Source organism: Streptomyces sp. NPDC052043, from assembly GCF_044548235.1.
Classification (GTDB): domain Bacteria; phylum Actinomycetota; class Actinomycetes; order Streptomycetales; family Streptomycetaceae; genus Streptomyces.
In genome coordinates, this window is the sequence record NZ_JBIUBT010000005.1 from 55,562 (window position 1) to 111,063 (window position 55,502).

Genomic DNA, 55,502 nt, shown 5'->3' on the forward strand with positions numbered 1-55,502 from the left:
GCCGCGCGCTCCTGGGCGGACAGGGACCCGCCCGAGCGCAGCCACAGCGACCGGATCTGCTCGTTCAGCTCGGCGGCGGACCGCACGGAACCAGGGGCCACTGCATCGGGGAACATGGCGACAGCCTAGGGGCAAGGACTGACACTGCGCTACCGGACGGCTACAGCAGCCGTATGGGCTCGGTCACCCTCGGCCGTCCCGGCCGGCCCACCGGTACGCGTACGCGTGCGGTGCCGTCAGCGGCGCCGCAGGTGGTGGCGCTTGCGCCAGGCGACCGCCGTGCCCAGCAGGGCCGGTACCGCGATGCAGGCCATCGCCAGGAGGAAGGCCGGAGAGGTCGGTGCGGAGGCCCGGGCACCGGCGACGGCGTAGGCGGCGGTGTTGGGGATCGAACCGAGGGCCGTGGCGAGGAGGAACGTCGTCCAGCCCATGCGGGAGACGGCGGCGCAGTAGTTGGCGGCCCAGAACGGCACCCCGGGGAAGAGCCGGGCCGCCATCATCGAACGGAAGCCGTGCCGGCTGAGCTGCCCGTCCGCCGCCTTGAGCAGCCGGCCGCGCAGCAGCGGGCGCAGCGCGTCCTGGCCCAGCACACGGCCGAGCGCGAAGGCCGCCCCGGCGCCCAGCACCGTACCGGCCAGCGCCGTCGCCAGTCCCAGCTGCGAGCCGAACAGCGCGCCCGCGGCCAGGTTCAGCAGGGGCCGTGGCACGAACGCCACCGTGCACAGGCCGTACGCCGCGGCGAACACCACCGCCGCGGCGGCCCCGTCCAGATGCGGCGGCCAGCCGCGCGCGAGCAGCCTCTGCGGCTCGAAGAGCAGCACGGACGCTCCGGCCGCCGTGAGCAGGACGAGCAGCAGGGAGAGCCGTGCCCAGGGCGACAGCAGCACTCCCGCCCGGCGGGTGGGACGGACGGACGCGGCGACCGGGACCGGCGGAGCCGCGGGGACGGCGACGGCCGGCTCGGTGGCGGCGGCCCGGGGAGAGGCCGCGGCGGTGCCCCCAGAGCGGGTGGTGGCATCGAGCATTCGGTGACATTAGCGGACGGATACGAGTGATCGCCGCAGGGCCCGGCTCACGAGAGTGCCGCCCCTGAACGTGCCGGCCCCGAAAACCGTTCGACGGGCGGCCGGGTGTCGTGAATGATCGGTCCCATGTTCCGGCACGCCTTCGTCCTCGCAGCATCCGCGGTCGCGGATGCCCCGAAGGCTGCCGTCCTGATCCTCGTCGCCGCAGTCGACGGCGCCCGAAGCTGACCCTCCCCGGACCGTCCGGCGGACCCCTCAGGGGGAGGGTCGGCCATCCCGTGGGGTCCCGCAGCGCAGCACCTACCAGGCTTCGAGGTACAGCCATGCCCAAGACGGCGTACGTACGCACCAAACCGCACCTGAACATCGGCACGATGGGCCATGTCGACCACGGCAAGACCACGTTGACCGCCGCCATCACCAAGGTGCTGGCCGCACGCGGCTCCGGCACCTTCGTCCCGTTCGACCGCATCGACCGGGCCCCGGAGGAGGCCGCGCGCGGCATCACCATCAACATCGCCCACGTCGAGTACGAGACCGACACCCGGCACTACGCGCACGTGGACATGCCGGGTCACGCCGACTACGTCAAGAACATGGTCACCGGGGCGGCGCAGCTCGACGGCGCGATCCTCGTCGTCTCCGCGCTCGACGGAATCATGCCGCAGACCGCCGAACACGTGCTGCTCGCCCGGCAGGTGGGCGTGAACCACATCGTCGTCGCCCTCAACAAGGCCGACGCAGGCGACGAGGAACTCGTCGACCTCGTCGAACTGGAGGTCCGCGACCTGCTCACCGAGCACGGCTTCGGCGGCGACGCGGTTCCCGTCGTACGCGTCTCCGGGCTTCGTGCCCTGGAGGGCGACCCGCGCTGGACGGCGTCGATCGAGGCGCTGCTCGACGCGGTGGACACCTATGTGCCGATGCCCGAGCGGTACCTGGACGCACCGTTCCTGCTGCCGGTGGAGAACGTGCTCACCATCACCGGCCGCGGCACCGTGGTGACGGGCGCGGTCGAGCGCGGCACGGTCCGCGTCGGCGACCGGGTCGAGGTCCTGGGCGCCGGCCTGGACACGGTGGTCACCGGCCTGGAGACCTTCGGCAAGCCCATGGAGGAGGCACAGGCGGGGGACAACGTGGCGCTGCTGCTGCGCGGGGTGCCGCGTGACGCGGTCGGCCGCGGTCACGTCGTCGCGGCGCCGGGCAGCGTGGTCCCGAGCCGGCGCTTCACCGCGCGGGTGTACGTGCTGTCGGGCCGCGAGGGCGGCCGTACGACACCGGTGTCCACCGGCTACCGGCCGCAGTTCTACCTCCGCACGGCGGACGTGGTGGGCGACGTGGACCTCGGCGAGGCGGCCGTCGCGCGGCCCGGCGACACGGTCACGATGACGGTGGAGCTGGGGCGCGAGGTGCCCCTGGAGCCCGGGCTGGGGTTCGCCATCCGTGAGGGCGGACGCACCGTCGGCGCGGGGACCGTGACCGCCGTCGTGTGAAGCGGATCGGGGGAGCCGGGGACCGCCGGCCGGCCGTCGCCTGCCGGCCGGCGGTCCCCGCGCCGCCTCCCCGCGCCGCCCGGTGCGTGACGCAGGCGTCCCGTGCCGTGACCGGGCCGTTCAGGGGGTGACGGACCGGCACAATGGACGCGTGACAGAGCAGATACCCGTGACCCGGACCGTCGATCACGGGACCGCCAAGCTGATGCCCGACGTCGACCGCGAGCGGGCCTGGCTGCTGACCGTGGACGGCGCCCCGCAGTCGTACGTCGACCTGGACGAGCCCACCCACCTGGAGTTCGAGTACGCGCGGCGGCTCGGACACGTCCTGGACACGGTCGCGGAGCCGGGCTCCCCGCTGGACGTGCTGCACCTGGGCGGCGGCGCCCTCACCCTGCCGCGGTACGTGGCCGCGACCCGGCCCGGCTCCCGGCAGGACGTCGTCGAAGCCGACCGCGGACTGCTGGAGATGGTCGTCGCCCACCTGCCGCTGCCGGCCGGCGCCGACGTCTCGCTGCACCCCGCCGACGCCCGCGCCTGGCTGGAGGCCGCCCCCGGCGACTCGGCGGACGTCCTGATCGCGGACGTCTTCGGCGGCTCCCGGGTCCCGGCCCACCTCACGTCCCTCGGCTACGTCCGCGAGGCGGAGCGCGTGCTGCGCCCCGGCGGGGTCTACCTCGCCAACCTCGCCGACGCCGCCCCTTTCGCCTTCCTGCGCTCCCAACTGGCCACCTTCGCGGCGGCGTTCGAGGAACTCGCGCTGATCGCCGAACCCGCGGTACTGCGCGGCCGCCGCTTCGGCAACGCGGTGCTGATCGCCGCGCACCGCCCCCTCGACGTGGCCGCGCTGACCCGGCGCACCGCCTCCGACGCGTTCCCCGCCCGCGTCGAACACGGCCCCGCACTACGGGAGTTCACCGGGGACGCCGGGCCGGTGCGGGACGACGACGCCGTAGCGTCGCCCGAGCCTCCGGACGGCGCGTTCGGCATCGGCTGATCAGCACCGCACGCGCCGCCGCGGGTGCCGGTCAGCCTCCGGTCGGGGTTCCGTGCAGCCGGACCGTGCTGAGGATCTTCATGATGGTCGCGGTGGGGACCTCCTCGTTCACGCCCTTGGCACCGTAGAAGTTCCAGGACACGAAGTCCCCGGCGGAGTTCTTGAAGCCGAAGGAGACGGCCTTGCCGTCGCTCGCGCACTTGCCCTTCCGGGGCGTGTTGTTCGACTGGGCCCAGGCGATGCTGCCCTTGATGCCCGACGTGGTCGTGTAGGGCTTGGCCTTCTCGTCGAACGTCAGGCTCTTCTTGTCGGGCTGGGTGTAGCCGCCGTAGACCCACCAGGCCACGGTGTTCACGGCCACCTCGTCGGTGTCCTTGGCGCCGTTGGCACCCTTGGTGCCCGCCGCGGCGAGCGAGGTGTCCTCCTCGCGGCCGTCCTTGTCGTCGTCGGACGTGCACCACTTGGTCTTGTACTCGGCCACACCGGACATGATGGCGATCGGCTTGCCGTCCTTTTCCTCGAAGCCGATGCTCGTCCCGGCCGACTGGACCTCCCAGTCGGCCGGGACGTCGAAGGCGACGCCCCGCTTGGGGTTCACGACGACCTTCCAGCCGGGGATCGTCGGCTTCTCCGTGTCCGTGCCGCGCGGATTGTCGTCCGAGCCCGAGCCCGAGCCCGAGCCGCTCGGGTCGGCGGAGGCCGAAGCGGTGGGCGACGGGCTCGACTTGGCGTCGGTCGACCCGCCGTCGGCCTTGTCGTCCTTGTCCCCGCCGAGCACCAGGAAGCCGGTCACACCCGCGGTCAGAGCCACGGCCGTGACGCAGAGGATCGCCACGAGCTTCGTCCGGTTGCCACCCCCGCCCGGCTGCTTCGGCGGCTGGGGGCCGCCCGGCTGTGTGGGCGCACCCCACTGCGGTTGCTGGGCATAGGGGTTGGGCTGCTGGTAGCCGGGCTGCTGATAGGGATTCGGCTGTTGGTATCCCGGCTGCTGGTACGGGTTGTTCTGCGGGTTCTGCTCGCCCCCGGGCGGCTGCTGTCCTGGCCACATGGGCAGTAACCCTAGTGGCGTCAGGGACACGATTCGGTCACCGCCTTTTGTCAGGGACGTACCAGTGACGGATGCGGATATCGGCCCGCCGCTCTGGCCCAAAAGAGCTACCAGTGAGTAACATTCCGGCATGAGCGCAGAGCAGATGTCGATCGGCGAGATGCTCGCCGCCACCGTGCCGATGGCCAGGACCCTGAACCTCGAGTTCCTTCGGACCACGCCGGAGGAGGCGGTGGTGGCCCTGCCGGACCAGGCCGACTACCACAACCACGTGGGCGGGCCGCACGCCGGCGCGATGTTCACGCTGGGCGAGTCCGCGAGCGGGGCCGTCGTGCTGGCCGCGTTCGGCGACCAGCTCTCGCGTGCCGTGCCGCTCGCCGTGCGGGCCGAGATCGCCTACCGGAAGCTGGCCATGGGTGCCGTCACCGCCACCGCGACCCTGGGCCGTCCGGCCGCCGACGTCGTCGCGGAACTGGACGCGGGACAGCGGCCGGAGTTCCCGGTGTCGATCGAGATCCGGCGCGCGGACGGGGCCGTCACGGGAGAGATGACGGTGGTCTGGACCCTGCGGCCCAACGGCTGAGCTGCCGCCGCCCTCCACACGGCCGCGGAGCACCGGGTCGGACACCTCGGTGAGCCCCCGGAGCGGCGGCGCCGGTCCGTCCGGTCGCGGACGGGGACGCGGGCGCGGTCCGCGGGAGCCGCCCCGCCGGGCCGAACCGGTAGGCTTCCCGGGGGGTGCGTCTTTCGTGGCGCCCCGGCAGCACAGGGACGCGAAACGGGGAGGAACCGGCGGTGCACGTCCAGGAGTGGCTCGACACGGTACCGGCGGCCGCCGTCTACGCCGTGGTCGGCCTGGTCATCGGCCTGGAGAGCCTGGGCATCCCGCTGCCCGGCGAGATCGTCCTGGTCTCCGCGGCCCTGCTGTCCTCCCAGCACGCGGGCATCAACCCGGTCGTCCTCGGCGTGTGCGCGACGGCCGGCGCGGTCATCGGCGACTCCATCGGCTACGCCATCGGCCGCAAGGGCGGCAGGCCGCTGCTCGCCTGGCTGGGGAAGAAGTTCCCGAGCCACTTCAGCGAGGGGCACATCGCGACCGCCGAGCGCTCCTTCGAGAAGTGGGGCATGTGGGCGGTGTTCTTCGGCCGCTTCGTCGCCCTGCTGCGCATCTTCGCCGGCCCCCTGGCGGGCGTGCTGCACATGCCGTACTGGAAGTTCCTCATCGCCAACCTCCTCGGCGGCATCTGCTGGGCGGGCGGCACCACGGCGGTCATCTACTACGTGGGTGTCGTGGCCGAGTCCTGGCTGAGCAAGTTCTCGTGGCTCGGCCTGGTGGCCGCCGTGCTCATCGGGCTCGTCTCGATGCTGGTGCTCAAGCGCAAGGCGAAGAAGGCCCAGGAGAGCGCGCGGCGCGAGACCGAGGAGCCGGAACCGGTTCGCGCCGGGGAGTAGCCGGGCGCGCCCCGGGCAGAGGGGCGCGGACGGCCGGTCTCAGGCGTGCACCTCGCGGTGCGCCTGGGCGAGCTGCGTGTACATGGTGCCGTTCAGGGTGATCGCCTGGCGTTCCTCCTGCGTCAGCTCCCGCCTGACCTTCGCGGGGACGCCCGCGACCAGCGAGCCCGGTGGTACCCGCATGCCCTGCGGCACCAGTGCCTGCGCCGCCACCAGGGACCCCGCGCCGATCACCGCGCCGTTCAGCACGGTCGCCCCCATGCCGATCAGGCAGTCGTCCTCGACGGTCGCGCCGTGCACCACGGCGTTGTGCCCGATGGAGACGCGCTCGCCGACGCCGACGGGGAAGCCGGGGTCGGCGTGCAGCGTGCAGTTGTCCTGGACGTTGCTGCCCGCGCCGACGGCGATCCGCTCCACGTCGCCGCGCAGTACCGCGCCGTACCAGACGCTCGCGCCCGCGCCCAGCGACACGTCACCGATCACCGTGGCCGTGGGCGCCAGGAACGCCCCCTCGTCCACCTGCGGCTCGCGGCCGCCGATGCCCGCGACCAGCGCCTTGTCCGTCATCCTCGTTCTCCCTCTCACCGCGCGGGCCCGGTTCACCGCGTGGGCCCGACCGCACCGTACGTCATCCGGTGGGGTGAAGATCACAGACGTACGGCGCCATGGGCGCGGCCCGGCCTGAGTACGGTGAGCGGGTGCCCACGCGCAGGAACCCGCTCTCATCATGGTGGCGCCGCCTCGCGCAGCGCGCCGTCCACGCGGGCTGGGCCTGGGTGCAGCGCACGGGATCCGTCACGGCCGAACGCCCCGGACGCCTCCGCTTCGGTGCGATGGGAACAGGTACCAGGCTGGCCTTCCCGCTCGGCACGGTCTTCGGCGAGCCGTGGATCCACCTCGGCGCGCACTGCATCGTCGGCGAGCAGGTCACGCTGACCGCCGGTCTGATGCCCGACCTCGACCTCGGTCCGGAGCCGATCCTGCGCATCGGGGACGGAGTGGTGCTCGGCCGCGGCAGCCACGTCATCGCCGACACCACGGTCACCATCGGCAGCGACTGCTACGTCGGCCCCTATGTCTACGTCACCTCCACCAACCACTCCTACGACGACCCGCACCAGCCCATCGGCAAGCAGTGGCCCCGGATGGAGCCGGTGGAGATCGGCCCCGGCTGCTGGATCGGCACCGGCGCGGTGATCCTGCCCGGGGCGCGGATCGGGCGGAACGTCGTGGTGGCGGCCGGTGCGGTGGTGCGCGGCGAGGTCCCCGACCACGCGGTGGTCGCGGGGGCGCCCGCCAAGGTCGTACGCCGCTGGACCGCCGCCGAGGGCTGGCAGCCGCCGCTGCGGACCCCGGCCCCGGTGCCGATACCGCAGGGGATCACTCCGGAGCAGCTGCTGGCCCTGGCGGAGCTGGACGAGGAGGGCGTCGCGCGGCTGGCCGAGTGGGACGAGGAGTCCCCTTCCCGGCTGGCCGGACTGGAGACCGAGGGCGGCTGACATCCGGTCCCGGTCGTTTGCCGGCCTTTGGGCGGACGACGGGACTTTCGCAACAGGCCCCAGGTCGGGTCGCCGCGCGGCTCAGCCCGTCGCCAGGAGCAGGGTGCCCACCAGGGCCAGTCCCGCTCCGGCCGCCTGGACGGTCCGCAGTCGTTCGCTGAGGAAGCCGAGGGCGGCGAGCGCGGTCACCACCGGGTAGAGCGAGGCGAGGACGGCCGCCACCGTGACCGGGCCGTGCTGGGCGGCGACGCAGTACGTGCCGTTGGCCGCGACGTCCGCGAGGCCCACGAAGCCGAGCGCGGGCAGTGAGCGCCAGGGGAAGCCGGCCTCCGGCAGTACGGGCCCGCCGCGGCGTGCGGAGGCGTACAGCGCGGCCCCGCCCGCCGCCACGTTGGTCAGGCGCTGCACGAAGAGCGCGAGGAACAGGCCGGTGACGGTGGTGGAGGCCTCGGCGATCAGCGCGAACACCGTGCCGAAGCCGAGGGCCGCGACCAGGGTCAGCCCGATCGCCCGCCGCTGCACGGTGGCGCCCCCCAGCCGCGGGCCGCCCGCGAGCACGACCCCGGTGACGGCGACCGCGATGCCCGCGACCTGGAGCAGCCCCGGCCGTTCGCCCAGGACCAGGCCGACGGAGATCGGCACGGCCACGCCGAGCGAGGCCAGCGGCGAGACCACGCCCATCGGGCCGAGGGCGAGCGCCTTGTAGAAGGAGAGCATCGCGACCGGGCCGACCAGGCCCGCGGCGAACGCGAACCACAGCCGCGGTCCGGCCTCGCTCCAGCCGCCGGTGGCGACGACGATCACGCCGAGCACCACCGCCGCGACGGACTGGGAGACCACGACGACCGTCAGCGCGGGCATGCGCCGGGTGAGCAGACCGCCGCCGAAGTCGGCCAGCCCCCACAGAAGACTGGTGGCCAGGGCGAAGAATGCTGTCACGGCGTGCCTCGCAGTACAGTTCGGTGAACGATTCGGTGCAACCCACCGTAGTTCAGTAAAGTAAACTCTGTCATCCAGCATATTGGACGGAATGTGTCGGACCTCGAACTGCTGACCCAGTCCCTGGCGCGCAACGTCAAACGCTGGCGCACCGAGCGGGCCTTCACCCTGGACACGCTCGCCGCGCGCGCGGGAGTCAGCCGCGGCATGCTCATCCAGATCGAGCAGGCCCGCACCAACCCCAGCCTCGGCACCGTCGTCAAGATCGGTGACGCGCTCGGCGTCAGCATCACCACCCTGCTCGACTACGAGCAGGGCCCCACCGTCCGCGTCGTCCCGGCCGACCAGGCCGTCCGCCTGTGGCACACCGACGCCGGCAGCTACAACCGGCTCCTGGCGGGCGTCGAGGCGCCCGGTCCGCTGGAGATGTGGGAGTGGCGCCTGATGCCCGGCGAGGGCAGCCCTTCCGATCCGCACCCCGCCGGCACCGTCGAACTGGTGCACGTCACCGCGGGGGAGCTGACCCTCACCGTCGACGCCGTGGAGTACCGCGTCCCGGCGGGGGCGAGCGCCTCCTTCGAGGCCAACACCCCGCACACGTACGCCAACGACGGCGCCGAACCGATGGACATGGTGATGGCCGTGTCCGTGCCGCCCGTGCACTGAGACGCCCCTCCGCACGGCCCGGCGCGGCTGTTAGCGTGCGGTCATGCGCGCACCCATCGGGAACTTCGACCAGGCCACCTCCGCCCCCGACTGCCTCGACGAGCTGAGCCGCCCGGTCGCCGACGCCGTACGCAACTGGCGTGGCGGTGTCCCGGCCGACCAGATCGTCTACGTCGAGACGGACCCGGAGTGGGCCGACACCGCCGTCTTCGTCGAGCACTACGGCCAGGACCTGCTCGAGACCTCCGCGAACTGCGTGGTCGTGGCGGGCCGGCGCGGCGGCGAGACCCGGCTGGCCGCCTGCCTGGTCCTGTCCACCACCCGCGTCGACGTCAACGGCGTCGTGCGCCGCCAACTCGACGCCCGCAAGGCCTCCTTCGCGTCCATGGAGGTGGCGACCGGGGAGACCGGCATGGAGTACGGCGGCATCACCCCCGTCGGACTGCCCGACGACTGGCCCCTCCTGGTCGACTCCCGCGTCGTCGACCTGCCCTACGTCCTGGTCGGCAGCGGCCGCCGCCGCGGCAAACTCCTCGTGCCGGGCAAGGCGTTCGCGCACCTGCCCGGCGCGGTGGTGCTCGACGGGCTCGGCGTCTGACCCCGCGCGCGCCGCTCAGGCCCGCGCGTGGTGGGCGAGGCGTAGATGGGGGTCGGCCTTACCCGGGGCCGCGGCCGGATCGGCGTGGACCAGGGCCGCGGTGAGGCCGGGTACGGCATGGAGCAGCGCGTGCTCGGCCTCGACGGCGATGGCGTGGGCCTGGCGCACCGTCGCCTCGCCGTCCACGACCACCGCGACCTCCGCGCGCAGCCGGTGCCCGATCCAGCGCAGCCGGAGCTCGCCGACCGCCCGCACGCCCGGCACCTCGCGCAGCGCCCCTTCGGCGCGGTCCACCAGGGCCGGGTCGACGGCGTCCATCATGCGCCGCAGGACTTCCCGGGCCGCGTCGCGCAGCACCAGTGCGATGGCCGCCGTGATCGCCAGCCCCACAAGCGGGTCGGCGGCCCGCAGCCCGAGGGCCGAGCCGGCGGCGCCCAGCAGGACGGCCAGTGAGGTGAAACCGTCCGTGCGCGCGTGCAGCCCGTCGGCGACCAGCGCGGCCGAGCCGATGGCGCGGCCCACGCGGATCCGGTGGCGGGCCACCCACTCGTTGCCCGCGAACCCGACCAGCGCCGCCAGGGCGACCGCGGGCAGGTGCTCGACGGGGCGCGGATCGACAAGCCGCTGGACGGCGGTCCAGGCGGAGAAGGCGGCGGACGCCGTGATCGTCACCACGATCACCAGGCCCGCCAGGTCCTCGGCGCGTCCGTAGCCGTAGGTGAAGCGCCGGGTCGCCGCGCGGCGGCCCAGGACGAAGGCGATCCCGAGCGGTACGGCGGTCAGGGCGTCCGCCGTGTTGTGCACCGTGTCGCCGAGCAGCGCGACCGAACCGGACGCGACCACCACCACCGCCTGCGCGAGCGCCGTGGCGCCGAGCACGGCCAGCGAGGCCCACAGCGCCCGCAGGCCGCGGGCGGAGGACTCCAGCGCGGGGTCCAGCCGGGTGGCGGGCTCGTGGGAGTGGGGGGTGAGGAGGTGGGCGAGGCGGCGGCCCGGCAGGCGCCCGTGCCTGTGCCCGGGCCCGGGTCCGTGACGGTGCGGGTCACTCACGTGGTTCCCCTTCCGGTGCGCGCGGAGGTGGACGCGTGGCGCCCACGACGCCATTATGTGCGTATGAGCGCACGCATGCACCTGTCAGCTGCACACGACACGCACCCGCGCACCCCGGGCGAGGAGCAACTGGCGCTGGCCGCCGAACTCCTCGCCCTGCTCGGCGACCGCACCCGGCTCGCCCTGCTGCACGCGCTCCTGTCCGGCGAGGCCGACGTCACCACACTCACCGAGACGTGCGGGGCGGCCCGTCCGGCGGTCAGCCAGCACCTGGCCCGGCTGCGGCTGGCCGGGCTGGTGGACACGCGCAAGGAGGGCCGCCGGGTGGTCTACTCCCTGCGCGACGGCCATCTGCGCCGGCTGCTCGGCGAGGCACTGAACGTCGCCGACCACCGACTCGGCGACCGGCCCCTCCACGACTGAGGCGGTTCCTCCGGTCCGAAGCGGCGGGCGGCCGAACGAAAGATCAACCCAGGCGGGGGATCTCGATGGCAGGGCAGCGGTCCATGACCATGTCGAGGCCCGCCGCTCGGGTGCGCTCGAAGGCGGCCTCGTCGACCACTCCGAGCTGGAACCAGACGGCCTTCGCGCCCTTGGCGACCGCCTCGTCGGCGACCTGGCCGGCGAGATCGCTGTTGACGAACACGTCGACCACGTCCACCTCGAACGGGATGTCCGCGAGGGAGGCGTACCCCTGCTCGCCGTGCACCGTCTCCGCCTTCGGGTGGACCGGCACGACCCGCTTGCCGAAGCGCCGCAGCACCTCGGCTACGCCGTACGCGGCCCGGCCGCGGTTCGACGACAGGCCCACGATCGCCCAGGTGTCACCGTGCGCGGTCAGGATCTTCCGGATGGTCGCAGCGTCGCCGTACACCAGGGGTCTCCTCGTCTCGGGAAGGGATGCCGTCCGGGCAACGACGGACGCCGCCCGGCGATTCCCGGACCCCGCGAAACCCGCCGACCTGTCCGGAACGCGCGCCGTGAGTCTGCGCGCGGCCGTCCGGCGGCCTACGCTCGGGCCGTGCTGCGCATCATCGACGCCCGAACCGGCGAGCCCGTGGACGCCGCCCCCGCTCGCCGCGGGCTGACCCGTGTCGAGGCCCACGCGTCGGGCTCCGGCGCCTCGGGTCCGCGCGTGCTGCTGGTCGCCGACATCCTCGTCCGCGCCCTCGAACTGAGCGGCACGCCCGTGTGGCCGCTGCTGTCCGGCGACCGGCAACAGGCGCAGGAACTGCGGGCGGCGGCCGCCGCGCTCGGCGTCCGGCCCTTCGAGGACGGCCGCGGCGCCGGCGCCACCCTGGGCGAGGCCCAGGTCGTCCATGTGGCCGTCGAGGGCGCCGACACCGCGACCGGCGGCGTCCGGATCGCCGTCGCGCCCGTCGACGCGGCCGTACCCGCCGTCCCCGCGCCGGGCGACGACCCCGCCGCCTGGCGCCTGGTCCTGCTCAGCCACCGCCGCACCCGGCCCGTACGGCTGGACGAGGCCGCGCTGGACGACGCCCGTGAGACCCTGGCGCGCTGGCGCGCGGCGGTCGCCGAGTGGGCGCGGCAGCCCTCCCGGCCGGTCCCCGACGCGGTGCGCGGACGGCTGCGCGCCGCCTGGGAGGACGATCTGGACATGCCGGCGGTCCTGCGGGTACTGGAGGGCGCCGGGACCGATCCGGACCTGGCGGACGGCGCGCGCTTCGAGACGTACGCCTACGCCGACCGGCTGCTCGGCCTCGATCTCACACGCGACCTCGGGCGGGCCACGTGATCGCCCGCACCGGGACCGGCACCACCCTGCGCCGCCTGGTGGTCCTGCGGCACGCCAAGTCCGCATGGCCCGAGGGCGTCGCCGACCACGACCGCCCGCTCGCGCCCCGCGGCCGACGGGACGCACCCGCGGCGGGCCGCGCGCTCGCCGAGTCCGACTGCCTCCCGGACCTCGCGCTGTGCTCCACCGCGCGGCGCGCCCGGCAGACCTGGGAACTGGCCTCCGCCCAGTGGGGCACCCCGCCGCCGGTCCGCTACGACCGCCGGTTGTACGCCGCCGACGCCCCCGACCTGCTCGCCGCCGTGCGCGAGGCGCCGCCCGAGATCGCGACGCTGCTGCTGCTCGGCCACAACCCGGGCCTGGAGGAACTGGTCCTGGACCTGGCGGGGGACGGCCTGAACGACACCCTGGACCGGCTCCGGACGAAGTTCCCGACCTCCGCCGTCGCCGTCCTGTCCTGGTACGGCCCCGACTGGTCCTCCCTCGCCCCGGACGCGGCCCTTCTGACGGACCTGCTGGTGCCGAGGGGCAGCAAGAAGCGGCGGTGAACCACGCGCGTGCCCTGCGGCCGGTCCTCCCACCGGCCGGTCGGAGCGAACCCTCGTGCGGCACCCACCCGGGCGCCGCATAGGCTGGACCGATGCAGGACGAGTACCGCACAGTGGCACGCGCGGGCGTGCACGAGACCGAGATCAACCGCTCGCGCTTCCTGTGCGCCCTCGCCCCGGCGGCCACCGAGCGCGAGGCCCAGGACTTCGTCGCGGCCGTCCGCAAGGAGCACGCCGACGCCACGCACAACTGTTGGGCGTACGTCATCGGCGCCGACGCCGGGATCCAGAAGGCGAGCGACGACGGCGAGCCGGGCGGCACCGCCGGCGTCCCCATGCTCCAGATGCTGCTGCGCCGCGACATGCGGTACGTCGTCGCCGTCGTCACCCGTTACTACGGCGGTGTCAAGCTCGGCGCGGGCGGGCTCATCCGGGCCTACGGCGGATCCGTCGGCGAAGCGCTGGACGCGCTCGGCACCCGCACCCGGCGCAGGTTCCGCATCGCCACGGTGACCGTGGACCACTTGCGGGCCGGCAAGGTGCAGAACGATCTCAGGGCCACCGGGCGCGAGGTGCGGGACGTGCGCTACGGCGAGGCGGTCACGATCGAGATCGGCCTGCCGGACGCCGAGGTGGACGCCTTCCGGGGATGGCTCGCGGACGCCACGGCCGGGACCGCCGGGTTCGAACTGGGCGGCGAGGCCTACGGAGATGCGTGACATATCGGGCGTACCGCGCCAATCGTTCTGTCCGGTGCCGTGCGGGACGGCCGGTACGGGAGTAACCGCCCGTGATGTCAGACCCGGCCGTTAGTCTTCCGGGATCATGAGGCTCCTGCACACTTCCGACTGGCACCTGGGCCGGGCGTTCCACCGTGTGAACATGCTCGACGCCCAGGCCGATTTCATCGGCCACCTGGTCACGACGGTGCGCGAGCGTGCCGTCGACGCGGTGGTCGTGTCGGGGGACGTGTACGACCGCGCGGTGCCCCCGCTGGCCGCCGTCGAACTCTTCGACGACGCCCTGCACCGGTTCGCCGGCCTCGGCGTGCCCACGGTGATGATCTCCGGGAACCACGACTCGGCCCGCCGTCTCGGCGTCGGCGCGGGGCTGATCGACCGCGCGGGCATCCACCTGCGCACCGAGCCGTCGGCGTGCGGGACCCCGGTGGTCCTCGCGGACACGCACGGCGACGTGGCCTTCTATGGGCTGCCCTACCTCGAACCGGCCCTGGTCAAGGACGAGTTCGGCGTCGACAGTGCCGGCCACGAGGCAGTGCTCGCGGCCGCCATGGACCGGGTCCGCGCCGACCTCGCCACCCGCGCGCGCGGCACCCGCTCCGTCGTCCTCGCGCACGCCTTCGTCACCGGCGGCGAGCCCAGCGACAGCGAACGGGACATCACCGTCGGCGGGGTCGCCGCCGTCCCCGCGGGCGTCTTCGCCGACGTCGACTACACCGCCCTGGGCCATCTGCACGGCTGCCAGGCCATCTCCGAGCGCGTGCGCTACTCCGGCTCCCCGCTGCCGTACTCCTTCTCCGAGGCCGCCCACCGCAAGAGCATGTGGCTCGTCGACCTGGACGCCGACGGCTTCGCCGGCGCCGAGCGGGTCGACTGCCCGGTCCCGCGCGCGCTGGCCCGGATCCGGGGCACGCTGGAGGACCTGCTCGCCGACCCGGACCTCACCCGCCACCGCGAGGCATGGGTCGAGGCGACGCTCACCGACCCGGTCCGCCCCGCCGAACCCATGGCCCGCCTCACCGAGCGCTTCCCGCACACCCTCAGCCTCGTCTTCGAACCCGAACGCGCCCCCGGCGAACCGGACGTGTCCTACGCCCGCCGGCTGGCCGGCCGCGGCGACCAGCAGATCGCGGAGGACTTCGTGGCCCACGTGCGCGGCGCCGCACCTGACGAGCACGAACAGGCCGTGCTGCGCGAGACGTTCGACGCGGTGCGCGCCGACGAGGCGGTACGGGAGGTGGCGCGGTGAGGCTGCACCGGCTCGACATCACCGCCTTCGGACCCTTCGGCGGCTCGCAGACGGTCGACTTCGACGCGCTGTCGGCCGCCGGGCTGTTCCTGCTGCACGGTCCCACCGGCGCCGGCAAGACCTCCGTACTGGACGCCGTGTGCTACGCGCTGTACGGCGCCGTCCCCGGCGCCCGGCAGAGCGGACAGGGCACGACCCTGCGCAGCGACCACGCCGTCGCGGGCACCCGCACGCAGGTCACCCTCGACCTCACCGTCGCCGGACGCCGGCTGGAGGTCACCCGCCTGCCGCCCTGGGAGCGCCCCAAGAAGCGCGGCACGGGCACCACGCTCGACAAGGCCCAGAGCCTGCTGCGCGAGTACGACGCGACCACCGGTGCCTGGAAGGACCTCAGCCGTTCCCACCAGGAGATAGGGGAGGAGATCACCCAGCTGCTCGGGATGAGCCGCGAGCAGTTCTGCCAGGTCGTGCTGCTGCCGCAGGGTGACTTCGCGCGGTTCCTGCGCGCCGACGCCGAGGCCCGGGGCAAGCTGCTCGGCCGGCTGTTCGACACGCACCGTTTCGCCGAGGTGGAGAAGCGTCTCGCCGAGCGCAGGCGCGCCACCGAGGCCCGGGTGCGCGAGGTCGACGCCGAACTGCTGGCCGACGCGCACCGTATGCAGCAGGCGGCGGGCGACGCCATGGAACTGCCGGACCTCGCGCCGGGCGAGCCCGGCCTGGCGCAGACCGTCCTGGCCGCGGCCGCCGTCGCCCGTGCCACCGCGCGCGAGCAACTGACCGTCGCCCGCTGCCGGCTCACGGCCGCCGAGTCCGCCCACGCCGTCGCCGGGGCGGCCCTGCACCGGGTACGCGACGTGGCCCGGCTGCAACGGCGGTCCGCCGAGGCGCGGGAGCGTGCCGAGCGCCTGGCGGAACGGGCCGGTGCCCACCGGGAGGCACAGGCGAGGATGGAGCGGGGGCGCAAGGCCGAGACGGTGGCACCGGCGCTGGAACTGCGCGAGACCGCCGAGGCCGAGTACCGCCGTGCGGCCGCCGCCGAGGCACGCGCGCGTGCGGTGCTCCCGGCGGAGTTCGCCGACGGCGGGGCCGCCGGACTGGCCGCCGCCGCGCGCCGCGCCGCCGAGGAACTGGGCGGGCTGGAGTCGGCCCGCCGCGCCGAGCAGCGCCTGGCCGCGGTCGTCGCCGAGCGCGCCGCGGCGGACCGGCAGGAACGCGCCGACGACGACGTCCTCCAGGAGACCGAGGCCTGGCTCGCCGGATGGGAGACGGTCCGGTCGGCACTTCGGACGCGCGTCGACACCGCCCAGGAGGCCGCCGCCCGGGCCGAGCGGCTCGCCCTGCGGCTGGAGCCCGCGCGACAGCGGCTCGCCGCCGCCCGGGTGCGCGACTCACTGGCCGCGGACACCGAGGAGGAGCGGCGGCGGGCACTCGCCTCCGCCGAGGCCGCCGCACGCGCCAAGGAGCACTGGCTGGAGCTGAAGGAGCAGCGCCTGACCGGCATCGCGGCCGAACTGGCCGCGAGTCTCACCGACGGCGAGCCCTGCGCCGTCTGCGGCGCCACCGAACACCCCGCACCCGCGCGCAAGGTCGCCGGGCACGTCGACCGCGAGGCGGAGGAGAGCGCGCTCGCCGACCACCAGGCCGCCGAGGAGCAGCGCGCACGGGACGAGCGCCGCCTGGGCGCCGTACGCGAGGAACTGGCCGCCGCCACCGCCGAGGCGGGCGACACCCGAACGGCGCGACTCGCCGAGGAGGCCGGGGAACTGGAGGCCGAGCTGGCCCGGGCCCGCCGGGACGCCTCCACCCTGCACGCGGCACAGCAGGAGCTGCACCACGCCGAGCAGGAGCGCGAGCGGCGGCTGACCGACCGCCGGGAGGCCGAACTCCGGGCGACCTCCCGGCTGGCCCTGCGGGAGAGCCTGGACCGCGAGAAGGCCGCCCTGGAAGCGGAGTTGGCACAGGCCAGGGGGGCCGCCGGGAGCGTCGCCGCGCGCGCCGCCCAACTCCAGCGGCGCGCGGCGCTGCTCACCGAGGCCGCCGACGCGGCACGCGCCGCCGAGGACAGCGCCGAGCGGCTCAAGGACGCCGACGGACGGCTCGCCGAGGCCGCCTTCCGGGCCGGCTTCGACACCCCCGAGGCCGCGTCCGCCGCCCTCCTCGACGACGCCGCCCACCGCGAGCTGCAACGGCGCCTGGACGCCTGGCACACGGAGGAGGCCGCCGTGCGCGCGGTCCTCGCCGAGGCCGACACCGCGTCGGCCGCCGGGCAGCCGCCCGCCGACGTCACCGCCGCGGAGGCCGCCGCGGCCGCCGCGGATCGGCGGCTGCGGGAGGCCGCCTCCGTGCGGGACGCCGCAGAACGCCGCTGCGCCGAACTCGACCGGCTCTCCGCGCGCGCGGCGACCGGCACACGCCGGCTGGCGCCGTTGCGCGAGGAGTACGACCGCGTGGCCCGTCTGGCCGCCCTCACCGCCGGCACCTCGGCCGACAACGAGCGAAGGATGCGCCTGGAGTCCTACGTCCTCGCGGCCCGCCTGGAACAGGTGGCCGCCGCCGCGACCGCGCGCCTGCGGCGCATGTCGTCCGGCCGCTACACCCTGGTCCACTCCGACGACCGGGCCGGCCGCGGCCGCAGCGGTCTCGGACTGCACGTCGTCGACGCCTGGACCGGCCGCGAACGGGACACGGCGACCCTGTCGGGCGGCGAGACGTTCTTCGCCTCGCTCGCCCTCGCCCTCGGACTCGCGGACGTCGTCACGGACGAGGCCGGCGGGGTGCGCCTGGACACCCTCTTCATCGACGAGGGCTTCGGAAGCCTCGACGACCAGACCCTGGACGAGGTCCTCGACGTCCTCGACTCCCTGCGCGAACGCGACCGCAGCGTCGGGATCGTCAGCCACGTCGCCGACCTGCGGCGGCGCGTCCACGCCCAACTCGAGGTCGTCAAGGGCAGATCGGGGTCGGCCGTACGGCTGCGCGGAGCGGGCTGAGCGGGCCGCGGCGACGGTTCGGACCCGGGGCGCCGCTCTCCCACGGGACCGGCGGCGAAGGCCCCCGGCGGGCAGCCGGAGACCGGCCGCCCGCGGTGGGTCACAGCTGGGAGAGCTCGTCCACCAGGTCGTCCAGGCCCAGCGAACCCTGCGACAGGGCCGCCATGTGCCAGGCCTTCGCGTCGAACGCGGCGCCGTGGCGCTCCTTGGCCTTCTCCCTGCCCAGCAGCCAGGCCCGCTCACCCAGCTTGTAGCCGATCGCCTGGCCGGGCATCGACAGATAGCGGATCAGCTCGCTCGCCACGAAGTCCCTCGGACGGCTGCTGTGCGCGCCGAAGAACTCCCGGGCCAGCTCCGGCGTCCAGCGCTCACCCGGGTGGAACGGCGAGTCCGCCGGAATGTCCAGCTCCAGGTGCATGCCGATGTCGATGATGACGCGGATCGCGCGCATCATCTGCGCGTCCAGATAGCCGAGCCGCCGCTCCGGGTCGGTGAGGAAGCCGAGTTCGTCCATCAGGCGCTCCGCGTACAGCGCCCAGCCCTCGGCGTTGGCGCTGACCCCGCCGACGGTGGCCTGGTAGCGCGAGAGGTCGTCGGCCACGTGCGCCCACTGGGCGAGCTGGAGATGGTGGCCGGGGACGCCCTCGTGGTACCAGGTCGAGACCAGGTCGTAGACCGGGAAGCGGGTCTCTCCCATGGTCGGCAGCCAGGTCCGGCCCGGCCGGGAGAAGTCGGCGGACGGCGCCGTGTAGTAGGGGGCCGCGGCGCCGCCGGGCGGCGCGATGCACGACTCCACCTTCCGCACCCGCTCGGCCAGTTCGAAGTGGGTGCCGTCGAGCGCCTCGATCGCCTCGTCCATCAGGTCCTGCAACCACTGGCGGACCTCGTCGACGCCCTCGATGTGCGTGCCGTGCTCGTCGAGGTGCGCGAGGGCCACCCACGGGGTCTCGGCGCCGGGCAGGATCTTCTCGGCCTCCTGCTTCATCTCGCCGAGCAGTCGGTGGAACTCCGACCAGCCGTACGCGTACGCCTCGTTGAGGTCCAGGTCCGTGCCGTTGTAGTAGCGAGAGAAGCGGGCGTAGCGCTCGCGTCCGACCGTGTCCGGGGCGTCACCGATCGCCGGCGCGTACACGTCGCGCATCCAGTCCCGCAGTTCCACGACGGCCGCGGTCGCCGTACGCGCGGCCTCGTCCAGTTCCGCGCGCAGGGACTCGGGGCCCTCGGAGGCGAAGTCCTCGAACCAGCCGCGGCCCTTGCCGTCGGTGTCCGACCACTCGGTGAGCTGCTCGATGAAGATCGCCGTCGGCTGCGGGCCGCCGTACAGCTTGCGGTCCAGAGCGAGGGCGAGGGACTCGCGGTAGCCGCGCAGCGCGGCCGGTACGGCCCGCAGGCGCTCGGCGATCGCGGCCCAGTCCTCGTCCGTGGCGCTGGGGGTGATCGTGAACACATCGCGCACCGAGTGCACCGGGCTGTGGATGTTGCTCACCGTGCGCAGGCCCTCGTCGGCGTCGTACACCGCGAGTTCCGCGGTCAGGCGCTCGCGCAGCAGGCGGGCGCACCGGCGCTCGATGTCGCTGTCCGCGCCTGGCTGCCGTTCGGCCTCGTCCAGCCGGGCCAGGGTGGTGCGCGCGAGGTCCGTGAGCGCCTGCCAGCCGGCGGGCGAGGTGTCGGGCAGCCTGCTCGAGCTCTCCTTCACACCGAGATAGGTGCCGATGATCGGGTCGAGGGCGATGAGTTCGTCGACGTAGGCGTCGGCGACCTGACGGGGCAGCGGGCTCTTGGTCTGTGACATGCCGCCCATCCTCGTACGGATGGGCGGGTCGCGTCAGCCCGGTTTACCCGGGATCTGGCTTTGGTCCGTCCGATTTCGCCGAGGGCGTGCCCGATTGCGTGCCGGGCGGCAGCAGGGGACCGCAGTCCCACTGCTGGAAGATCAACCGGGTCTCCACCCGGGCCACTTCCCGCCGGGCCGTGAACTCGTCCAGGACCAGGCGCTGGAGGTCGGCCATGTCCGCGACCGCGACATGGACCAGGTAGTCGTCAGGACCGGTCAGATGGAACACGGTCAGAGACTCCGGCAGGGCCCGGATCCGCTCCACGAACGGCCCCACCAGCTCCCGCCGGTGCGGTCGCACCTGTACCGACAGCAGCGCCTGAAGGCCCCTGCCCAGCTTGGCGGGGTCGAGCCGCAGCCGGTGGCCGAGAATGAGCCCCGAGCGGCGCAGCCGGGCCACCCGGTCAAGACAGGTCGACGGTGCGACCCCGACCCGCGCGGCGAGGTCGCGGTAGGTGGTCCGGGCGTCGTTCTGCAACAGCCGCAGCAGATGCAGATCCACCGGATCCAGTACGACGGATTCGGCCATGTGGCGAACGTAGCACGGCCCTCGACCACGTCATCCCGGCCACTGTTCACCCTTCGCTCATGGACACGCCCTTGGACTCCGCGAGCACGCCCGCGTACGACGACGTACACCGCGCACCCAGAGCACTGGCCACCGAGGCGGTGCACGCCGGCCGTGACGACCTCGCCCGGCAGGGACTGCACGCCCCGCCGATCGACCTGTCCACCACCTACCCCTCCTACGACAGCCGCGCCGAGGCCGCCCGCATCGACGCCTTCGCCACCGACGGCGCCGACCTCGACGGCACCCCGGTCTACGGACGGCTCGGCAACCCCACCGTCGCCCGCTTCGAGACCGCTCTGGCCCGGCTGGAGGGCACCGAGGCCGCGGTGGCGTTCGCCAGCGGCATGGCCGCGCTGAGCGCGGTGCTCCTCGTCCGGTCCGCCATGGGCCTGCGGCACGTCGTCGCCGTGCGCCCGCTCTACGGCTGCTCCGACCACCTGCTCACCGCGGGGCTGCTCGGCACCGAGGTGACCTGGACCGACCCGGCCGGGATCACCGACGCGCTGCGCCCGGACACCGGTCTGGTGATGGTCGAGTCCCCGGCCAACCCGACGCTGGCCGAGGTGGACCTGCGGGCCGTCGCCCACGCCTGCGGATCCGTCCCGCTGCTCGCCGACAACACCTTCGCCACCCCTGTGCTGCAACGCCCGGCCGAGCAGGGCGCGCGCCTCGTGCTGCACAGCGCCACCAAGTACCTCGGCGGCCACGGCGACGTGATGGCCGGTGTGGTGGCCTGCGACGAGGAGTTCGCCGGCCGGCTGCGGCAGGTGCGGTTCGCCACCGGCGGGGTGCTGCACCCGCTCGCCGGCTATCTGCTGCTGCGCGGGCTGTCCACCCTGCCGGTCCGGGTGCGGGCCGCCTCCGCCACCGCGGCGGAACTGGCTGCCCGCCTGGCGGACGACCCGCGTGTCGCCCGGGTGCACTACCCGTCCATCGGCGGAGCGATGGTCGCCTTCGAGGTGCACGGCGACCCGCACGCCGTCATCGGCGGCGTCGGCCTGATCACGCCGGCCGTGAGCCTCGGCAGTGTCGACACCCTGATCCAGCACCCGGCGTCCATCAGCCACCGCATCGTCGACGCGGACGACCGGCGGGGCGCCGGGGTCGGCGACCGGCTGCTGCGGATGTCGGTGGGCCTGGAGGACGTCGAGGACCTGTGGGCCGACCTGGACCGCGCGCTGGGGCAGTCGCCGGGACAGGCGGAGGTGAAGGGCCTGCACCGGGCGATGAGCTGAGCGGGGCGAGGAGCGTGCGGCCCGGCGGGTGCGCGGTCCGGCACGGTCGGGCCGCGCACCCGCCGGGCGCCGCTGCTCAGTCCCGCGGGCGGAAGCCCTCGTACCACCCCTGCCCGGCGTCGTACGGCAGCCGCGACGCCACCGGGGCTGCGTCCAGCCGGGCCGTGATGACCACGGTGCCCTCCTCGATCTGGAAGTCGAGCGGCAGGCCGAGGCCCCGCATGGCGGCGACCATGCCGGTGTTGGACGCCTGCGTCACGGCGTACACCCTCGCACAGCCCGCCTCGACGGCCATCGCCACCAGCCGGCCCAGGAGCTCGCCGCCGATGCCGCGGTGCTGCCAGGCGTCCTCGACGAGCAGCGCAACCTCCGTCTCGTCGCCGTCCCACAGCAGATGACCGAGGCCGACGATCCGCCCGGAGGCGGTCCGTGCGGCCAGTGTGCGGCCGAACCGCGGGCTCAGCAGGTGGTCGAGGTAGCGGTCGGCGTCGCCGACCGGTCCGTGGTAGCGCAGGCCGAGGGTGCGCGCCGAGCAGCGCGCGTGCATCGCCCTGGCCGCCGCGAGGTCGTCGGTGTCGGCCCCGCGCACGGTGATCGCGGCGCCCTCGGGCAGGGCCGGCACGACCTGGCCGCGCGGAACGCGCGGTCCCAGCCGGGTGTCCAGCTCCACCAGGGCGCGTGCCCGTGCGAACTCGGTGGGCGTGAAGGGCGGATACGGCCGCTCCACGATGATCGTCCCGCCCTCCGGTGCCCGCAGCCGCATCACCCTGTCCTCGAGCGCTCCCTCGGCCGGCGCCTCCGCCGGGCCCTCGGCCGCCGCCGGCCGGTCCGGCAGGGAACGGATGGTGCACCGTCCCAGCAACTTCCGCAGCGCCAGCGGGAGTTCCGCCGCGTCGAGCGCCGTGCGCGCGGCCAGTGCCAGCACCCGTGTCGGTACGTCCACCAGGTCGTGCGCGTCGGCCCGTTCGATCCATGTGTCGGCGCCGCCGGACAGTGCGACCGCCACGGTGATACCGGACGCGTCGAGCCCGCCGGGAGCGTGCAGCAGGAACTCGTCCACCGTGCCCTCGGCCAGCGGATGCGTCTGCAGGCTCAGGATGTCCACCTGCTGGGCGGCCAGCGCCGCGCAGAGCACGGCCAGCGAACCGGGCGCGTCCCGCACGGTCGTCCGCATCCGCCACAACGCGCTGTCACCCGGCACCGCCTCGGCCGCCGCGGGGCCGACGGCCGTCGGCCCGGCCTGCTCGGCGGCGAGCGGCCGGGCGCCGCTATCGTCCGCGGGCGGTACGTGGCCGTGGCGCCGTGCCCACCAGGTGTGGAAGGCCGCCGTGGCCACCAGCGCAAACGCCGGGATCACCAGCACGGCCGGGCCGTCGGGGCCGTGACCGATCAGGTTCGCCACCCCGTCGGCCACGGCGACGGCCGCGCAGAGTGCGGCCAGGTCGACCAGGACCCGCCGCCGGTGGCGCGCGCGGCGGCCGTGCTTCGCCCACGTCGTGTTCGACACGTCTCGAGTCATACGACCACTGTTGCGGAACGGTGTTGCGTGATCGCGAACTCACTGTGACCGACGAGTAAAACGATATTCGCCCCCTTTCGTAGCTGTTTCTTGCGGTTGCCTCTCGTGGTTGTTTCCCACGGTTGCCCTGTGCGGTGCTTCCAGGGCGTGTCGGGTGGATGCCGGTCAGGCAGCCGCCTCCGGGGCCAGTGCGCCGCGCAGCCGGCGGGCCTCCGCGACCAGGCGCGAGGAGCCGCGCCGGTCCGCCGCCCGTGCCAGGTGCGGCAGGTCGCCCCGCGCTCCCGACCGCTCGGCGCACTCGGCCGCCACGGCGAGCAGATCACCGAGCCCGCGCACCGGACCGGCCGGTCCGTCGGCGGCGAGTTCGCAGAGCAGCGGCGGCAGTGCGTGGCCGAGCAGAGCCCACACGGTGGCGTACGCACCCGTGGACGCGGCCGTGCGCAGGGACTCCGCCAGCCGCAGCGGCTTCACCGCGCCGTGCCGCACCAGCTGCCCGAGGTCCGCGCCGAGGCGGGAGGAGTCCAGCTGCCCGCGCGCGGCGAGGACGAGCAGCGCGTCGACGGCGGCCAGCCGGTCCTCCGGGTGCCGGGCCCCCAGCCCGTACGCCACGCACAGGTGCGTGGCCTTGCCCGCCTCACCCCCGGACTCGGCGAGCAACGGAAGGACGGAGGCCGCGCCCCGCGTGTCGTCCATGGCCGCGGCGGTCAGGTCCGGCAGGACCCGCACGGCCACCAGCTCACGCAGTTCGGGCAGCACGGTCGGCCAGTGAGGCCGAGGGGTGCCGCTCCAGTGCGAGCAGTACCGGCCCTTCGTGAAGGCGCTCGACGGCCTGCCCAGTGCGCGGAAGGCGTCGGGGAAGTCTTCTTGCAGCTCGGGAAGTTCACCGGACTCCACCAGTGCGGGTGACTCCGACGTGCGGCGCCGGATCGTCGGCAGTACGGGAGCGCCGGCGGTCAGCCAGTGGGCGAGCCGTCTCCCTTCCGCCGTGTCCAGGGCCGCCGCCCGCTGTGCCGCGGCGGCCGCCACCGAACGGTCCCCGCGCCGCACCCGGAGCAGCGCCTGCGCGAAGTCGGCCGCCGACACGCGCGCCCCGAGCCGCCGGTACGCGTCGAGCCGCTCCACCAGCTCGTCCGGCTCCAGCAGTCCCGTGCTCCAGGTGGGCGTCGAGAGCAGGAACGGCAGGGGATCCGTGCGGACCCGGTACGCCACCTCCCACAGGCGGGCGTCGAAGGCCTGGGAGAGCGCGTCGTGTCCGCAGGTCTGGTCCCGTGCCCCGGGCCGGATCGCGGCGCGCAGGGTGGCGGTGCTCAGCTTTCCCCGCAGTGTGACGACCAGCAGGTCCAGGCCGGCGGACGTGTCGAAGCCGCCCCGGACGCCACCGAACTGATACTCGAGTCGCAGGCCGTGGAACGGGTCGGTCCCGTCCCACCACTGGCGGGAGATCACCGGTTCCAGCGCCTGAAGCAGGGCGTCCCGGTCGCGGTGGGCGTGGCGCACCAGCCCGTCCAGGGCGCGTTCAAAACCGGTCACGTCGGTGTCGGAGGCCAGCGCGGCCCCCACCTCCTCGGCCAGTTCGACCACCGAGGCCGCCGCAGGCGCGAGACGCGCCGGCTCGGGAACCGGCGGAAGCACCTCCTCGTACGCCGTGGCCGCCTCCGCGGGTGCCGCCCCCAGCGACCGGACCGCCTGAACGCGCAGGGAGGGAATCAACTGCTCGGCAGCCAGGGCGAGGTCGGCGCGCACCTCGGCGGAGTGGACCTTCTTCGCATGCCGCTGGGCGAGCTTGAGCGCCCGCTCCTGCACGCCGGCGTCCTCGTGCCCGAAGGCCTGCGCGGCGGCGGGCAGCAGCTCGTCCGCCGCCGCTGCGTCCCGGGCGAGCACCTTGCCCAGCAGTACGAGCTGCGCCCGCACCAGCTTGCGTTCCGGCCGGAACAGCACCGCACCGGACACCTCCGCCAGGTGGCGATGCGGCAACTGCCCGTCCAGGGCCAGCGCGCCGAGCACCGCCTGGGCGTGCGAAGCCACCGGGGACACCGCGTCCGAGGCCAGCGCCGCCCAGTCGGCCACCCGCTCCCGCTGCTCCTCGCGCGTGAGCGCCAGGGACGTCAGCACACGCAGGAACGCCCGGTGGTCGGCGTTCGTGCCGCCCCGCAGGAGCCGGGCCACGCAGGAGTCGACCGTGGCCCTCCGGTCGAGCGGGCCCTCCAGGGTGAGCCGCGCGAGCGCTTCGTGCCAGCTGTCGGGGCCCTCGTCGGACGTCCATTCCAGCAGGCCGCCGATGTCGTTCACCTCGAAGAGCGCGGTCACGAGCGGTACGAGGTCCGGGTCGGTGCGCAGCCGCTCCAGCAGGGTGTTGCCACGCCTCCAGTTGCCGCGGACCTGCCGCACCCAGCCCCGCACATAGGCGTCGGTCGTCGGCGCCGGACAGTCCGCCAGACGCACCAGGGCGGACATCAGCTCGTAGGGCACCTGCGCGGTGGCGGGCCGCTGGGCGAGCCGGTTCGCCAGATCGGCGAGCCAGCCGGTCTCCCGGTCGGCGAGGACGCGGAGCAGCACCGCGGGGGAGACCCCCGACCAGCGCATGTCGGCGGCCGCGATCCAGCTCGCCACGCCGGCCGCGCCGGTCTGGCACGCGACCCCGGCCACGTACAGCGCCGGATAGGCGCGGCGGGACGGCTCGTTCCAGCGCGTCGCCCTGAGTTCCTTGCGCAGCGCCTTCAACTCGGGGAAGAGCGACCGGCGTTCGGTAGCTGTCATGGCGCCCAGCAAGCCGATCACCTCGGCCGTCCGCCCGGCCCGCACCGTCTCCGTCAGCGATGTCATCGCACACCCCCGCCCACGCGTGCCACGTCCTGCTCCGCCGCGGCGGTGCCCCGCCGCGCCATCCGCACCGCCAGCGCGTGCTTGCACGGCCCGCGCCCGCCCCGGTACTTCGCCCACCACTGGCAACTGCAACTGAGTACGCCCCGGTCCTCACGCACCCGGTGTGCGTGCCCGTCCTCGGCCGTCACCGTCGCCAGGGCGCCGTCCAGGGCGACCGCTCCCGCGGCGAGGAGAGCGCGGGCCGCCCGCAGGCGCGGGTTGTGCCGCTCGGCGCGATCCGCGTCGTAGGGCAACTCCCGGTGGAAGTACGCCGCCTCGGCGGTGTCGTATCCGACCCGGCCCGAGGTGCCGAGCCGGACCAGTGCCGCGCGAACCCGCTCCGGGGTGAGCCCGGAGGAGGCGGCGAGGTCGGCGACGTCGACGCGGGGCTCCCAGGCCAGCAGCACCGCGACCAGCTCCGCGTCCTCGGCCGCCTCGTCGGTGGCGAGCGCGTCCAGCACCCCGCCTTCGCCGGAGAACCCGCGTGAGGCGTCCGGCGACAGGGTCAGCGTGAGCCGCATGCCCGGAAGGACCGCCTCCCAGGCACCGGCCGTGGCGGCGGCGCCCGCGACCGCCGGGCCGTACACGCGCAGGGCGGTCGCATGCCTCAGTACCCGCTGGAGCGCGGCAAGCCGCTCGGGCCCGGGCAGGCAGACCGCACCCGGCACGGGCCGGGTGGTCGGCCGCAGGGCGCGGCCCGCCGGAACCACCCACCGCGGACCGCCCGTGGCGCTCCGCGGCCCGCTCCGGGGCAGCGACCGCAGGAACCGCACGGCCTCGGCCGCGGGCAGCTCGGCCCGCAGGTCGAAACCGGCGGCTATGACCTGGGCCTCCGCGAACCCGCGCAGCCACCGGTCGGGCAGCGGCACCTTCTTCTCCACCACGGGCCCGTCCACGGTGGTCACGGCCAGCTCGTCCGGACCCACCCGCAGATGGAGCGGGTCGTCCGAGCCGATCCGGGACAGCGCCTCGCGCAGCGGGTTGTTGACGTCGACGTTCGTCGTGCCGTGCCCCACCTCGCCGCCGTCCAGGCCGGAGCGCAGCACGTCCAGGCGCGCGTACACCCCGCAGCAGCCGGAGAACGACTCGAAGCGCAGCCGGTCGCCGTTCCCCGTCACCACCGGGTCGAGGGAGGCGCGCAACTGCGGCTGGAAGTACCGGGCGGCCGCCACGTCCGCCACCGCGAGCAGTCCGGCGGACGCAACCCGAGGGGACGTCAGGAAGCCTGCGAAGAACCGCGGATGGTCCTGGATGCCCGTGGGTGTCGCACCCCGGGACGTCTCGAGTCCCAGGCGCTGTCCGCCCGCGGCGGGTTCCAGCACGGAGGGTCGGGAATAGGCCACGGCCTGCAAGGATCGCGTCATGGAAAAACCGTAGGGGCGACCACTGACAACCGGCATCGACCTGCGCGAACACCCTTCTCGGGGCGGGAGACACCACCCGGCCCCTACTCCCGGCCCCCTCCTCCCGGCCTGGTGGCGGTCAGCGGCTGCCGTCCAGGATGACGCGCGCGACCAGTGCCGGGTCGTCGTTCATCGGGACGTGCCCGCAGCCGGGCAGCCGCACGAGCCGGGCCCGGGGGATGATCTGCTGGGCGCGCACTCCCTGGCGGCGCACCAGCAGCCGGTCCCTGGTGCCCCAGGCCACGGTGACGGGTATGCCCGCCAGGACGTCGGTGAAGCGGAGGCCGACACCTGCCCGAAGGGTCTCCTCGAATCCGTCCGCCCGGGCCAGGGCGAGCGTCTCGGCCACCACGGCCTCGGGCGGACGGCGGGCCGGGCGGGCGTAGATGGTGCTGGTCAGGACGGTGCGGCCGGCCGCCGTCCGGGAGAGCCGCTCGACCAGCGGCAGCGGCATCCGCTGGGCGAGCGTGCGCATCGTCCGCAGCACGCCGAAGGCGTAGCGCCGCTCGGCCTGCGTCCAGAAGCCCGCCGGGGCCAGGGCGGTGACGGACCGTACGAGCTTCTCGCGGCCCAACTCCAGGGCCAGCAGACCGCCCAGGGAGTTGCCCGCCACATGGGGCCGTTCCCACTCCAGTGCCTCGCACAGGGCGCCAAGGACCACGTTCATCGTGGGCAGGTCGTGCCGGAGCCCTTCGGGCAGCGCGGGGGAGGCCCCGAAGCCCGGCAGGTCCACGGCGACCACCTCGCGTTCGGCCGCGAGCAGGTGGACCACCGGGTCCCAGGCCTGGCGGTGGTGCCCGATGCCGTGCAGCAGAAGCAACGGCTCACCACCGCCCACGCGCGCGTAGGAGAGGGTCACGGTCCGCGGCCCGCGCGCGGAGGGGACCTCGAAGGAGACGGTGGCGGACATGGGCGCTCCTCGTGGGGGACTCGGCCGACGGACGATGGTAGACAGCCTGTCAGCAATTGCTACCGACGGGTAGCCCTCGATCCCGAGGGATCTCGCCGGCCCCGGGATCCGCACGCCGCCGCGCGGCCACAGCGCCTCCCGGCCCGGTACCTGGACACGAACGCCGGACGTCGGTTGGGATGTGGGCGTGACCACCGACAGCGGAACCGACGTCTTCGAAGAGCACCGCACCGTCCTCATGGGTGTCGCCTACCGCATGCTCGGGCGCGTGGCGGATGCCGAGGACGTACTCCAGGAAACCTGGTTGCGCTGGTCCGCCGCCGACCGGAGCGCGGTGCGCGAGCCGCGCGGCTACCTGGTGCGGGTCACCACCCGGCTCGCCATCGACCGGCTCCGCCACATCAAGGCGCGCGGCGAGTCGTACGTCGGCCCCTGGCTGCCGGACCCACTGGTCACGGACCTCGCGCAGACCGTCCCTGACACGGAGGAGCGGGCCGTCCTCGCCGACTCCGTGTCGCTCGCCGTGCTGGTCGTCCTGGAGACGCTGTCACCGCTCGAACGCGCGGTGTTCGTCCTGAGGGAGGCCTTCGGCTGTCCGTACGCGGAGATCGCCGCCCTGCTCGACCGCGGCGAGCCCGCGGTGCGCCAACTGGCCGGCCGGGCCCGCAGGCACGTCGGCGAACGGCGGCCGCGCTACGAGGTCGACCCCGTCCAGCGACGCGACCTCACCGAGCGGTTCCTGGCCGCCGCGGCGGGCGCCGACCTGGCGGGGCTGATGGCGCTGCTCGCGCCCGACGCCCGCCTGGTGGGCGACAGCGGCGGCAAATCCAGGGCGCCGCTGCGGATCCTGGAGAGCGCCGACAAGGTGGGCCGCTTCCTGGTCGGCGTGGTGCAGAAGGGCATCCCGGATCCGTCCGTCCGCTTCCTGGAGGTCAACGGCGGCCCCGCGATCCTGGTCCTGTCCGAGGGCAACCCCGACGGCGTCATCCAACTGGGCGTGGTCGACGGGCGCGTCCAGACCGTCTACATCGTCCGCAACCCCGACAAGCTGCGGTCCCTGGCCGGCTGAGGCGACCAGGCTCCCGTACAGCGGCCCCGGTGCCCGCACAGCTGCCGTGGCCCCCGTCCCGATGGCGGGGGCCGCCGTCGTGGTGCCCGGGAATCCGGCCGTGCGAACGGCTCGTGAACACCGCGCGACAGGCTCCTGTGCGCTGTCCGAGGGAACGAGGATTGGTCTTGACCAAGGGTGGGGTCCGCCTTATCGTCGCAGATAAGTACAACAACCTTTAATAAACAAGGGCGCTAAAACGCGGCCGGACCACGGCGATTGCGGAGGACAGGGTGGGGACCACGCAGCTGGAATCGGTGCCGGAGCCGAAGTACTGGCATCTCAGGACCGTGCTGAGCGAGGCACTGGACTCCGAGTTCTCGGTGGGCGAGATCCTGCCCAACGAACGGGAACTCGCCGCCCGCTTCGGTGTGGCCCGGGCCACGCTGCGCCAGGCGCTGGAGCAACTGGAGCTGGAGGGACGCCTCCAGCGCCGCCGCGGCGTGGGCACGACCGTCGCACCGCCACGCGTGGGTGTGGCCGTCGACACCGAACAGCACGGCTGGCCGGGGGTGGCCGGAGACGCCTGGCAGAGCGTCGACTGCTCCCGGGCCGTCCCGCCGGCCGCGATCGCCGGGGTCCTGGAGACCGGCCACGAGGAGTCCGTGCACATGGTGCGCCGGTCCCGGATGAGCCACGGCCAGCCGGTCGCCGCCGAGCTGCTCTACGTTCCGGACGGGTCGGTGCCCGACCTGAGTGCGATCGACGCGCCGTCCGGGCCCGCACGCGCGCGTGCCGTGCTGCGTGAGCTGCACCGCCTCGACCTGGAGGGCCAGGACCGCTCGGTCGAGCTGGGCTCGGCCCGCGCGGACGACGCCAAGGAGCTCGACCGGCTGCCCGGCGCCCCCGTCCTCGTCGTCACCACCCGCTTCGTCGTCGCGGGACGCACCGCCGCGATCTCCGTCGCCACCTACCGCGCCGACACCTGCCGGCTGACCTTCGGGGACTCGGACGGCGTGGAGATACACCACGGACCGCACCAGCAGGCCTCCTAGGGTCTGTCCCTCCTCCCTCGGCCGGGGTCTGTCCCCCGGACCCGCCCCTCGGCGGGGGCCGTCACCGGGAGCGGTGGGCCCTCACCGGGAGCGGCGGGCCGTCACCGTGCCCTCCACCGCGAACAGCTGCTCCTCGACGTGGTCGAGGGCCAGCCGGAGCGCGCCCGTCGCCACGGCGGCCTCCCCGAGCATCGACAGGGTCACCTTGGGCGGCCGCAGGCAGTAGCGGTCCAGCTCGCGCCGCAACGGCTCGAGCACGCCGTCCAGCCCGGCCGCCCAGCCACCGATCACGACCAGTTCCGGGTCCAGGGCCAGTGCCAGCGCCGCCACGTCGTGGACGAGCCGCTGGATGAACCGTTCGACGGCGGCTCCGGCCCGCCGGTCACCCCGGCGGGCCAGCGCGAAGACCTCCGCCACCGCCCGCTCGTCCAGCGGATGCAGCGGCTGGTCCGTCGTCGACAGCAGCGTCTCGGGGGTCGCCTCCCGGCCCAGCAGGTGCAGCGCGCCGATCTCACCGGCGGCCCCGCCGAAACCGCGGTGCAGCCGCCCGCCGATCAGCGAACCGGCGCCCGGGCTCAGTCCCGCCAGCACGAAGACCATGTCGTCGGACTCGGTGGCGGCGCCCTTCCAGTGCTCGGCCACCGCCGCCGCGTTCGCGTCGTTCTCGACGAGCACCGGGCACTTGAACGAACGGCTCAGCCGTTCGCCCAGACGCAGGCCGGTCCAGCCGGGCAGCGCGGTGCCCAGCCGCACCGTGCCGTCCGCCTCGACGATCCCGGGCGTGCCGACCCCGACGGCCCGCAGCGAGCTGCGCGGGACACCGGCCCTGCGCAGCAGTTCGGCCACCGCGCCGCGCAGCCGCTCCAGCCGCTCGTCCGCCTCCGCGGTCTCCTCCACGTCCTTGGCCTGGGCACCCACGACGCGGCCGTCCAGGTCGGCCAGCAGCGCGGCGACCCGGTGCGCGCCGATCTCCAGGCCCAGCAGGTGCCCGGCCTCCGCCCGGAACCGGAACCGGCGCGCGGGCCGTCCCTGCCGTCGCGCGGCGCCCTCCTCGGCCGCCTTCTCGACGACGAGTCCCGCCTCGATCAGGCCCTCCACGACGCCCTCGACGGTCGGCCGGGACAGCCCCGTCACCCGGGTGATCTCCGTGAGCGTCGCGCAGTCCGTGCCACGCAGTGCGTGCAGCACCACCGCGGAGTTGATCCTTCGCAGCAGCGAGGGGTCCCCGCCGGTCAGCCGCCCCACCGTCCGTCCTCCCAGCTCGTGCGCGTGTTGGGCGGATCGTACTCGGCACGGGCCGGGGCAGCGAGTGCCGGGGACGGCACGAGCGCGCGTAGGCCGGGGCAGCGGCAGCCCCCTTGGGGCATGCCTACCCTCGGAGTGCGCGGAGCGCGGGATGAGGCGATGCCGCAGCCCTGGTCCGAGGTCGGCTCCCGTACCGACGAGGTGAGCCTGGGAGGCCGCACGGGATCGACCAGGGCCGGACGGGACCGACCGGGCCGACGAGACACAACTCCTCGCGACCGTCACCGACACGGCCCCGCCGTGAACGCCCGTCACCGACCCGGCCCCGCGGTGAGCGGTCAGGCGGTCTCCGCGGTCACCCTCAGCCGGGCGAACTCCTCGGCCATCGTCTCGGCCGTCCAATGCGCGTTCAGCCCGCTCGGGTTGGGCAGCACCCACACCTGTGTGTCGCCGAACGTCCGCTCCTGCGGCCCCACTTGGGCCGTGCGGTCGCCGAACGCTGCCCGGTAGGCGGTGACGCCCACCACGGCCAGCCACCTCGGCCGCAGCCGCGCCACCTTCAGCGCCAGCAGCCGCCCGCCCTCGCGGTACTCCTGGGACGTCAGCTCCTGCGCCCGGGCCGTCGGCCGCGCCACGACGTTCGTGATGCCCAGCCCGTACGACAGCAACTCGCCCTGCTCCGCGGGCTTCATCAGCCGCGGGGTGAACCCCGACCGGTGCAGCACCGGCCAGAACCGGTTGCCCGGCCGGGCGAAGTGGTGGCCGGTCGCGGCCGTCATCAGACCGGGGTTGATGCCGCAGAACAGCACCCTCAGGCCGTCCGCGACGACATCCGGGACCGGACGGTCGCGGGCGGCCTCGAGTTCCGCCGGGGTGAAGCGGGTCAGAGGATCGCCCCCGGCGCGTAGGCCGCGGCCTCCGGGCGCTGCTTCACGATCTCCTCGATCCGGCCCACGACCGCGCCGACCTGGTCGGCCGCCGCACCGGTGAAGGACAGCTTGTCGGCCATCAGCGCGTCCAGCCCCGCTCGGTCGAGCGGGAGGCGGTCGTCGGCGGCCAGCTTGTCGAGCAGGTCGTTGCGCTCGGCGCCCCGCTCGCGCATGGCGAGCGCGGTGGCGACGGCGTTCTCCTTGATCGCCTCGTGGGCGACCTCGCGGCCGACCCCGGCCCGCACGGCGCCCATCAGCACCTTGGTCGTGGCCAGGAACGGCAGGTAGCGGTCCAGCTCGCGGGCGATCACCGCGGGGAAGGCACCGAACTCGTCGAGCACCGTCAGGAACGTCTCCAGCAGACCGTCCAGCGCGAAGAACGCGTCCGGCAGCGCGACCCGGCGCACCACCGAGCACGACACGTCGCCCTCGTTCCACTGGTCGCCCGCCAGCTCGCCGGTCATCGAGGCGTAGCCGCGCAGGATCACCATCAGGCCGTTGACCCGCTCGCAGGAGCGCGTGTTCATCTTGTGCGGCATCGCCGAGGAGCCGACCTGGCCCGGCTTGAAGCCCTCGGTGACCAGCTCGTGCCCGGCCATCAGCCGGATCGTCTTCGCCAGCGAGGAGGGCGCCGCCGCCAACTGCACCAGCGCGGTGACGACCTCGTAGTCCAGCGAGCGCGGGTAGACCTGGCCCACCGACGTGAACGCCTGCGCGAAGCCGAGGTGCCCGGCGACGCGCCGCTCCAGCTCCGTGAGCTTCGACGTGTCGCCGCCGAGCAGGTCCAGCATGTCCTGGGCCGTGCCCACCGGGCCCTTGACGCCGCGCAGCGGGTAGCGTCCCAGCAGCTCCTCGACCCGCCCGTGAGCGACCAGCAGCTCGTCCGCCGCGGTCGCGAAACGCTTGCCGAGGGTGGTGGCCTGCGCGGCGACGTTGTGTGAGCGGCCGGCCATGACCAGCTCACCGTACTCGGCGGCCAGCCTGCCCAGCCGGGCCAGGACGGCGACCGTGCGGTCCCGCATCAGCTCCAGCGAGAGCCGGATCTGCAACTGCTCGACGTTCTCCGTCAGGTCGCGGGAGGTCATGCCCTTGTGCACGTGCTCGTGCCCGGCGAGGTCGTTGAACTCCTCGATCCGCGCCTTCACATCGTGCCGGGTGACCTTCTCGCGCTCCGCGATCGAGGCCAGGTCGACCTGATCGAGGACCCGCTCGTAGTCGGCGATCGCCTCGTCCGGCACCTCGATGCCGAGGTCCTTCTGGCCACGCAGCACGGCGAGCCAGAGCTGCCGCTCCAGCCTCACCTTCTGCTCGGGCGACCAGAGCGTGGCGAGCTCGGCGGAGGCGTACCGTCCGGCGAGGACGTTCGGGATGCGGGGCTTGACGGGCGCTGAAGTCACGTAAACGGAGTCTACTGGCGATTCGTGCAGGCCAGCGCCACGGGGGTGTTCGTGGGAAGCTACGAGAGCTCCGCGTCGGCCGCCGTGGGCGGCTGCGCGAGGTCCTCGTAGGGCAGCAGCTCGGGCCGCTTCGCGAGACGGCCGTCGCCCGAGGAGCGGCCGGTCAGGCGCCGTCCTATCCACGGCAGCAGATGCTGCCGGGCGAAGCGGGCGTCCGCGACGCGGCGGGTGAGCCAGTCCGGACGCGCGGTCGCCGGCACGGGCGTACGCCACTCGGTGTCCTCGGGCTCGTGCCCGAGCGTCTGCCACACCGCCTCCGCGACCCGGCGGTGACCCTCGGCGGTCAGGTGCAGCCGGTCCACGTCCCACAGCCGGGGATCGGCGAGCGACGGCGCCCCGTACAGGTCGACGACGAGTGCGCCGTGCCGTTCGGCGAGCCCGTCGACGCAGGCGAACAACTCCTCCATACGGGGCCGGAAACGCTCCAGGACGGGTCCCTGCCGGCCCGGGCTCCGCATCAGCACCAGCCGCTCGCACGACGGCGCCAGCCGCTCCACGGCCTCCGTGAGCAGCCCCTTGACCCTGCCCATGTCGCACTTGGGCCGCAGCGTGTCGTTGAGGCCGCCCACCAGCGTCACGACGTCGGCCCGCATGGCCGCCGCCTCCTCCACCTGCTCGTCGACGATCTGCCCGATGAGCTTGCCGCGCACGGCGAGGTTGGCGTACCGGAAGCCGGGCGTGCGGGCGGCCATCCGGGCCGCGAGGAGGTCCGCCCAGCCGCGGTACGAACCGTCGGGCAGCAGGTCCGACATGCCCTCGGTGAAGGAGTCGCCGACCGCGACCAGGCTCGTGTATGTGGGATTCGTCTGCATGGCGTCAGCGATGGTATCCCGGGGCGCCGCGGCACATACCGAGCGGTCGGCCATCGGCGTCAGGCCTTTCCGGTCACCCCCGCCGGTCCGAACAGCTCCCGCAGGACGTCCTCCATCGTCACCAGGCCCGCCAGCCGGCCGTCGGCCCCCAGGACCGCCGCCAGATGCGTACGGCTGCCGCGCATTGCCGTGAGCACGTCGTCCAGCGGCGTGCCCTCGCGGACCCGGGCGATGGGGCGCATGTCCCGCAGCCGGAACGGCTCTCCCCGGGGCGAGGCGTCCAGGGCGTCCTTCACATGCAGGTAGCCGACGATGTGGCGTTCCTCGTCGACCACGGGGAAGCGTGAGAAACCGGACTCGGCCGACAGCCGCTCCAGCTGCTCCGGGGTGACGCCCAGACGCGCGTGGACGACCCGCTCCAGCGGGAGCACCACGTCGCGCACGGGACGGCTGCCCAGCTCCAGCGCGTCGTGCAGCCGCTCCTGCGCCCGGGCGTCGATGAGCCCGGCCGCGCTGGCGTCCTTGACGATCTGGGCCAGTTCCGCGTCCGTGAAGGTCGACGAGACCTCGGTCTTGGCCTCCACCCGCAACAGCTTGAGCAGGCTGTTCGCGAATGTGTTCACCGTGAAGATCACCGGGCGCAGCGCCCGGGACAGCGCGACCAGCGGCGGTCCGAGCAGCAGCGCGCTGCGCACCGGCTCCGCGAGCGCGACGTTCTTCGGCACCATCTCGCCGAACAGCATGTGCAGATACGTCGCCAGGGCCAGCGCGATCACGAACGACACCGCGTGACCCGCCCCCGACGGCACGCCCACCGCGTGGAACACCGGCTCCAGCAGGTGCGCGATCGCCGGCTCGGCGACCACGCCGAGGACCAGGGTGCACAGGGTGATGCCGAGCTGCGCCGCGGCCAGCAGCGCGGACACGTGCTCCAGGCCCCACAGCACGTTCCTGGCGCGCCGGTCGCCCTCCTCGGCGTACGGCTCGACCTGGCTGCGGCGCACCGAGATCAGCGCGAACTCGGCGCCGACGAAGAAGGCGTTGACGACCAGGGACGCCAGCCCGATCAGGATCTGTACGGCGGTCACCGGCCGGCCCTCTTCTCGTCGTCCTTGTCGCCGTCCTCGCCGTCCTCGCCGTCCTCGCCGTCCTCGCCGTCCTCGCCGTCCTCGCCGTCCTCGCCGTCCGCGTCGTCGAGCGGCGCGTGCAGCAGCACCCGCGCGGCCCGGCGGCCGCCCGCGTCCACCACGTCCAGCCGCCAGCCGGCGACCTGGAGAATGTCGCCGGTTTCGGGGATCCGGCCGAGCTCGGTGGCGATCAGGCCGGCCAGGGTCTCGTACGGCCCCTCCGGCACCCGCAGTCCGACCCGCGCGAGGTGGTCCACCCGGGCGGAGCCGTCCGCCGAGTACAGGGCGCGGCCCTCCGCGTCGGCTCCGGCCGGGGCGAGGTCGGGCGTCTCGTGCGGGTCGTGCTCGTCGCGCACCTCGCCGACCACCTCCTCGACGATGTCCTCCAGCGTGGCCACGCCCGCGGTGCCGCCGTACTCGTCGATGACGACCGCCATCGTGCGTCTGCCGGAGAGCCGATCCAGCAACCGGTCGACGGTCAGCGACTCGGGGACCAGGAGCGGCTCGCGCATGATGTCGGAGACCCGTGTCCGGGTGCGGTCTTCGGCGGGCACGGCCAGCACGTCCTTGATGTGGGCGGTACCCACGACCGCGTCGAGGCCGCCCTGGTACACGGGGAACCGCGACAGCCCGGTCGCCCGGGTCGCGTTCGCCACGTCCTCGCAGGTCGCCCGGGTGTCGAGGGCCACGACCTGGACGCGCGGGGTCATCACGTTCTCCGCGGTCAGGTCGGCCAGGTTCAGGGTGCGCACGAACAGCTCGGCGGTGTCCGGCTCCAGGGCGCCCTCCTTGGCGGAGTGCCGGGCCAGGGCGGCCAGTTCCTGGGGGCCCCGCGCGGAGGCGAGTTCCTCGGCGGGCTCCACGCCGATCCGGCGCACCACGCGGTTCGCCATGTTGTTGAGGTGGGTGATGAAGGGGCGGAAGCCGGTGCTGAACCAGCGCTGCGGACTGCCCACCCGCCTGGCCACCGCGAGCGGTGCGGAGATCGCCCAGTTCTTGGGCACCAGCTCGCCGACGACCATCAGGAACACCGTCGACAGGGCCGTGCCGATGACCAGGGCCACGGTGGTCGCGGTGGACCGGGACAGGCCGAGGGCCTGGACGGGGCCCGCGATCAGCTTGGCGATCGAGGGTTCGGCGAGCATGCCGACCACCAGGTTGGTGACGGTGATGCCGAGCTGCGCCCCGGAGAGCTGGAAGGTCAGGTTCCGTACGGCCTTCAGCGCTCCGGCCGCGCCGCGCTCACCGCGCTCGGCTGCCCGCTCCAGGGCACCGCGATCGACGGTCGTCAGCGAGAACTCGGCCGCGACGAAGGCGCCGCAGGCGAGACTGAGCAGCACAGCCACCAGCAACAGGAGCACTTCGGTCATCGGGTCACCCCTGTCCCATGGTCGGGCAGAACCGGGACAGGCGCGCTGTACCGCGCTCGGGGAGGCTCGCCCATGGGCGGACGCTCACAACCTTTCATGGAGGACCGGGTGTCCTCCAAGAGTAAAGGAAGAGCAAAGAAAGGTTGCCGGTCAGTCCGTCAGGGGCTTCACCCAACGCCGCCAGCGTTCCTCCGGGGCGTAGCCCGCCGCCCGCCAGGCGTGGTGCGCGGCCTCGTTGCGGGTGAGCACCATGGCGTCTCCGCGCCGCCCGCCGAGGCGCACGAACCGCTCCTCGGCGGCCGCCAGCAGCGCCGAGCCGATGCCCCGGCGCCGCCGGTCCGGGTGCACGGCCAGCCGGTACAGGTGGCAGCGCCAGCCGTCGAAGCCCGCGATGACCGTGCCGGCGAGTTCGCCGTCCTGTTCGGCCAGCAGCAGGGCCTCCGGGTCGCGGGCGAGCAGGCGGGCCATGCCGTCCCGGTCGTCGCTGATGCTCGTGCCCTCCGCCGCGGTCGTCCAGAAGGCCAGCACGGTGTCGAGGTCGTCGGTGGTCGCGGCGCGTATGCGCAGGTCGCTCATGCGGCGATCACACCACGCACCGTCGCCCACCGGGCGCAATTCCACCATCCGGACCCTCGCGCACCGCGGCGATGCCGTCATCCCGCGCACCGCCGAGATGCGGTCCTCTGCACACCGACGCGATGCGGCCCCCTGCGCACCGACGCGGCTCGCTCCCCGTAGCGCGCCGCCGCGATGCCGTCTTCCCGCGCACCGCCGCGATCGCGTCACTCGTGTGCGATCGCCGCCAGCACGTTCATCCGGGAGGCGCGCAGCGCGGGCAGCAGGGCGGCCACGACGCCCACGAGCGCCGCGCCGACCACCACGGCCACGATCGTGCTCCAGGGGATGGCCAGTGCCTTCATGCCCTGGAGGGCCAGTACCCGCTGGGTGCACAGACCCCACACCAGGCCCAGCGCCAGCCCCAGTACCGCGCCGAAGACGGCGATCACCACCGACTCCAGCCGGATCATCCGCCGCAGTTGGCGGCGGGCCAGCCCGATGGCCCGCAGCAGGCCGATCTCCCGGGTGCGCTCCACCACCGACAGGGCGAGGGTGTTGACCACGCCCAGGACCGCGATGACGATCGCCAGGCCCAGCAGCGCGTACACCAGGTAGAGCAGGACCGCGATCTGGTCGTGGACCAGCTTCTTGTAGTCCGCCTGGTCGCGCACCTCCACATTGGGGTACGGAGTGAGGGCCTTCTCCAGGTGGGAGCGCAACTGCCCGGCGCCGGTGCCGGGCGCGGCGTTCACGTACAGGACCGCGTCCGGGGTGCCCGGCACGTACTTCTCCAGGGTCCCCATGCCGAAGTACACGCCGCCCTCGATGCCGAACCCCTCGGCCGCGTCCTGGTTGGTGAGCGCCGCCACGGTCAGCCGGGCCTGCCGTCCGCCCTGGAACTCGACGGGCAGCACGCTTCCGGCCCGCACCCCGTGCTTCCCGGCGAAGCGGGCGTCCATGGCGATGTGCCCGTCAGCGAGGGCCGCCGCCGTGTCGCCGTGGACGTACTTGATGTGGGCGACCGAGTCGAGCCGTGGGTCGTATCCGGAGGCGGTGGTCTCGACGCGTTTGCCGTCCGGCATCCGCAGGGCGACCGCCGCCAGCCGCTGCCGTACGACGGTGCCGACGCCCCGGGTGGCGTGCACCGCGTCCGTGACCTGTGCGGAGAACGGCAGGAAGTTGCGGTTCTGCACCATGTAGTCGGCACCCAGCACCCGGTCGATCTGGCGGTCCAGGGAGCGGGTCATGGAGGCACTGGCCACGGACAGCCCGCCGACCAGGGCCAGGCCCACCATCAGGGCGGCCGCCGTGGCACCGGTCCGGCGCGGGTTGCGCAGCGCGTTGCGCTGGCTCATCCGCCCGATGGACCCGAACAGGGCCGGGAAGACCCCACCCAGCACCCGGATCAACGGGCGCACCAGCAGCGGCCCCGCGACCACGGTGGCGACCAGGGTGAGAACGATGCCCACGCCCAGCAGGGAGGCGGCGGTCGCGGTCCGGTGCGCGGCGGCGCAGCCCGCGAGCGCGGCCGCGCCGGCCGCCCCCACGCCCGCGCCCGCCAGCGCGCGCACCCGCAGGGGCCGCCCCACTCCGGCCACCTCGGCGTCCGACAGCGCCGCCATGGGCGAGACGGTCGCTGCGCGGCGGGCCGGGAGGTAGGCCGCCAGGAAGGTGACGCCGATGCCCACCACGTACGCGGCGAGGGGCGTGCTCCACCTGACGACCATCTGCGTGGTCGTCATGTTCGTGCCGAAGTCGCTCATCAGCCGGAGCAGCCCGGCCGCCAGGCCGATCCCGGCCGCGAGCCCCACGGTGGAGCCGACCACGCCGAGCAGCACCGCCTCGGTCAGCACCGAGCGCCGAACCTGCCTCCGGTCGGCGCCCAGGGCCCGCAGCAGGCCCAGTTCGCGGGTGCGCTGGGCGATCAGCATGGAGAAGGTGTTGACGATCAGGAAGATGCCGACGAGGACCGCGATCCCGGCGAATCCGAGCATGACGTACTTGATGACCTTGACGAATCCGCCGAGCCGTGAGGCGGCGGACTTGGCCTGCTCACCGGCGGTCCTCAGGTCGTATCCGGAGGCCCCGACGACCCGGCCGACGCGCTGCTTGAGCTGGGCGTCGGTGACGCCCTTGGCCGCGTCGACCGAAATGCTCGTCGCGCGGTCGGTGGAGCCGAGCAGCCTGGTCTGGGCGGTGGGGGTGTCCAGGAAGAGCCTGGCCGCGCCCGGGTTGGTGGTGGTGAACGCGGCCATGCCGACGATCCGGACGCGGAACGAGCCGGACTGCGCCTGGACCGCGAGCACATCGCCGATCCGCACGTCGTCGTGCCGGGCGGTGTCGGTGTCCAGCAGGGCCTCGCCGTCACCGTGCGGGGCGTGGCCGGAGGCCAACCGCACCGGGCTGCGGTCGGTGATCTGCCAGTTGGAGACGATGGTCGGGGCGCCCGTGGTGGGGCCGACCGGCTCGTTGCGGCTGTTGACGACCATCGTGTTCTGGACGGCCACGTCCACGTGCGTCGCCGCGACGCCGTCGACCCCGGCCAGCCGCTGGGCGAGGGAGGTCGGCACGGTCTGCACGACGCCGGTGGGCAGGGCGGACTGCAGCTCCTGCTTCGGCGCCACCGTCACATCGGCGGCGGTGGAGGCGAAGAGCCGGTTGAAGGTGCGCGCGACGGTGTCGGAGAAGATCAGGCTGCCCGTGACGAAGGCCACGGACAGGATGACGGCCAGGCCCGAGAGCAGCAGCCGCCCCCTGTGGGCCAGGAAGCTGCGCAGTGTCGCCTTGAGCACCGGGTCAGGCCTCCTCGACGGCGAGGCCGTCCCCGTCGAACCGGTGGTGGACCACGTCGTCGAGGCCGGCGGTGGTGAGGCCGGGGGTTTGGCCGGGGGTCTGGTCGGGAGTGCGGCCGGGGGCGTGGGCGGCTCCCGAGGCGAACAGGCGCATGCGCTCCAGCACGGCCTCCGCGGTCGGGTGCTCCATCGCGTCCACGATCCGGCCGTCCGCGAGGTACATCACCAGGTCGGAGTGGGCGGCGGCGTTCGGGTCGTGGGTCACCATGACGACGGTCTGCCCGAGGCTGTCGACGGCGTCGCGCAGGAAGCCGAGCACCTCCAGACCGGCGCGCGAGTCGAGATTGCCGGTGGGCTCGTCGGCGAAGATCAGCTCCGGCCGGGAGGCCAGGGCCCGCGCGCAGGCCACGCGCTGCTGCTGGCCGCCGGACAGCTGGGACGGCCGGTGCCCCAGCCGGTTGCGCAGCCCCAGCGCGTCGATGACCTCGTCCAGCCACTTCTCGTCGGGCCTGCGGCCCGCGATGTCCATCGGCAGGGTGATGTTCTCCAGCGCGTTGAGGGTGGGGATGAGGTTGAACGACTGGAACATGAAGCCGATCCGGTCCCGGCGCAACCGGGTCAGCTCGCGGTCCTTCAGGCCGGTGATCTCGGTGTCGCCGACCCAGACCCGGCCGCCCGAGACGGTGTCGAGCCCGGCCAGGCAGTGCATCAGGGTGGACTTCCCGGAGCCGGAGGGGCCCATGACCGTGGTGAAGCGGCCGCGTGCGATGTCGACGTCCACCGAGTCCAGCGCGAGCACGGTGGTCTCGCCCGATCCGTAGGCCTTGGTCAGTCCGCGGGCGCGGGCCGCGATCCCGTCGGCCGGCGCCTGGCCCGGCGACGCAGCAGGTGTGGACACGGGGGCCTCCTTGGGGGTCCTTCGACCCGTTACGTCCTGGCTCATGACAGGTTTGTCCCCGGACGAGCCTAATGTGATCGGGCCCACAGCCGGTATCCTCCGTTGGGCCGAGCAGCGGTCTTCGCTCAGAGGCCGGGTCCCCGGTACGGGTGTAAGGGGCGCGTATGCGTCACGCCGTGCCTGAGCCCGTCCCTGTGCGGCGGCGGGTGCGGCGGCGGCGCCAGTGCTCGCCCGTGCACCCGATCGCGTGATCGTCTGATTGGCTGATCAGGTGGTCGGCCGATTGCCGACGCCGGTGGAGGCCGGTCGCCAGGCGGTGCCCAGCACGCAGTGCGACGAGGGCAGGACCGGTCCCTGCTCCGGAACCAGCATCCGCCGGTAGGGGCCGAGCTCGAACCCCGCGTCGCGCAGGGCGGAGACCGGATCGCGGGCCAGATGGCAGCCGCCGCTCAGCAGTGGCCACACCGTGCGGTCCAGGGCGCGCTGGGTCACGGCCATCGCCCGGCCGCCGCCCCTGCCGTGCTCGAAGAACCGCACCTCGCCGCCGGGCTTCAGCACCCGCCGTGCCTCGGCGAGCGCGCGCGGCACGTCGCGCACGCTGCACAGCACCTGCGCGAGCACCACCGCGTCGAACGCCTCGCTCTTCACCGGCAGTGCCTCCGCGCAGCCCGGCACCACGTCGACCGGGACCTCGGCACGGCGGGCGGCCTCGAGCGCCAGCTGCCGCAGGAGCCGCTCCGGTTCGACGGCGACGACCTCCGCGACGGAGCCCGGGTAGCGCGCGAAGTTCAGTCCGTTGCCCGCGCCGATCTCGATCACCCGCCCGGACAGTCCGGCCAGCAGCCGCCGGCGCACTGCGGCCAGACCCATGCTGGTCTCCGCGGCCACGCTGGCACGCGCGTAGTAACGGGCGAACACCGGATGACGGACGGCATCCCGCGCCGCCCTCCCGGAACCGGTGGACCGCAACACCATGGCACCCTCCCGACCACGACGGGCCTACGGTGAGTTTCCCCCACGCCTACCCACCGCACGCCCACCGATGCCGGTGCCTGCCCGGACTCCGCCCGCACGTGTCCCGGGTCCGGCGCAGAAACTCCGCGGCACTGTCCGCCTGCTCGTCCGAGGCGGCCCGACGGGCCTGCCCGCACGGGGCCGACGGGCCAGGCCGGCGCCCTGCCGTCCCGCGTGTCCGGGACGGCCCCGTACGTCCGTCGCCCCCGTGTGCTCGGGTGCCGGTCCCGTCAGGTGCCCGGCGCGAACGGTGTGGGGGCCTCCCGGGTGGTGAACTCCTCCGCGTTCCAGGTGCCGTTCAGGCGGGCGGCCAGCCAGGTGGGAGCCATGGAGCGGAAGGCGGTCGGGGACAGGGCGCCCGCGGCTTCGGGGAGGGCGCCGAGCAAGGGGGCGCCGGCCGCTGCGGGGAGGTCGGTGACGTTGCAGCGACAGGCGAGGTCGGGCCCGGCGGGCCAGCTGCCGATCACCACGCCGAGGAGGTCCAGGTCGCGGGAGCGCAGTTCACGGGCCGTCAGCTCGGTCGTGTTCAGCGTGCCCAGGCCCGCCGTGGCCACGACCAGTACCGGGGCACCCAGCAGCTTCGCCGCGTCGGCCAGCGTGCCGCCGTCCGCGTCGAAGCGGACGAGCAGCCCGCCCGCGCCCTCCACCAGCACCAGGTCGTGCTCGGTGGCCAGCTTGGCCGCGGCCTCGGCCACCTCGTGCGGGCGCACCGGAGCCAGCCCGGCCCGCAGGGCCGCCGTCGCGGGCGCCAACGGCTCCGGATAGCGGGCGAGTTCGCGCGCCGTCACCGCACCGGCCAGCCGGGCGACCTCGTCGGCGTCCCCGCGCTCGTCCGGTCCCACACCGGTCTGCGCGGGCTTCAGCACGGCCACCGACCGACCGGCCGCGACGGCCGCCGCGGCGACGGCGGCCGTCGCCACCGTCTTGCCCACCTCGGTGCCCGTGCCCGTGATCACCAGTACCGGCATCTCAGCCCTCCCGCGCCGCCGCGCACACCGCGCGCGCGATCCGTGCCACGTCCACGTCACCGGTGACGTACGGCGGCATCGTGTACACCAGGTCGCGGAACGGCCGCAGCCACACGCCCTCCCGCACGGCCGCCCGGGTGGCCGCCGCCATGTCCACCGCGTGGTCGAGCTGGACCACCCCGATGGCGCCCAGGACCCGTACGTCCCGTACACCCGGCAGGTCCGCGGCCGGAGCCAGTCCGTCCCGCAGCCCCGCCTCGATCCGCTTGACCTCCGCCTGCCAGTCCTGGCCGAGCAGCAGCCCGATCGACGCGCAGGCCACGGCCGCCGCCAGCGGGTTGCCCATGAAGGTCGGGCCGTGCGCGAGCACCGGCACCTCGCCGCGCGAGATCCCCTCGGCCACCCGCGCGGTGCACAGCGTCGCCGCCATCGTCAGATAGCCGCCGGTCAGCGCCTTGCCCACGCACATCACGTCCGGCGTCACGGCGGCGTGCTCCGCCGCGAACAGGGCACCGGTGCGCCCGAACCCGGTCGCGATCTCGTCGAAGACCAGGAGCACATCGTGCGCGTCGCACACCTCGCGCAGCACCCGCAGATAGGCGGGGGAGTGGAAGCGCATCCCGCCCGCCCCCTGCACCACGGGCTCGACGATCACGGCGGCCAGTTCGCCGGCGTGCCGTTCGACCGTCTCCCGCAGGTGGTCGGCGTACGCCTCCTCGTACCCCTCGGGCGGCGCGTCGGCGAAGACCTGACGCGGCAGCACACCGGCCCACAGCTCGTGCATCCCGCCCTCGGGGTCGCACACGGACATCGGTTGCCAGGTGTCCCCGTGGTAGCCGCCCCGCCAGGTCAGCAGTCGCCGCTTCTCCGGGCGGCCGAGCGAGCGCCAGTACTGGAGGCACATCTTGACCGCGACCTCGACCGACACCGAACCGGAGTCGGCGAGGAACACATGCTCCAGACCGTCCGGCGACATGTCGACAAGGAGCTTCGCGAGCCGGACGGCGGGCTCGTGCGTGAGCCCGCCGAACATCACGTGGCTCATCCGCGCCAGCTGCTCCTGCGCGGCCTCGTTCAGCACCGGGTGGTTGTAGCCGTGGATCGCCGCCCACCACGACGACATGCCGTCGACCAGTTCGCCCGAGCCGTCCGCGAGCCTCAGCCGGACCCCGCTCGCCGACTCGACGACGAGCGGTTCGTGGCGGCCGGGCATGGGCCCGTACGGGTGCCACACGTGCCGCCGGTCGAGCTCCAGCAGCTCGGGCACGTGCGGGCCGGGCGCGGTGTGCGGTTCAGGCATTGGGCGCGAGGTCCGTTCCGGCGCCCCGGCGGCGTACGGCGACCAGGTCAGGACGCGGCTCCTGGCCGGCCTCGGCGGCCGGTGCCGCCTCCGGCTGAGCCTCCGGTGCCGCGGCGGAACCGCAGCCCCCGCCGCCCTGGTGCGCCCCGCACCCCGGCCCCTCGTGCGTACCGCGGCCCGCGCCCTCGTGGGACCCGCACCCCGTGCCCTCGTGCGTCCCGCACCCGTCCGCGGCCGCCACCCGGTGCTCGGGCAGCGTCACCTGGCCGGCGTCCTCCACCTCGAACCCGGCGTCCGCGATCATCTCCAGGTCGGCCCTGCCCGCCTGGCCCTCGCTGGTCAGGTAGTCGCCGAGGAAGATGGAGTTGGCCAGGTGCAGCGCGAGGGGCTGCATGGTGCGCAGGTGCACCTCGCGGCCGCCCGCGATCCGCACCTCCACGTCCGGGCAGACGAACCGGACCATCGCCAGGATCCGCAGGCAGCGCTGCGGGGTCAGGTTCCACTCCTTGGCGAGTGGTGTGCCCTCGAACGGGATCAGGAAGTTCACCGGAACGGAGTCCGGGTCCAGCTCGCGCAGCGAGAAGACCACGTCGACCAGGTCCTCGTCGCTCTCGCCCATCCCGGCGATGAGCCCGGAGCAGGCGGAAAGACCGGCCGCGTGCGCCTTGTGCACCGTGTCCACCCGGTCGGCGTAGGTGTGGGTGGTGGTGATGTCGCCGTACGTCGCCTCGGAGGTGTTGAGGTTGTGGTTGTAGGCGTCGGCCCCCGCCTCGCGCAGCCGTTCGGCCTGGCCGTCGGAGAGCAGACCGAGGCAGGCGCACACCTCGACGCCCTCGTTCTGCTCCTTGATCGCCTTGATGGTGTCGGAGACCCGGTCCACGTCACGGTCGGTCGGACCGCGCCCGCTGGCCACCAGGCAGACCCGCTTCGCGCCGCCCGCCAGCCCGGCCGCCGCGGCCTCGGAGGCCTCGTCGGGCTTGAGCCAGGTGTACTTGAGGATGTCGGCCTTCGAGCCGAGCCGCTGGGAGCAGTAGGAGCAGTCCTCGGGGCACAGGCCCGACTTGAGGTTGACGAGATAGTTGAGTTTCACCCGCCGGCCGAACCAGCGGCGGCGCACCCTCCCGGCCGCGGCCACCACGTCGAGCAGGTCGTCGTCCGAGGTGGCCAGCACGGCCAGAGCTTCCCCACGGGTCGGCGACTCGCGCCGAAGCCCCTTGTCCACCAGCGTGTTCAGCAGGTCCATGAGAGCTGATCCTGTCCTACGGTCCGGCCCGGGGCCAAGGAGACTCCGTACAAGGACGGCCCCGTCGACATGTGGGTATTGCCACATCATGGGCGCCCTGCCCTGCCGCTAGGGTCTGTCCACTGCCTACAAATGCCTCGGAGGACCCATGGCGTTCGGCTGGATCGACGAGCAGGCGCAAGCGCGCCGCCGGGCCGGACTCGTACGGACCCTGCGGCCGCGCCCCGCCGAATCGCCGCTGCTCGACCTCGCGGGCAACGACTACCTGGGGCTGGCCCGCCACCCGGAGGTGACCGAGGGGGCCGCGGCCGCGGCGCGTACCTGGGGCGGCGGCTCGACCGGCTCCCGGCTGGTCACCGGCACCACCGAACTCCATGCCGAACTCGAGCGCGAGCTGGCCGGTTTCTGCGGTTTCGAGGCGGCGCTCGTCTTCGCCTCCGGATACGCCGCGAACCTGGCCGCGGTCACCGCGCTCGCGCCGCACGGCTCGCTCGTCGTCTCCGACGCGGGCAACCACGCCTCGCTCATCGACGGCTGCCGGCTGGCCCGCGGCACGACCCAGGTCGTCGCGCACGCCGACCCGGACGCGGTGCGCAAGGCGCTCGGCACGCACGAGGGCCCGGCCGTGTTCGTGTCGGACACGGTGTTCTCGGTCGACGGCGACGCGGCCCCGCTGGCGGAGTTCGCCGCGGTCTGCCGGGAGCGCGGCGCGGGCCTCGTCGCCGACGACGCCCACGGACTGGGCGTCCTGGGCGACGGCGGCCGCGGCGCCGCGCACGCGGCCGGACTGGCGGGCGCCGACGACGTGGTCGTCACGGCCACGCTGTCAAAGTCGCTCGGCAGCCAGGGCGGAGTCGTCCTCGGGCCCGCGCGGGTGATCGACCACCTGGTCAACGCGGCCCGGACGTTCATCTTCGACACCGGTCTCGCCCCCGCCGCCGCGGGGGCCGCCCTGGCGGCGCTGCGGCTGCTGCGCCGCGAGCCCGAGCGGGCGGCACGCGCGCGTGCGGTGGCGGCCGGACTCCACGCACGCCTGACCGCCGCGGGTCTGGAGGCGGTACGCCCGGACGCCGCGGTGGTCTCGGTGCGCGCGCCGTCCCCGGAGCAGGCGGTGCGGTGGGCGGCCGACTGCCGGGCGGCCGGGGTGGCCGTGGGCTGTTTCCGTCCTCCTTCCGTGCCCGACGGCGTCTCACGGCTGAGGCTGACCGCCCGCGCGGACCTCTCCGGGGCGCAGATCGAACGCGCTGTACGGGTGATCGGTGGGACGCGACCATGAGTCGGCGTGACACGGCCGCGCGACACCAGGTGTGGATATGGGTTGATATGACCGGACTGTGCGTCAGACGCGGTGCGCCGCGGCCGTGAAGCCGGCCCAGCTCACCGGGGAGAAGAGCAGCGCGGGCCCGGCCGGTGTCTTGGAGTCGCGCACGGCGAGCAGCCCGGTCCACGGTCCTGTGGCGGGCCGGGCCGTCTCGACGCAGTTGTTGGCTCCCGTGCTGTAGCTGCTGCGCAGCCAGCGCACGCCGTGCAGATCGGTGCTGGAAGGTACGTGCCGAGGCAGGGCGGACATGGTGCCTCCTTACGCGGTACGCGGTTGTGCGCCGTCAGGGTTCCTGGCGTATCCCGGCGATGAAGTCCAACGAGTCCTCGGGGGAGAGGGCGTGGATCCGCAGGGTGTCGAAGGCCTCGGTGTAGGCCTCTAGGTCTTCTTTCCGCTCGAGATGGAAGCTACTCGTCAAGTGGTCGAGAACCACTACGTTCAGATCGGAGGTGTTCGAAAACGAGAAGATGACGAAAGGCCCGGTGATGCCGATGTGCGCGCCGGCGGCGAACGGCAACACCTGGAGCCGTACCTGGGGCAGCAGGGCCGCCTCCGTCAGCCGCTCCAGCTGCCGCCTCATGACCTCGGGCCCGCCCACTTCCCGGCGCAGCACCGCCTCGTCCAGCACCGCGTCCAGCTCCAGCGGCGGTCGCGCGCGCAGCACGTCCTGGCGGGCCAGCCGCACCTCCACCAGCGCGTCCAGCCGGTCCTCGTCGAGCCCGTCCACGGCGGCCCGGGTGACCGCGCGGGCGTACTCGGGTGTCTGGAGCAGCCCGGGGACGACCGAGGTCTCCAGGGTGCGCATCCCGCTCGCCTGCGACTCCAGGCTGATGAAGTCCCGATAGGTCGGCGGCAGTACACCGCGGTAGGCGTGCCACCAGTGGTGCCGGCCGCCGCCGTCGTCCAGCCCCGCGAGGACCAGGAGCAACTCGCGCAGCTGGGAGTCGTGGACCGCGTACGCGTCCAGGAGCGAGCGCACGTCGGCCGGTTTCACCCCGCTGGTGCCGGTCTCGATCCGGCTGACCTTCGACTGGTGCCAGCCGACCAGGCGGGCCGCCTCACCGCTGGTGAGGCCCGCGCCGGTGCGCAGCGCGCGCAGTTCTGCGCCCAGTTTCCGGCGGCGCACCGCGGGACCGTGCTGCATGGGCTACTCCCTCGCTCCCTCTGGACGCTCCACGCCGCTCCCTCTGGAGGCTCCACGCGACCCGCTTCACATACGGTCTTCCGTCGCAGAGTTCACCGCATCGAGCGACAGATATATGCATATCTCGGTGGATCGCCACCGAGACCGGAGTGCTGATGGCAGTCTGACGGCGAAGCACCAGTGCGGGACCGTACTCGAATCCATCCGCCCAGTGTCGGACTCCGGTCCCGTGGGAAAGGGACGACGTCGCCATGGCAGACCATCTGGAAGCATCCGTCACTCTGCCGAGCGATCCCGCCTCGGTCTGTGCTGCCCGTGCCTATGTGGCGGACACTCTCGCGGAGTGGGGTCTGCCGCCGGCCGCGGACACCGCCGAGACGGTCCGGCTCATCGTCTCCGAACTCGCCACCAACGCCGTACTGCACACGTTCGGGCAGTCCCCCACCTTCACGGTGGACCTCGTCCTCGTGCGTGACGAACAGTTGTGCATCGGGGTCACCGACAGCCACCCCCGGTTCCCGAAACGCCTGCCGGCCGCTGTCCAGCAGGACAACGGCCGGGGCATGGTGATCATCCGGTGGCTCACCGCCGAGTGCGGTGGCAGAATGACCGTGAGGCCGACGCGGGAGGGCGGCAAGACGGTCTGCATCGAACTTCCGTGGACGGCTCCCGCCCGTCCTGTGACGGCCGCGGGCCAGGAACCGTAGGACCGTGCGGTGACGTCACCGAGGCGTCGCCGTCACACCCCGCACGACGGCCGGGTCAGTTGATCCGGCCGTACCAGACGCTCCTCGTCCAGATCTTCTGGAGCTTGACGACGTCCCCGGTCTTCGGGGCGTGCCAGATCCTGCCGCTGCCGGCGTAGATGCCCACGTGGTACACGTAGGAGCCCGAGTGGAAGAACACCAGGTCCCCGGCTCGGCGGCTGCGCGCGTTGATGTGCCGGGTCTTGTTGTACTGCTGCGCGGCCGTGCGGGGCAGCTTCTTGCCCGCCCTCTTGAACGAGTACAGAGTGAGCCCCGAGCAGTCGAACCTCCGCGGCCCCGTGGCGCCCCACTGGTAGGGCGACCCCTTCTTGGACGCCGCGATCTGCAGCGCCTTGCTCGCGGTCGTCGCGGCCGCGGCCTCGGAGGCCACACCCGGTACCACGATCGAGCCGCCCACGGCGGCCAGGGTCAGGGCCGAGGCCGTGCCGGCCCGGGCCATCAACGACGGGACACGATTGAGCGCAGTCATGCGCAACCCTTCGTCAGCCGCCTGTGAAGGATGACCTGTCGGATTCGGGCTGGCGAAGTTGCCCGGCCGCGTTTCTGCGGCTTCACCCCAAGGGCTGCTCGGTCCGGTCATGGTGTGACCGTTCCGGCGACCCGTCGTGCTTGGGTCCTCCACTCCTGCCGATCCACTTCCCGTCGACCGGTCATCCGGGCGGCGGCAGGACTCGGCGTCCGCCCGGATCGCCCCGCCGTTGTGGCGGGGGCTTGTCGTCAGACAGGGATCTTCACCTACGGATGTCCGAAAACCCCAATGAATCCGAGTGTTTGTGTTGTTACTCACCACGCACCCGTTCGGGTGGACGCCCTCACGATCGAGCCGCCGGCCCCTCCCGTGACGACCTCCGGACCAGCACCGGAGCGCCTCGTTCCGCCGACCGGGGAGGCGTGGTGCGCAACTGGAGCGGTCCAGGAAAGGGAGCGGAACCTACACCGAAAGGCGGTCGGTCATTCGGGGCCATTCCGCGCCGCGTGTCCGACGGACGGCCTTCTCCGCCCGCCCTGTCCGCGAGGGTGGAGACGTCAACTTCCGCAGTCCGGGTCAGGGTGAAGCGAGCCGTGCGCGGCTTTCCGTCGGACAGCGGCCGATCGGTTCTGCCTCGGCGCGGGTCGGCGTAGGCAGGGGCGACAGCTCGGGCGGGCGCCCGGCCCTCGACCGGCTCGGGCGGCGACGGCTGCCGCAGGACCGCGCGGGCGCAGGGCAGTGCGTACCGCTTGCCCGGGGTGCCCGGGGTGCCCGGGGTGCCCGCGGCCGGCAGCAGCACCGCCGTGGACGCGACGGCCTGGCCCGGACGGACCGTCGCCACGTCGCGGCGCACGTACCGCGTCGTGTCGTGGACGGCCGGCATGACGCACCCCTCTTTGAGGCAGGCGCGCTGCTCCGTCGGAGCGTACTTTGTGAAAAATGTACAGGATGTACGTTTGTCGCGGAGGGCTTCTCCACGGGACGCGGGGCGGTCCCGGGTCGTGCGCGGCGTCCTCCTGGGTGAAGCTGGAAGCACGGGCCTTGTCGATCCAGGGGACTGGCCATGGTGTTCTTCGCGATGTCCGAGCGGCACTCCCTCCCGCCGCTCTCCGCCACCGATCCGGTGCTGGAGCACGAGCGGCTGCACCAGGAGATCGATCAGCTCCAGCGGGCCCTGACCTCCCATGCCGTCGTCGACCAGGCGATCGGCGTCGTGGTGGCCTTCGGGCAGATCCCGCCCGAGGACGCCTGGCAGGTCCTGCGGGAGGTCTCCCAGCGGTCCAACACCAAGCTGCGCACGGTGGCCGAGCACGTGCTGAAGTTCGCCCAGGGCGGCGCTCTGCCCGATATGGAGCTGGAGCAGATGAAGCGGGCGCTGGAGCGCTGCTCCACGCACTTCTCCGGCGGCCGGTCACGGCCCTGAGGGCGAGGTGAACGCGCCGTAGGGTGGGGGCATGGCCCACGAGATTCCGGTGACGCAAGCCAGGGCTGAGCTCGCCGACCTGATCAACCGGGTGGTGTACGGCGGTGAGCGCGTGGTCGTCACGCGGCACGGCAAGCCGCTCGTCGCCCTGGTTTCCGCGGCCGATCTGGAACGGCTCGAGCAGCTCGCGGAGCCCGCCGGGGGCCAGGTGGCCGGCACCGTCTCGCAGGTTCGCGACGTCCCGTCCGCCCCGCGTGAGTAGCAAAGCCTCGGCGTCACGGCGGACCGCAGGGGGCCGGAGGTCCGCTGAGCGGACCACTCCCTCAGGCCCGGTCCGCTGAGCGGACCACTCCTGAACTTCCCCGCATTGCAGGGCGGTTGAATTCCCGCCCGCCAGGAAACGCGGCCTCACCGTCACCCCCCGGGTGTGGCTCGCTCCGACGGCCGGATGAGTTTCGGGCAGCCCCTGGGCCCTGTTCGCCGGCCCCCGCCGAGCCACCGGGACTCCGCTCAGCGAGACACGCCGCGCCGTTTATCGGATTGGCAAAGAAGGTCAACGCCCCCTGTTCTCAGGGACCACACAGCAGCAAGGATCCCCGTACTCGATTCGCAACGATGTACGGGGAGGTTCCACTTGAGGGGCATGAGACCCAAGAGCCGTGCGCTGACGCTCGGTTCGGCCGGCGTCCTGGTCACGGCGACGCTGATGGCCGGCGCCGTGGCGACGCCCGCGGCCGGCGCGAACAACGGTCAGGGACAGGACCGCGAGACGCGCGGTGCGGCGATCGCCGCGGAGCGTGCCGCGAAGGCCGGCATCGACTGGCGGGACTGCCCCGCCGACTGGGCGCTGGTCAAGCCCATCCAGTGCGGTTACGTCTCGGTGCCGCTCGACTACGCGGACCCCTACGGCAAGCAGATCAAGCTGGCCGTCGACCGTGTCGGCAACACCGGCACGAAGCAGGAGCGCCAGGGCGCCCTCGTCTACAACCCGGGCGGCCCCGGCGGTTCGGGCCTGCGCTTCCCGACCCGGGTCACCGGCAACAACGCCATCTGGGCCAACGTCGCGAAGGCCTACGACTTCGTCGGCTTCGACCCGCGCGGTGTCGGCCACTCGGCGCCCATCTCCTGCGCGGACCCGCAGGAGTTCGCCCAGGGGTCCGGGCTGGACCCGGTGCCCGGCTCGGAGGCCGACAAGAGCATCCAGCGCAAGCTGGCCCGCGCGTACGCGCAGGGCTGCTACGAGCGCACCGGCCGCGCCATGCTCCAGCAGATGACCACCGCGAACACGGTCCGCGACCTGGACGTCATCCGCGCCGCGCTCGGTGAGCAGAAGCTCAACTTCCTCGGCGTCTCCTACGGCACCTACCTCGGCGCCGTCTACGGCACGATGTTCCCGGGCCACGTGCGCCGGATGGTCGTCGACAGCGTCGTCAACCCGGCCCGCGAGAACATCTGGTACCAGGCCAACCTGAACCAGGACGTCGCCTTCGAGGGCCGCTGGAAGGACTGGCAGGACTGGGTCGCCGCCAACGACGCCACCTACCACCTGGGCGCCACCCGCGACGCCGTCCAGGAGCAGTGGCTGAAGCTGCGCGCCACCGCCAAGAAGAGCCCGCTCGGCGGGGTCGTCGGCCCGAACGAGCTGATCTCCTTCTTCCAGAGCGCCCCGTACTACGACTCCTCGTGGGCGCCGGTGGCGAAGGTGTTCAGCCGGTACGTCGCCGGTGACACCCAGGCGCTGATCGACGCCGCCGCCCCGGACCTGTCCGACATCGCGGGCAACATCTCCTCGGAGAACGGCAACGCCGTCTACACGGCCGTCGAGTGCACCGACGCCAAGTGGCCCACCAACTGGCAGACGTGGGACCGGGACAACACGCGGCTCCACACGACCGCCCCGTTCATGACCTGGGCCAACGCCTGGATGAACCTGCCGTGCGCCACATGGCCGGTCAAGCAGCAGAACCCGGTGAACGTGAAGACCGGCAAGGGCCTGCCGCCGGTGCTGATCGTGCAGTCCACGCGGGACGCCGCCACCCCGTACGCGGGCGCCGTCGAGCTGCACAAGCGCTTCACGGGCTCCCGTCTCATCACCGAGAAGGACGCCGGCTCCCACGGCGTCACCGGCCTGGCCAACCCGTGCGTCAACGACCGGGTGAACACCTACCTGCTCACCGGCAAGGTCGACTCGGCGGACGTGACCTGCGCACCGCACGCCACGCCGAAGCCGTAGCGAAAGGCAGCAGGTGGAGAGGGGCGGCCGGGATGCCCGGCCGCCCCTCTCGCACGCCCGGCGCGACCGGCCGCGTCAGACGAGCGGTGCGCGCGGGAACCTGCGCCTGTCGCCCTTCGCCTCGGTCTGCTCCGCCTTGGCCACGGCCGCGTACTGGTCGACGTACTCCTGCTCGGACAGCGACAGGATGGCGTACATGATCTCGTCGGTGACGGCGCGCAGGACCGCCTTCTCGTTCTCCAAGCCGGCGTAGCGGGAGAAGTCCAGCGGCTTGCCGAAGCGGATCACGATCGGGTGCGGGTGCGGGACGGTCTTTCCGGGCGGCTGGGCCTCGAACGTGCCGATCATCGCGCACGGGACGACCGGCACCCCCGCCCTGAGCGCCATGACCGCGACGCCGACTTTGCCCTTGTACAGGCGGCCGTCGTGCGAGCGGGTGCCCTCCGGGTAGATGCCGAGCAGCTCGCCCTTGCGCAGCACCCCGAGCCCCTCCCGGATCGCGGCCTGCCCGGCCTCCTTGCCCGAGCGGTCCACCGGGATCTGGCCCGCGCTGCGGAAGAAGGCCGCGGTGAGCCGGCCCTTGATGCCGGGGCCCGTGAAGTACTCCGCCTTGGCCAGGAAGGTGATCCGCCGTTTGAGGATCGCGGGCATCAGGAAGTGGTCCGAGAACGACAGGTGGTTGCCCGCGACGATGGCGGCTCCCGAGGCCGGCACGTGCTCCAGCCCTTCGATGCGGGGCCGGAAGACCAGTCTGAGCAGCGGCCCCAGCAGAACGTATTTGAGCAGGTAGTAGAACACGGCTCGCCCTTCACTCTCCAGGTCCGCTTCAAACCGGGGTGCTACCAGGTCGAGACCATGATCCCGGGAGTTGGCCCACGTGCATCCGTAGTCATCTGTAACCGCGTTCGGCCGAGCTCATGCTGACCCTCGTCAGCCATGTGGGTGCCGGCGTCATGCTGGGCGGCACGGCGGCACGGCGGCCTCACGCCGAGGCGGGCGGGAGCGCGCAGCGGCGCCTGCCTGGTTCCTTTGCTGACTCGTCCAGTATCAGATTCTTCGTCTGCTGGCGATATGGAGCTCGGACGCAGCTTGAGTAGCGAAAATGGTCATGGCTGCGACAAGTAGTGGACGGCGGCTAGCTCGGGAATGGTCCGTATCTTGGTCACTGGCTGCCCACGCCGAGACGCCGTGTGCTGGGCCGGCTCCCGCATGCCTGCCGCCGCAGGCGATGCCCTGCGCGACGGTACGCCCCGGCTGCCCGACGCCGTCGAGGAGATGATCCGCTGGGTGACCCCGGTCAAGGCGATCATGCGTACCGCGCGCGTGGACCACGCCCTGCACGGGGTACGGATCCGCGCGGGCGAGGCCGTACTGCTGTCCTACCCGTCCGCGAACCGTGACGAGTCGGTCTTCCCCGACCCCCACCGGTTCGATCTGCACCGGACGTCGAACCGGCAGCCCGCCGTCCTCCCCCGGGCAGACCCATGTCCCACCTCTTCTCCGCCTCACGGATCACGTTCGACATCTCGCCTGCGGCACGACCGCCGCAGGCTCAAGCGCCCGCGGTGGCCGACTGTGCCACCGGGACGTCGTATCTCAGTCCGCGTCGCCAGCCGATCGACTCGGCAGACGACCAGGCAGCAGCCGGCGCGACTGTCCGGTCATGCGGACCAGCGTCAGGCATCACCTGCACGGCGTGCGCAGGGCGGGGATGGCCACACCGTCGTGGTCACTGCACGCCGTGGCGAACGGCGAACTGGTGGTGTGGCTCCGCCCGGAGCGCCCGCGTGATCGCGCGCGTGTCGGACGCGGTGGCGGACGGCAGACGAGACCCCGGCCCGTACACGACCGGCTGCCGAGGGCACGGGCGGAGAAAGAGACGTGTGCTCCAGTTCCGGTCAGGTCTCGGCCGCGCCGAAGTGCGGTCGCCTCTTATGGCGCGCGA

The 55,502-nt window shown here is 73.4% G+C and carries 53 protein-coding genes and 1 riboswitch (1 of these 54 cut by a window edge); of the genes, 22 read left to right on the plus strand and 31 right to left on the minus strand.

The window, feature by feature from the left end; genetic code table 11:
• A protein-coding gene (locus ACIHCX_RS14495) for a hypothetical protein (RefSeq protein ID WP_400029295.1) crosses the window boundary here: on the minus strand, positions 1–116 show its 5' portion. It extends 64 nt beyond the left edge of the window; 116 of the gene's 180 nt are visible here — the first part of the coding sequence; its start codon is at positions 114–116; its stop codon lies beyond the left edge, outside the window.
• Between the two features lie 120 nt (positions 117–236).
• Positions 237–1,025, minus strand: a complete 789-nt coding sequence (locus ACIHCX_RS14500; protein ID WP_400029296.1) for a TVP38/TMEM64 family protein — start codon at positions 1,023–1,025, stop codon at positions 237–239.
• 323 nt (positions 1,026–1,348) lie between these two features.
• On the opposite strand from ACIHCX_RS14500, the gene tuf reads away from it, so the two are divergent.
• Positions 1,349–2,518 (plus strand): elongation factor Tu, encoded by a 1,170-nt coding sequence (gene tuf / locus ACIHCX_RS14505; RefSeq protein WP_400029297.1) that lies wholly within the window; start codon positions 1,349–1,351, stop codon positions 2,516–2,518.
• 151 nt (positions 2,519–2,669) lie between these two features.
• On the plus strand, positions 2,670–3,515 hold the full coding sequence (locus ACIHCX_RS14510; protein ID WP_400029298.1) for a spermidine synthase: 846 nt from the start codon (positions 2,670–2,672) through the stop codon (positions 3,513–3,515).
• A gap of 31 nt (positions 3,516–3,546) precedes the next feature.
• On the opposite strand, the gene ACIHCX_RS14515 is transcribed toward ACIHCX_RS14510, so the two are convergent.
• Positions 3,547–4,563: a hypothetical protein gene (locus ACIHCX_RS14515; protein WP_400029299.1), complete on the minus strand. Its 1,017-nt coding sequence runs from the start codon at positions 4,561–4,563 to the stop codon at positions 3,547–3,549.
• 145 nt (positions 4,564–4,708) lie between these two features.
• Between ACIHCX_RS14515 and ACIHCX_RS14520 the strand changes: the two genes are divergently transcribed.
• Positions 4,709–5,146 (plus strand): DUF4442 domain-containing protein, encoded by a 438-nt coding sequence (locus tag ACIHCX_RS14520; RefSeq protein ID WP_400029959.1) that lies wholly within the window; start codon positions 4,709–4,711, stop codon positions 5,144–5,146.
• A 212-nt stretch (positions 5,147–5,358) separates the two neighbouring features.
• Complete coding sequence (locus tag ACIHCX_RS14525; protein ID WP_400029300.1) at positions 5,359–6,015, plus strand: DedA family protein; 657 nt, start codon at positions 5,359–5,361, stop codon at positions 6,013–6,015.
• 39 nt (positions 6,016–6,054) lie between these two features.
• Here ACIHCX_RS14525 and ACIHCX_RS14530 read toward each other — a convergent pair whose 3' ends face one another.
• The gene (locus ACIHCX_RS14530) at positions 6,055–6,582 is read right to left on the minus strand and encodes a gamma carbonic anhydrase family protein (RefSeq protein WP_400029301.1); all 528 of its coding nucleotides are present in this window, start codon (positions 6,580–6,582) and stop codon (positions 6,055–6,057) included.
• A 98-nt stretch (positions 6,583–6,680) separates the two neighbouring features.
• Here ACIHCX_RS14530 and ACIHCX_RS14535 point away from each other — a divergent pair, with 98 nt between their 5' ends.
• Entirely contained in the window at positions 6,681–7,514 is an 834-nt protein-coding gene (locus tag ACIHCX_RS14535; protein ID WP_400029302.1) for an acyltransferase, read from the plus strand.
• Positions 7,515–7,595: 81 nt separating this feature from the next.
• Here the strand turns inward: ACIHCX_RS14535 and ACIHCX_RS14540 are convergent, their stop codons facing one another.
• On the minus strand, positions 7,596–8,453 hold the full coding sequence (locus ACIHCX_RS14540; protein ID WP_400029303.1) for a DMT family transporter: 858 nt from the start codon (positions 8,451–8,453) through the stop codon (positions 7,596–7,598).
• A 93-nt stretch (positions 8,454–8,546) separates the two neighbouring features.
• Here ACIHCX_RS14540 and ACIHCX_RS14545 point away from each other — a divergent pair, with 93 nt between their 5' ends.
• Both ACIHCX_RS14545 and ACIHCX_RS14550 read left to right on the plus strand, forming a co-directional pair.
• Complete coding sequence (locus tag ACIHCX_RS14545) at positions 8,547–9,119, plus strand: helix-turn-helix domain-containing protein (protein ID WP_400029304.1); 573 nt, start codon at positions 8,547–8,549, stop codon at positions 9,117–9,119.
• A 43-nt stretch (positions 9,120–9,162) separates the two neighbouring features.
• Positions 9,163–9,717, plus strand: a complete 555-nt coding sequence (locus tag ACIHCX_RS14550; RefSeq protein WP_400029305.1) for a YbaK/EbsC family protein — start codon at positions 9,163–9,165, stop codon at positions 9,715–9,717.
• A 15-nt stretch (positions 9,718–9,732) separates the two neighbouring features.
• Here ACIHCX_RS14550 and ACIHCX_RS14555 read toward each other — a convergent pair whose 3' ends face one another.
• On the minus strand, positions 9,733–10,767 hold the full coding sequence (locus ACIHCX_RS14555) for a cation diffusion facilitator family transporter (protein WP_400029306.1): 1,035 nt from the start codon (positions 10,765–10,767) through the stop codon (positions 9,733–9,735).
• 63 nt (positions 10,768–10,830) lie between these two features.
• Between ACIHCX_RS14555 and ACIHCX_RS14560 the strand changes: the two genes are divergently transcribed.
• Positions 10,831–11,190, plus strand: a complete 360-nt coding sequence (locus ACIHCX_RS14560; RefSeq protein WP_400029307.1) for an ArsR/SmtB family transcription factor — start codon at positions 10,831–10,833, stop codon at positions 11,188–11,190.
• A 43-nt stretch (positions 11,191–11,233) separates the two neighbouring features.
• On the opposite strand, the gene ACIHCX_RS14565 is transcribed toward ACIHCX_RS14560, so the two are convergent.
• On the minus strand, positions 11,234–11,641 hold the full coding sequence (locus ACIHCX_RS14565) for a CoA-binding protein (RefSeq protein WP_400029308.1): 408 nt from the start codon (positions 11,639–11,641) through the stop codon (positions 11,234–11,236).
• 147 nt (positions 11,642–11,788) lie between these two features.
• Here ACIHCX_RS14565 and ACIHCX_RS14570 point away from each other — a divergent pair, with 147 nt between their 5' ends.
• From ACIHCX_RS14570 to ACIHCX_RS14590, 5 genes are all read left to right on the plus strand, one after another.
• On the plus strand, positions 11,789–12,523 hold the full coding sequence (locus ACIHCX_RS14570) for a hypothetical protein (RefSeq protein ID WP_400029309.1): 735 nt from the start codon (positions 11,789–11,791) through the stop codon (positions 12,521–12,523).
• Positions 12,520–13,071, plus strand: coding sequence for a SixA phosphatase family protein (locus tag ACIHCX_RS14575; protein ID WP_400029310.1), 552 nt, complete (start codon positions 12,520–12,522; stop codon positions 13,069–13,071). Before ACIHCX_RS14570 ends, ACIHCX_RS14575 begins: the two co-directional genes overlap by 4 nt.
• 92 nt (positions 13,072–13,163) lie before the next feature.
• Positions 13,164–13,790: a YigZ family protein gene (locus ACIHCX_RS14580; protein ID WP_400029311.1), complete on the plus strand. Its 627-nt coding sequence runs from the start codon at positions 13,164–13,166 to the stop codon at positions 13,788–13,790.
• 106 nt (positions 13,791–13,896) lie between these two features.
• Complete coding sequence (locus tag ACIHCX_RS14585; RefSeq protein WP_400029312.1) at positions 13,897–15,060, plus strand: exonuclease SbcCD subunit D; 1,164 nt, start codon at positions 13,897–13,899, stop codon at positions 15,058–15,060.
• A complete protein-coding gene (locus ACIHCX_RS14590) occupies positions 15,057–18,050 on the plus strand; it encodes an AAA family ATPase (RefSeq protein ID WP_400029313.1) in 2,994 nt (997 codons plus the stop codon). The genes ACIHCX_RS14585 and ACIHCX_RS14590 overlap by 4 nt, the downstream gene beginning before the upstream one ends.
• 100 nt (positions 18,051–18,150) lie before the next feature.
• On the opposite strand, the gene ACIHCX_RS14595 is transcribed toward ACIHCX_RS14590, so the two are convergent.
• Positions 18,151–19,842, minus strand: coding sequence for a DUF885 domain-containing protein (locus ACIHCX_RS14595; RefSeq protein ID WP_400029314.1), 1,692 nt, complete (start codon positions 19,840–19,842; stop codon positions 18,151–18,153).
• A gap of 43 nt (positions 19,843–19,885) precedes the next feature.
• Complete coding sequence (locus tag ACIHCX_RS14600; RefSeq protein WP_400029315.1) at positions 19,886–20,413, minus strand: Lrp/AsnC family transcriptional regulator; 528 nt, start codon at positions 20,411–20,413, stop codon at positions 19,886–19,888.
• A 59-nt stretch (positions 20,414–20,472) separates the two neighbouring features.
• On the opposite strand from ACIHCX_RS14600, the gene ACIHCX_RS14605 reads away from it, so the two are divergent.
• Complete coding sequence (locus ACIHCX_RS14605) at positions 20,473–21,690, plus strand: trans-sulfuration enzyme family protein (protein ID WP_400029316.1); 1,218 nt, start codon at positions 20,473–20,475, stop codon at positions 21,688–21,690.
• A 76-nt stretch (positions 21,691–21,766) separates the two neighbouring features.
• On the opposite strand, the gene ACIHCX_RS14610 is transcribed toward ACIHCX_RS14605, so the two are convergent.
• The 4 genes from ACIHCX_RS14610 to ACIHCX_RS14625 all read right to left on the minus strand — a co-directional run bounded on the left by ACIHCX_RS14610 (position 21,767) and on the right by ACIHCX_RS14625 (position 28,384).
• On the minus strand, positions 21,767–23,209 hold the full coding sequence (locus tag ACIHCX_RS14610; protein WP_400029317.1) for a GNAT family N-acetyltransferase: 1,443 nt from the start codon (positions 23,207–23,209) through the stop codon (positions 21,767–21,769).
• Positions 23,210–23,374: 165 nt separating this feature from the next.
• Entirely contained in the window at positions 23,375–26,032 is a 2,658-nt protein-coding gene (locus tag ACIHCX_RS14615) for a DUF6493 family protein (protein ID WP_400029318.1), read from the minus strand.
• Complete coding sequence (locus ACIHCX_RS14620; protein ID WP_400029319.1) at positions 26,029–27,435, minus strand: SWIM zinc finger family protein; 1,407 nt, start codon at positions 27,433–27,435, stop codon at positions 26,029–26,031. The genes ACIHCX_RS14615 and ACIHCX_RS14620 overlap by 4 nt, the downstream gene beginning before the upstream one ends.
• A gap of 118 nt (positions 27,436–27,553) precedes the next feature.
• A complete protein-coding gene (locus ACIHCX_RS14625) occupies positions 27,554–28,384 on the minus strand; it encodes an alpha/beta fold hydrolase (protein WP_400029320.1) in 831 nt (276 codons plus the stop codon).
• Positions 28,385–28,571: 187 nt separating this feature from the next.
• Between ACIHCX_RS14625 and sigJ the strand changes: the two genes are divergently transcribed.
• A complete protein-coding gene (gene sigJ / locus ACIHCX_RS14630) occupies positions 28,572–29,453 on the plus strand; it encodes an RNA polymerase sigma factor SigJ (RefSeq protein ID WP_400029321.1) in 882 nt (293 codons plus the stop codon).
• A gap of 272 nt (positions 29,454–29,725) precedes the next feature.
• A complete protein-coding gene (locus tag ACIHCX_RS14635) occupies positions 29,726–30,487 on the plus strand; it encodes a GntR family transcriptional regulator (protein WP_400029322.1) in 762 nt (253 codons plus the stop codon).
• A gap of 81 nt (positions 30,488–30,568) precedes the next feature.
• Here the strand turns inward: ACIHCX_RS14635 and ACIHCX_RS14640 are convergent, their stop codons facing one another.
• The 13 genes from ACIHCX_RS14640 to bioB all read right to left on the minus strand — a co-directional run bounded on the left by ACIHCX_RS14640 (position 30,569) and on the right by bioB (position 46,200).
• Entirely contained in the window at positions 30,569–31,732 is a 1,164-nt protein-coding gene (locus ACIHCX_RS14640) for an ROK family transcriptional regulator (RefSeq protein WP_400029323.1), read from the minus strand.
• Between the two features lie 338 nt (positions 31,733–32,070).
• Complete coding sequence (mug, locus tag ACIHCX_RS14645) at positions 32,071–32,619, minus strand: G/U mismatch-specific DNA glycosylase (protein WP_400029961.1); 549 nt, start codon at positions 32,617–32,619, stop codon at positions 32,071–32,073.
• The gene (purB, locus tag ACIHCX_RS14650; RefSeq protein WP_400029324.1) at positions 32,616–34,058 is read right to left on the minus strand and encodes an adenylosuccinate lyase; all 1,443 of its coding nucleotides are present in this window, start codon (positions 34,056–34,058) and stop codon (positions 32,616–32,618) included. The genes mug and purB overlap by 4 nt, the downstream gene beginning before the upstream one ends.
• A gap of 59 nt (positions 34,059–34,117) precedes the next feature.
• Positions 34,118–34,930 (minus strand): SGNH/GDSL hydrolase family protein, encoded by an 813-nt coding sequence (locus tag ACIHCX_RS14655; protein WP_400029325.1) that lies wholly within the window; start codon positions 34,928–34,930, stop codon positions 34,118–34,120.
• Between the two features lie 59 nt (positions 34,931–34,989).
• Positions 34,990–36,018 carry a hemolysin family protein gene (locus tag ACIHCX_RS14660; RefSeq protein ID WP_400029326.1) on the minus strand — a complete coding sequence of 343 codons (1,029 nt, stop codon included), beginning with the start codon at positions 36,016–36,018 and terminating at the stop codon, positions 34,990–34,992.
• Positions 36,015–37,427, minus strand: a complete 1,413-nt coding sequence (locus tag ACIHCX_RS14665; RefSeq protein WP_400029327.1) for a hemolysin family protein — start codon at positions 37,425–37,427, stop codon at positions 36,015–36,017. The genes ACIHCX_RS14660 and ACIHCX_RS14665 overlap by 4 nt, the downstream gene beginning before the upstream one ends.
• 150 nt (positions 37,428–37,577) lie before the next feature.
• A complete protein-coding gene (locus tag ACIHCX_RS14670; RefSeq protein ID WP_400029328.1) occupies positions 37,578–38,003 on the minus strand; it encodes a GNAT family N-acetyltransferase in 426 nt (141 codons plus the stop codon).
• Between the two features lie 206 nt (positions 38,004–38,209).
• Positions 38,210–40,777, minus strand: a complete 2,568-nt coding sequence (locus tag ACIHCX_RS14675) for an ABC transporter permease (RefSeq protein ID WP_400029329.1) — start codon at positions 40,775–40,777, stop codon at positions 38,210–38,212.
• A gap of 4 nt (positions 40,778–40,781) precedes the next feature.
• A complete protein-coding gene (locus ACIHCX_RS14680) occupies positions 40,782–41,675 on the minus strand; it encodes an ABC transporter ATP-binding protein (RefSeq protein WP_400029330.1) in 894 nt (297 codons plus the stop codon).
• 267 nt (positions 41,676–41,942) lie between these two features.
• Positions 41,943–42,650 (minus strand): class I SAM-dependent methyltransferase, encoded by a 708-nt coding sequence (locus ACIHCX_RS14685; RefSeq protein WP_400029331.1) that lies wholly within the window; start codon positions 42,648–42,650, stop codon positions 41,943–41,945.
• Between the two features lie 269 nt (positions 42,651–42,919).
• Positions 42,920–43,657: a dethiobiotin synthase gene (gene bioD / locus ACIHCX_RS14690; RefSeq protein WP_400029332.1), complete on the minus strand. Its 738-nt coding sequence runs from the start codon at positions 43,655–43,657 to the stop codon at positions 42,920–42,922.
• Position 43,658: 1 nt separating this feature from the next.
• Positions 43,659–44,957 (minus strand): adenosylmethionine--8-amino-7-oxononanoate transaminase, encoded by a 1,299-nt coding sequence (locus ACIHCX_RS14695; protein ID WP_400029333.1) that lies wholly within the window; start codon positions 44,955–44,957, stop codon positions 43,659–43,661.
• Positions 44,950–46,200, minus strand: a complete 1,251-nt coding sequence (gene bioB / locus ACIHCX_RS14700) for a biotin synthase BioB (RefSeq protein WP_400029334.1) — start codon at positions 46,198–46,200, stop codon at positions 44,950–44,952. Before bioB ends, ACIHCX_RS14695 begins: the two co-directional genes overlap by 8 nt.
• Before the next feature lie 148 nt (positions 46,201–46,348).
• On the opposite strand from bioB, the gene ACIHCX_RS14705 reads away from it, so the two are divergent.
• On the plus strand, positions 46,349–47,476 hold the full coding sequence (locus ACIHCX_RS14705; protein ID WP_400029335.1) for an 8-amino-7-oxononanoate synthase: 1,128 nt from the start codon (positions 46,349–46,351) through the stop codon (positions 47,474–47,476).
• A 63-nt stretch (positions 47,477–47,539) separates the two neighbouring features.
• Here ACIHCX_RS14705 and ACIHCX_RS14710 read toward each other — a convergent pair whose 3' ends face one another.
• Positions 47,540–47,770, minus strand: a complete 231-nt coding sequence (locus ACIHCX_RS14710; protein WP_400029336.1) for a DUF397 domain-containing protein — start codon at positions 47,768–47,770, stop codon at positions 47,540–47,542.
• Between the two features lie 34 nt (positions 47,771–47,804).
• The gene (locus tag ACIHCX_RS14715; protein WP_400029337.1) at positions 47,805–48,665 is read right to left on the minus strand and encodes a helix-turn-helix domain-containing protein; all 861 of its coding nucleotides are present in this window, start codon (positions 48,663–48,665) and stop codon (positions 47,805–47,807) included.
• Positions 48,666–48,916: 251 nt separating this feature from the next.
• Here ACIHCX_RS14715 and ACIHCX_RS14720 point away from each other — a divergent pair, with 251 nt between their 5' ends.
• The gene (locus tag ACIHCX_RS14720) at positions 48,917–49,372 is read left to right on the plus strand and encodes an ATP-binding protein (protein ID WP_400029338.1); all 456 of its coding nucleotides are present in this window, start codon (positions 48,917–48,919) and stop codon (positions 49,370–49,372) included.
• 55 nt (positions 49,373–49,427) lie between these two features.
• On the opposite strand, the gene ACIHCX_RS14725 is transcribed toward ACIHCX_RS14720, so the two are convergent.
• Together ACIHCX_RS14725 and ACIHCX_RS14730 are read right to left on the minus strand one after the other, a co-directional pair.
• Entirely contained in the window at positions 49,428–49,901 is a 474-nt protein-coding gene (locus tag ACIHCX_RS14725) for a C40 family peptidase (RefSeq protein ID WP_400029339.1), read from the minus strand.
• 3 nt (positions 49,902–49,904) lie between these two features.
• Positions 49,905–50,119: riboswitch (cyclic di-AMP (ydaO/yuaA leader) on the minus strand.
• Between the two features lie 125 nt (positions 50,120–50,244).
• Complete coding sequence (locus ACIHCX_RS14730) at positions 50,245–50,784, minus strand: ATP-dependent Clp protease proteolytic subunit (protein ID WP_400029340.1); 540 nt, start codon at positions 50,782–50,784, stop codon at positions 50,245–50,247.
• 180 nt (positions 50,785–50,964) lie between these two features.
• On the opposite strand from ACIHCX_RS14730, the gene ACIHCX_RS14735 reads away from it, so the two are divergent.
• The 3 genes from ACIHCX_RS14735 to ACIHCX_RS14745 all read left to right on the plus strand — a co-directional run bounded on the left by ACIHCX_RS14735 (position 50,965) and on the right by ACIHCX_RS14745 (position 53,557).
• On the plus strand, positions 50,965–51,324 hold the full coding sequence (locus ACIHCX_RS14735) for an ANTAR domain-containing protein (protein WP_400029341.1): 360 nt from the start codon (positions 50,965–50,967) through the stop codon (positions 51,322–51,324).
• Positions 51,325–51,355: 31 nt separating this feature from the next.
• Complete coding sequence (locus ACIHCX_RS14740) at positions 51,356–51,586, plus strand: type II toxin-antitoxin system prevent-host-death family antitoxin (RefSeq protein WP_400029342.1); 231 nt, start codon at positions 51,356–51,358, stop codon at positions 51,584–51,586.
• Between the two features lie 381 nt (positions 51,587–51,967).
• Entirely contained in the window at positions 51,968–53,557 is a 1,590-nt protein-coding gene (locus ACIHCX_RS14745) for an alpha/beta hydrolase (protein WP_400029343.1), read from the plus strand.
• Between the two features lie 75 nt (positions 53,558–53,632).
• On the opposite strand, the gene ACIHCX_RS14750 is transcribed toward ACIHCX_RS14745, so the two are convergent.
• Positions 53,633–54,355, minus strand: a complete 723-nt coding sequence (locus ACIHCX_RS14750; RefSeq protein ID WP_400029344.1) for a lysophospholipid acyltransferase family protein — start codon at positions 54,353–54,355, stop codon at positions 53,633–53,635.
• 411 nt (positions 54,356–54,766) lie between these two features.
• On the opposite strand from ACIHCX_RS14750, the gene ACIHCX_RS14755 reads away from it, so the two are divergent.
• Entirely contained in the window at positions 54,767–55,348 is a 582-nt protein-coding gene (locus tag ACIHCX_RS14755; RefSeq protein ID WP_400029345.1) for a cytochrome P450, read from the plus strand.
• Positions 55,349–55,502: the final 154 nt, after the last annotated feature.

Excerpts from the sequence above, each read along its gene's own strand:
- ACIHCX_RS14670 (WP_400029328.1), bottom strand. The coding sequence starts at position 38,003 with ATGAGCGACCTGCGCATACGCGCCGCGACCACCGACGACCTCGACACC.
- ACIHCX_RS14530 (WP_400029301.1), bottom strand. The coding sequence starts at position 6,582 with ATGACGGACAAGGCGCTGGTCGCGGGCATCGGCGGCCGCGAGCCGCAG.
- bioB (WP_400029334.1), bottom strand. The coding sequence starts at position 46,200 with ATGGACCTGCTGAACACGCTGGTGGACAAGGGGCTTCGGCGCGAGTCG.
- ACIHCX_RS14695 (WP_400029333.1), bottom strand. The coding sequence starts at position 44,957 with ATGCCTGAACCGCACACCGCGCCCGGCCCGCACGTGCCCGAGCTGCTG.
- ACIHCX_RS14620 (WP_400029319.1), bottom strand. The coding sequence starts at position 27,435 with ATGACGCGATCCTTGCAGGCCGTGGCCTATTCCCGACCCTCCGTGCTG.
- ACIHCX_RS14720 (WP_400029338.1), top strand. The coding sequence starts at position 48,917 with ATGGCAGACCATCTGGAAGCATCCGTCACTCTGCCGAGCGATCCCGCC.
- ACIHCX_RS14605 (WP_400029316.1), top strand. The coding sequence starts at position 20,473 with ATGGACACGCCCTTGGACTCCGCGAGCACGCCCGCGTACGACGACGTA.
- ACIHCX_RS14655 (WP_400029325.1), bottom strand. The coding sequence starts at position 34,930 with ATGCAGACGAATCCCACATACACGAGCCTGGTCGCGGTCGGCGACTCC.
- ACIHCX_RS14665 (WP_400029327.1), bottom strand. The coding sequence starts at position 37,427 with ATGACCGAAGTGCTCCTGTTGCTGGTGGCTGTGCTGCTCAGTCTCGCC.
- ACIHCX_RS14710 (WP_400029336.1), bottom strand. The coding sequence starts at position 47,770 with ATGTCCGCCCTGCCTCGGCACGTACCTTCCAGCACCGATCTGCACGGC.
- ACIHCX_RS14610 (WP_400029317.1), bottom strand. The coding sequence starts at position 23,209 with ATGACTCGAGACGTGTCGAACACGACGTGGGCGAAGCACGGCCGCCGC.
- ACIHCX_RS14585 (WP_400029312.1), top strand. The coding sequence starts at position 13,897 with ATGAGGCTCCTGCACACTTCCGACTGGCACCTGGGCCGGGCGTTCCAC.
- ACIHCX_RS14535 (WP_400029302.1), top strand. The coding sequence starts at position 6,681 with ATGGGCGCGGCCCGGCCTGAGTACGGTGAGCGGGTGCCCACGCGCAGG.
- ACIHCX_RS14625 (WP_400029320.1), bottom strand. The coding sequence starts at position 28,384 with ATGTCCGCCACCGTCTCCTTCGAGGTCCCCTCCGCGCGCGGGCCGCGG.
- ACIHCX_RS14580 (WP_400029311.1), top strand. The coding sequence starts at position 13,164 with ATGCAGGACGAGTACCGCACAGTGGCACGCGCGGGCGTGCACGAGACC.
- ACIHCX_RS14705 (WP_400029335.1), top strand. The coding sequence starts at position 46,349 with ATGGCGTTCGGCTGGATCGACGAGCAGGCGCAAGCGCGCCGCCGGGCC.
- ACIHCX_RS14730 (WP_400029340.1), bottom strand. The coding sequence starts at position 50,784 with ATGCCGGCCGTCCACGACACGACGCGGTACGTGCGCCGCGACGTGGCG.
- tuf (WP_400029297.1), top strand. The coding sequence starts at position 1,349 with ATGCCCAAGACGGCGTACGTACGCACCAAACCGCACCTGAACATCGGC.
- ACIHCX_RS14515 (WP_400029299.1), bottom strand. The coding sequence starts at position 4,563 with ATGTGGCCAGGACAGCAGCCGCCCGGGGGCGAGCAGAACCCGCAGAAC.
- bioD (WP_400029332.1), bottom strand. The coding sequence starts at position 43,657 with ATGCCGGTACTGGTGATCACGGGCACGGGCACCGAGGTGGGCAAGACG.
- ACIHCX_RS14685 (WP_400029331.1), bottom strand. The coding sequence starts at position 42,650 with ATGGTGTTGCGGTCCACCGGTTCCGGGAGGGCGGCGCGGGATGCCGTC.
- ACIHCX_RS14755 (WP_400029345.1), top strand. The coding sequence starts at position 54,767 with ATGCCTGCCGCCGCAGGCGATGCCCTGCGCGACGGTACGCCCCGGCTG.
- ACIHCX_RS14715 (WP_400029337.1), bottom strand. The coding sequence starts at position 48,665 with ATGCAGCACGGTCCCGCGGTGCGCCGCCGGAAACTGGGCGCAGAACTG.
- ACIHCX_RS14595 (WP_400029314.1), bottom strand. The coding sequence starts at position 19,842 with ATGTCACAGACCAAGAGCCCGCTGCCCCGTCAGGTCGCCGACGCCTAC.
- ACIHCX_RS14600 (WP_400029315.1), bottom strand. The coding sequence starts at position 20,413 with ATGGCCGAATCCGTCGTACTGGATCCGGTGGATCTGCATCTGCTGCGG.
- ACIHCX_RS14520 (WP_400029959.1), top strand. The coding sequence starts at position 4,709 with ATGTCGATCGGCGAGATGCTCGCCGCCACCGTGCCGATGGCCAGGACC.
- ACIHCX_RS14560 (WP_400029307.1), top strand. The coding sequence starts at position 10,831 with ATGAGCGCACGCATGCACCTGTCAGCTGCACACGACACGCACCCGCGC.
- ACIHCX_RS14740 (WP_400029342.1), top strand. The coding sequence starts at position 51,356 with ATGGCCCACGAGATTCCGGTGACGCAAGCCAGGGCTGAGCTCGCCGAC.
- ACIHCX_RS14500 (WP_400029296.1), bottom strand. The coding sequence starts at position 1,025 with ATGCTCGATGCCACCACCCGCTCTGGGGGCACCGCCGCGGCCTCTCCC.
- ACIHCX_RS14550 (WP_400029305.1), top strand. The coding sequence starts at position 9,163 with ATGCGCGCACCCATCGGGAACTTCGACCAGGCCACCTCCGCCCCCGAC.
- ACIHCX_RS14745 (WP_400029343.1), top strand. The coding sequence starts at position 51,968 with ATGAGACCCAAGAGCCGTGCGCTGACGCTCGGTTCGGCCGGCGTCCTG.
- ACIHCX_RS14725 (WP_400029339.1), bottom strand. The coding sequence starts at position 49,901 with ATGACTGCGCTCAATCGTGTCCCGTCGTTGATGGCCCGGGCCGGCACG.
- ACIHCX_RS14735 (WP_400029341.1), top strand. The coding sequence starts at position 50,965 with ATGGTGTTCTTCGCGATGTCCGAGCGGCACTCCCTCCCGCCGCTCTCC.
- ACIHCX_RS14615 (WP_400029318.1), bottom strand. The coding sequence starts at position 26,032 with ATGACATCGCTGACGGAGACGGTGCGGGCCGGGCGGACGGCCGAGGTG.